A 57,511-nucleotide genomic window follows, 5' to 3' on the forward strand; every position below is an offset into this window, starting at 1 on the left:
GCAATTGTCAAAGATCTAAACCAACCAACCTAAACTTAAACCATCAGGTCATCAGCAAGGCCAACCAGTCTAACCTCAGAAGCAGTCCAGATCAAGTCCGTAAACCCCGTCGGTGGACGGGCTTCTACATCTCACCACCCTCCACTGTCAACGCATCTTCATCATCGCCAAACCACAAAAAAAACGAGGGAAACCCTCATTTCTTAAAATCACCCCCTAGAGAAACCCTCATTTTTTGCACTGCGGCAATTTCGCCATGCATTTAACGCATAGCTTCAAGGCAGGCTTCCGTCGTCAAAATCCGGGCAAACCCCGCCGCCAAAGTGGTGCAAACCGCCTGGATAATCGCGGGCTGGCGATACTCTTCCCCCAGATCCGGCGCGCCCGTGGCATCCGCGATGAAATCGACAAAATAATCCTTGTCATGCGCCGCGCGGGCCGTGGTCTCACAGCAGAAATTGGTCATGTATCCGCAAATCGTCACGGCCTTCACGCCCAGGCTACGCAAAATCGCCTCCAGCTCCGTGCCCTCGAAGCAGGAATAGCGATGCTTGGTCATATGCAGCCCCTCGGGCACAATCTTCAGCCCCGGCACATAGTCGGCCTCGGTCGAGCCCTCCACGAACCCCACCGGCTCCGCGGCGCCGGAGAAATCGAACATCCGCCCGGCATCGCGCCCATCGGCCCGGTGCACATGGCGCACATAAATCACGGGCCTTGCCGCCGCCGAGAAGCCCTCGACAAGCCGGTTGATCCGCCCCAGCGTCTCCTCAAACGCCGGCACGCAAAGCGGCGAGTCGGGCAACGCATAGACATTCTGCGCGTCGATCACGAGCAGCGCGGTATCGGTCATAAAAAAACTCCCCCAAGCTGGTCACTTGAGGGAGTTTACCACTTACGCCGCCTCGGCCAGATGACCGCCGATCACCAACCCTTGCTCAGAGCCGGAGACCTTCACGCTATCCCCGTCCTTCACGGCCCCTTCCAGGATCAATCCCGCCAGAGGATTTTGCAGGTTGCGCTGGATCACCCGTTTCAACGGCCTGGCGCCATAAACCGGATCATACCCCGCCTCCGCCAGCCAATCCCTGGCGGACTGGTCGAGATCCAGCCTGATATTGCGCTCCGTCAGCAACCCTTCCAGCCTCTTCAACTGGATGGTGACAATGGCGCCCATATCCACGCGCTGCAACCGGCGGAACAGCACGATCTCATCCAGCCGGTTCAGGAATTCCGGCCGGAAATGCTCGCGCACCCTGGCCATCACCCCCGCCTCGGCCATCCGCACATCCTCGCCTTCCTTCTGCGCGGCCAGAATGTCGGAGCCGAGATTGGAAGTCAGCACGATGATCGTGTTCTTGAAATCCACCGTGCGTCCCTGGCCGTCGGTCAGGCGGCCATCGTCGAGCACCTGGAGCAGCACATTGAACACATCCTCATGCGCCTTCTCCACCTCGTCGAACAGCACAACCTGATAAGGGCGCCGCCGTACCGCCTCGGTCAGTACTCCCCCCTCATCATAGCCAACATAGCCCGGCGGCGCGCCGATCAACCGGGAGACCGAGTGCTTCTCCATGAACTCGCTCATGTCGATCCGCACCATCGCCCGCTCATCGTCGAACAAAAACTCGGCCAGCGCCTTGGTCAGCTCGGTCTTGCCCACACCCGTCGGCCCCAGGAACAAGAAAGAGCCGATCGGCCGGTTCGGGTCCTGCAACCCGGCCCGCGCGCGCCGCACGGCATTGGAAACCGCGACAAGCGCTGCCTCCTGCCCCACCACGCGCTGCCGGAGATTGTCCTCCATATGCAGCAGCTTGGCGCGCTCGCCCTCCAGCATCTTTTCCACCGGCACGCCGGTCCAGCGCGAGACAACGGCGGCGATCGCCTCTTCCGTCACCGCCTCATTCACCAGGTTCCCGTCCTGCTTCGCGCTAAGCTGCTTCTCAAGCTCCGGAATCCGCCCATAGAGCAGTTCGGAGGCCTTACCGAGATCCCCCTTGCGCTGGGCCATCTCCACCTCGTTACGCGCCTGGTCCAGCTGCTCCTGCACTTTCTGCACTTCGGCATGCTCGGCTTTTTCCGCCTTCCACTTGGCGGTCATCTCGGAAGATCTCTCTTCCAGCTCACCCAGCTCGAATTCCAGCTTCTCCAGCCGGTCCCGGCTGGCCGCGTCGGTCTCCTTCTTCAACGCCTCGCGCTCGATCTTCAGCTGGATCAACCGCCGGTCCAGCTCATCCAGCGCCTCGGGCTTGCTGTCCACCTGCATGCGCAGGCGAGACGCCGCCTCATCCACAAGGTCGATCGCCTTATCCGGCAAGAACCGGTCGGTGATATAGCGGTTGGAAAGCGTGGCCGCCGCCACCAGCGCGCTGTCGGTGATCCGCACACCATGGTGCAGCTCGTATTTTTCCTTGATTCCGCGCAGGATGGAGATCGTATCCTCAACGCTCGGCTCATCCACGAACACGGGCTGGAAGCGCCGCGCCAGCGCCGCATCCTTCTCCACATATTTGCGGTACTCGTCCAAGGTCGTGGCCCCCACGCAATGCAGCGCGCCACGGGCCAGCTCCGGCTTCAGCAGGTTGGAGGCATCCATCGCCCCATCCGCCTTGCCCGCGCCCACCAGCGTATGCATCTCGTCGATGAACAGAATCACCTCGCCCTCGGCGGCCTCAACCTCCTTCAGCACGGCCTTCAACCGCTCCTCGAACTCACCGCGGAACTTGGCGCCCGCCACCAGCGCGCCCATATCCAGCGCCAGCACGCGCTTATTGCGCAGGCTCTCCGGCACATCGCCATTCACGATGCGCAGCGCCAACCCCTCCACGATCGCGGTCTTGCCCACGCCCGGCTCACCGATCAGCACGGGATTGTTCTTCGTCCGCCGCGCCAGCACCTGAATCGTGCGCCGGATCTCCTCGTCGCGCCCGATCACCGGGTCCAGCTTCTGGTCGCGCGCAAGTTGCGTCACGTCGCGCGCATATTTCTTCAGCGCGTCGAATTGCTGCTCGGCCGTGGCGCTATCCACCTTGCGGCCCTTGCGCACATCGTTCACCGCCTTTTCCAGCGCCTGGGCGGACACACCCGCCGCCTTCAGCGCCCGTCCGGCGGCATTGTCGCTCGCCGCCAGCGCCACCAGGATCCGATCCTGCGCCACGAAACTGTCGCCCGCCTTGGTCGCGGCCTGCTGGGCGGCATCCAACACCCGCACCAGATCCGGCGTCACGCTCGGTTGCCCGGCGCCAGACCCTTGCACTTTCGGCAGCTTCGCCACGGCGGCATCCACGGCCTGCTTCACACCGGCCGGATCGCCGCCCGCCATGCGGATCAACCCGCTCGCGGCTCCCTCCTCATCGTCGAGGAACGCCTTCAGCAAATGCTCCGGCGTGATCTGCTGGTTATATTCACGCATCGCAATGGTCTGCGCCGCCTGAATAAAACCGCGAGCCCGCTCCGTGAACTTCTCAAAATCCATCTTCTGTTTCCTTTCTCGCCCCTGCATCCCAGGCAACGTTCAGGCCACGCCCCTCAATAGGCGGCGCAACCTTGCCAACCCAATATGGGCAGGGCCATGATTTCGCTCAAGTACCTCAACGAGGATAGATCGGCCACATGCATATCGAATCCCTTTATCGCTATCCCATCAAGGGGCTGACCCCCGAAACCCTGGCATCCGCGCCGCTCACGCCGGGCCGCTGCATCCCCTGGGACCGCGCCTTCGCCCTCAAGCAAGGCGACGCCGCACTGGACGAAACCCACCCGGCCTGGATCTCCAAGATGAATTTCATGTGCCTGGCCAAGAACCCCAAGGCCGCCTTGCTCAAAACCCGCTTCGACGACGCCACCGGCCTGCTCCACATCGCCGGCCCGGCCGGCTCTCTCACCGCCTCCCCCTTCACGCCGGAAGGCCAAGCCGCCCTCACCGTTTATTTCACCACCTTCCTGGGAGAGGAGGCCCGCTACGGCACACAAGGCGAGCCCCCCAAATTCCACTTCTTTCCCGGGCACAGCTTCTGCGACCACAAGACCCAGGTTGTCAGCCTCATCGGCTTGTCCTCCCTCGCCACCCTGGAGCAGGCCGTGGGCGCCACGCGCGACAAGCGCCGCTTCCGCGCCAATGTCTATATCGAAGACAGCGAGCCCTGGGAGGAGTTTTCCTGGCTCGGCCGCAAGCTCGCCATCGGCGAGGTGGAAATGGTGGTGCAAGAGCGCATCGACCGCTGCGCCGCCACCATGGTCAACCCGGACACCGCCGAGCGCGACGCCAACCCGGTCAAGGAACTGCGTTCCCATTTTGGCCATATCGAACTCGGCATCTTCGCCGAAATCACCAAGGGCGGCACCCTCCGCGCGGGGGATCCGATCAGGCTGATCTGATCAGGCCATTGCGGCCCGCTTCTCCGCCGGCGGATAGAGCCGCAAGATGACCAACAGCAGCACGATCCCCGGCAGCGCCGCTCCCGCCGCCATCATGAAAAACGGCACGAACCCGACCTGCGCCGCCAGAAAACCCGACAGCCCCGCCACGGTATGCAACGCCAGGGGGGCCAGCGAGGACAGCAGCGCATATTGCGTGGCCGTATGCTCCGGATGACACAGCCCCGAGAGGTAGGAGAGAAACGCCGTGTCCGAAAACGCGTCGGTAAACGCCTCCACCGCTGAAATGATCAGCAATATATGCGGCAAATGCGGAAACAGCCCCAGCACCGGATACAGGCACAAGGCCGCCACCTGCAACAAGGCGGTCAGCAGCAGCGCCCGCCCCACCCCCAGGCGCATCACCAGCACCGCCCCCAGCCCCGTTCCAGCCAGCCCGCAAAACAGTGAAATCGGCCCGCTCGCCACCGCGATCATGGCGCGGTTGAACCCCAGCGAGAGATAAAACGGCCCCAGCATCGTCGCCCCCAGCGCCCCGCCGAAGCGGAACAATATAATGAAGGCAATCACCACCAAAGCCCCGCGCCGGGTCAGGAATTCCTGCAACGGCTCGCGCACCGCCTGGGCAAAACGCGCCGCGATTCCGGCCGGATGCGCCTCGCGCGTCACCTTGGGTTCCGGCGCGAACAACACCGCCAGCGGCCCCAGCAACGCCAGCACCGCCATCAACCCCACCGCCACATGCCAGCCGGTCTTCACCGACAGCGCGATCACCCCGGCATTGGACACCAGAAACGCCACGCGCCAGCCCCACACCTCGCAGGCCAGGGCGGCCCCTTGCAGCCTGGGCGTGAAGCTTTCGATACGCCACGCATCTATAATAATGTCCTGACTGGCCGAGCAGAACGCCACCAGCGCCCCCAGCCCCAAGGTCAGCCACACATGGCTGGCCGGATCGCTGATCGCCAGCGCCGCGATGCTCAGCGCCAGCACGATCTGCACCGTGATCAGCCAGCCCCGCCGCCGTCCAAAGAAAAACGGCTTCGCCTCGTCGAAAAACGGCGCCCAGACAAATTTCAGCAGATAGGCCAAGCCGATATTCGCCGTCAGCCCGATCAACCCCAGCGCCACATGCTCGCTGGCCATCCAGAGCCTCAGCGTCGGGCCGGACAGCGCCCAAGGCAGGCCGGAAGAGAATCCCAGCACCGCCATCAGCCCCAAACGGGCGAAATCATGCCGGTTCACGAAGGCCCGGGGCGGCAAACCCATATTACGGCGCGAGCGGGTCGTTGATATTGCCGGACTTGCTGAACCTGCCATCGACCATGGCCCCTTCATCGCCCGGTTCCATGCCCGGCAGGCAAGGCCCTTGCCAATGCAAGGAGGATGTCATCGTCACGGTGCCGCCCGGCGCCTTCAAGGCCGCTTTCAACAACACGGATTTGTCGCCGACATATGTAAGGGCTTCATCGATCCTGACCTGCCCGCCCCCCTGCTTGCAAACACCCTCGATTTTATAGTGCCCACCCGCGCCGGACACCTTCAACTGGCTGCACGCCCCGCTGCCGCTCAGCAGGAATTTTTGGTCCGTCGCCGCATCCACGCAACTCAACACCACCACATTCTGCGCCTGCGGCATGGGCGCGCCATCCGGCCCCATCACGCTGGTTGAACTCCACCAGAGCCCCGGCGCGCGGGCGGGCAACCCCCCAGCGTGCGCCAGCCCCGCCAAAGACAATGCCAAAACCAGCCCGCCCGCCAAATGTCTTTTCATGGCTGGCAAATTAACCAGCGCCTCCCCGGCATGCAATCGCCTCCCGGCCGGAAAGCACCGCCAGCCAACAACCTGCGGTGGCGAAACCGGCATGAGCCGTCTAAGCTGCGCCTGAACAAACAGGTAGGGCATATGACGGTCTGGTTCGATGTTGAGGATCTGATTCGCTTCTTCCAGAGCGCCAAACGCCCCACCGGCATCCAACGCTTCAGTTTCGAGGTCTGCGCCGCCACCGCCCATTTGGCCGGCCAGACGAACGATATCGGTTTCTGCCGCCGCAATGAACTCGGCACCCGCCTGCTGCGGGTCGATTTTGCGGCCCTCGAAGCCAGCATCCGCGCCAGTTCGGAACATATCCTCCAGCCGCCCGCCGCCATCGCCGCGGCGCCACCCGCCGCGCCGCCCACCCCCTCGCGCCTCTTCACCTTGGCCCGCTCCCTGCCTCCCGCCTACCGCCTGCCGCTAGGGGAAATCTACCGTTCCGGCCTCGCCAGCGCCCGCGCCACAAAAACCCTGGCCAAGGCCTGCCTCGCCGCCTTGCGCCCGGCGCCGGTTCCCGATTCATCCCCCGCGCCACGGTTACCCGCCGAAACCGCCTCTCTTCCCCTCTCCCTCCAGCCCGGCGACTGGCTGGTCAATCTTGGCGCCTCATGGGAGCGGCCATATACGCGGGCATTCCTGGATCATCTCGACAAATCCGGCATCCGTCTCGGCCTGTTCGCCCATGACATGATCCCGGACCTCTTCCCCGAATGGTGCACCCATTCCATGGTCCAGGATTTCTCCGATTGGCTGGAGGACACCGTCCCCCGCGCCAGCCAGGTCTTCGCCATCTCGAACCATACGCTCAAGGATCTGGAATTCTGCCTGAAACGCCGCAACCGCCCGGTGCCGCCATATGCATTACTGCCGCCCGGCGGCAACGGCACGGCCCCCACCGCCAAGCTGCCGCGCCCCTTGCCGCAACCTTATATATTGATGGTCGGCACCATCGAGGCCCGTAAAAATCACGGCGGCATGCTGCGTGTCTGGCGGCGCCTGCTGAACGACCCACCCGCCAACGGCGTGCCCTGCCTGGTCTTCGCGGGCAAAGCGGGCTGGCTGACCTCCGACCTGATGCAACAGCTCGAAAACGCCCGCCATCTGGACGGCAAGATCCTATTTGTGGACCAGCCTTCGGAGACCCAGCTCGCGGCCCTTTACCAACATTGCCTCTTCACCCTGTACCCGTCCTTATATGAAGGCTGGGGGCTACCCGTGACGGAATCGCTCTGCTTTGGCAAACCCGTCGCCGCCTCCTCCAGCTCCGCGATTCCCGAGGCCGGCGGCTCCTTCTGCTGCTATTTCGACCCCGACAACCTTACGGACGCCTACACGAAAATCCGCACCTGGATCGAACAGCCCGAACAGCCCGCCGCCGCCGCCGCGCGCATCGCCCAACATTTCACCCCGCCACGCTGGACAGACACGGCCAGATCGCTGCTGCACGATTGCACCGCCGCGCGGCCTGCCTCCGCGCCCATGCGCGCATCCAAAATCGCAGGGGAGCATAATCCTCCCCAACATGCCGGCGGCGGCTAAAGCCGAAACTTTGTAAACTGACGCGCAAGCGTGAAAGGCAACGGCGCGAACCGCGCGCCTCGTCTTGGCATATTATTTTCAACTTTTTTTCCGAGGCAAATTCATGCCGGGCTGAACCAAGGCCACCCGGCATGCTTTTTTCACGCCATCTCCCCCGCCGCCGCCCCGCCGCCCCACGCGGCGGGCGTCCCGAGCCCCGCCAAAACCAAGGTTAAAATACTGAAAACAAACACTTTATTCAGATTTTCCTTCGAGTTTATTTTATGTAAATCATTTTAATAAAATAATCTTAAAATTTATATGTTTCTCGTGATGGTTGAAAAATTTTATTGACGATTACCCTCATTGGTTGTATTTTTTCTTTATTCCCCAAGGAGGCCGTTATGAAAATAATGTCTTTTGAGACAATGTCTGTAAAAAAAGACCTGCTAACCGCCTTTCTCCGTTCCAGAATGGCGATCGTCGACGAGACCAACGATCCGGAAGAAGCCCTCGATCTGGTCAAATTCTACGATTACGACGCGATTTTGCTGCGCTTGTCGGAGAGCCGGCTGGGAGATCTGGAACTCATCCGCAAGCTGCGTCTCGCCCGCATTCGCGCACCGTTGATCGCCATTGCCCGCTCCATGAGCGAAGCCGCCCGCCTGCGCATTCTCCAGACCGGCGCTGACGACCTGATCGTGGATGCCCTCTCCCACGAAGAGGTCTTCATGAAGGTGCAGAACCTCATCCGCCGTTCACGCGGCTTCCAGGAAAACGCACTCAGAATCGGCCAAGTCGAAATCAACATGAACGCCAAGAAAATCTACGCCAATGGCCGGCCTGTCATGCTCACCAAAAAGGAATATCAAATCGCGGAGATCCTGGCCTTGCGCAAAGGCGTCGTCCTCAGCAAGGAGGCCATCCTCGACCATCTTTATGGCGGGCTGGATGAACCAAACCCGAAAATCATCGATGTCTTTATCTGCAAGATCCGCAAAAAGCTGCAAGCGCTGGGGGTGGATGATTTCATAGAGACCAATTGGGGCCGGGGCTACATGGTCATCGACCACCGGCAGGAAAGCCAACCGCAAGACCTTACCACCCAGGGCATGCCCACGCTTCCCACCCGGGTCGTTGCGTAACCCCACAGCTGAACGAGACCAGAACCAATATCTTATGCAAAAATAACATAACACTTGCCGGCAGATATGCTTTAAAGCCCTAAACGTTGGATTTTGCCTTAAAATCCTTCTGATGCATCGCACGTGCCGCGAACCCAGACACTGGGTACAGCAACGACGAGACGCATCCTGGTAGGTCGAGAGTCGGTTTCCACGGAAACCGGGATCAATTGGGAGAGTTTTGATGTTGCTGCTTGAACGGAATATCGTGATGCGAAGTCCCCTGGCCCGAGCCTGATCACACCGATCTCTGACACCGCCCGCGCAACGCACATCGCGGCGTGATCGTCCAATTCGAATTTTATGGCGGACCACTCTTTGTCCGCTGCCTTTATGCCGGGGACCACCACTCTATGAGCCTTATTGAAAACCGCGCGGCCGTGGGCCCGCTGCACCGTCACATCTCCCTTCGGGGCGACACCAAAATCCTGCCCCGTGTCGATGACATGGTCAAAACCCTCCGTCCGGAGGAGCCCTTGCATTGCGTGCGCCCGGGCGTCATCGGCGCCGCCGCCCAGGCCTTCAGCGCCGCTTTCAATGGCGATGTGCTTTATGCCGTGAAGTGCAACCCGGAACCCGCTGTGCTGCGCGCCTTGTGGAATGGCGGCATACGCCATTTCGACTGCGCTTCCATCTCCGAGGTCCAGCTCGTCCGCCGGCTTTTCCCTGGCGCGGACATTCATTTCATGCACCCGGTCAAGGCCCGCTCCGCCATCCGCGAAGCCTGGATGCTGCATGGGGTGCGTGATTTCGTGCTCGATTCCGAAGACGAACTTGCCAAGATCATGCAGGAGCTGAACAAACCGGAGACCGCCAAGCCGGCAACCATGCCTGGCCTGTTCATCCGCTTGGCCCTGCCGGAAACCGGCGCCGCCATCGATTTGTCCAAGAAATTCGGTGCCGACGCCACGCAGGCCGCCAGCTTGCTGCGCGCCGCGCGCCCGCTGGCCGGCAAACTCGGCCTTGCCTTCCATGTCGGCTCCCAATGCCTGGACCCTCTGGCCTGGCGCGACGCCCTGCGCCGCGCGGGCGAGGTCATCCGCGCCGCTGGCATCCGCGTGGACGTGCTGGATATTGGCGGCGGCTTTCCCATCGCCTACCCGGACATGGACCCGCCCCCGCTCAGCGCCTTCATGGCCGAGATCGACGCCGCTTACGAGGCGCTGAACATGCCTTGGCTGAAACTCTGGGCGGAGCCGGGCCGGGCTCTTGTCGGTGGCGGCGCCTCCGTGGTGGTGCAGGTGCAAATGCGCCGTGGCCACATGCTCTATATCAACGATGGCGTATATGGCGCCCTGGCCGATGCCGGGGCCCTGCGCTTTCGCTTTCCCACCCGCCTGCTGCGCGCCCACGCCAGCCAGGGCGCAGCGGACGCGCCATTCGGCTTCTTCGGCCCAAGCTGCGATTCCCTGGACGTGATGCATGGCCCCTTTCTCCTGCCGGACGACGTGACCGAGGGCGACTGGATCGAAATCGGCCAGCTCGGCGCCTACGGCACCTGCCTGCGCACCGCCTTCAACGGGTTCGACCGCGCGGCCCTGGTGGAGGTTTCCGACCAGGCCATGCTGGAAACCCCGGGCTATGAGCTGCCGGCGGTCTAAAGCTGCGGTCTAAGACTCATGCGGGCGCCGCAATGCGGCATCCGCATGTAACTTCATATGTCAAGCCTTTCACGTCCGCCCAAATTTTGCCACAATCCGTCCACCATGTACTGGCACGCATCCTGTGCCGCCCGGACCAACCAGCCGGGCGGTGACGCCTTGTTGCTCCTCGGCCCTTCCGGCGCGGGGAAATCGGATCTGCTGCTTCGGCTGATCGATCGAGGCTTCGCCTTGGTCGCGGACGATCAAGTGCTGATCGAGGAGGAGATGGCCAGCCCCGTCCCCACCCTGGCCGGCCTGCTGGAGGTTCGCGGCCTCGGCCTGTTCCGCCTGCCCTATATCGCGCCCGCGCGCCTGCGTCTGGTCGTCTCGCTCGAGTCCAGCCCGGCGGCGCGCCTGCCCACCCCACGGCGGCACGCGACACTTAATTTGCCGGAAATCACGCTGGATGCCACCCACCCATCCGCGGCCCCCCGCGCCGCCCTGGCGCTGGAAGCCGCTTGCGGCAATATTCCCCAACTGGCCGGTGCCTTCGCCGCATGAACACCACGCCGGATAAGCTGCACGTGGTCCTGGTCACCGGCCTGTCCGGCGCGGGCAAGAACTCCCTGCTGCGCGCGTTGGAGGATCTCGGCTTCGAAACCGTGGACAACCCGCCGCTCGACACGCTGGAAACCTTAACCAGCCAAGCCAGCCAGAATCTTGCCATCGGCGTGGATGCCCGCTCCCGCGGCTTTTCAGCCGCCTCCGTGCTGGAAGCCCTGGCCAAGCTGCGCCGGCATGAAAGGCTGGACCCCTCCCTCGTTTATACCACGGCGGACGACACGGTGTTGCTGCGCCGTTATTCCGAAACCCGCCGGCGCCATCCCCTCGCCCAAACCGGCGCCATCGCCGACGGCATCGCCCTGGAGCGCACCCTCACCGCCCCGCTCGCCCGCGCGGCGGACTGGCTGCTGGACACCTCCGCCCTGCCCCTTCCCAGGCTGCGCAACATGGTGGAGCAACGCTATGGCGCCTTCTCGCCGGGGCTGGCCATCTCCCTGGTTTCCTTCTCCTACGCGGCCGGCCTGCCCCCAGAGGCGGATCTGGTTTTCGATGCGCGCTTCTTAAAAAACCCTTATTACGACCCCAATTTGCGCCCGCTCTCGGGACTCGCCCCCGAAGTTGGCAACTTCATCGAACAAGACCCTGATTTTGCGATATACTTCTCTAAAGTTTTGAATCTCATCACATTTTTACTGCCGAGATTCGTGCAGGAGGGAAAGAAATATGCAACAATCTGTGTCGGGTGTACCGGCGGGCAACATAGATCGGTTTATATGGTTGAACAATTAAGCACACATCTCGTCCAGGCAGGCTGGCGCGTTGACGTCACACACCGGGAAGCCGCGAAGTTCCGCGCCGCCCGGCCAGTCACCTCTCCGCCAGGGAAAGCATGAGTCAAAACCCATGATCGGTCTTGTTCTCGTTACCCATGGCACGCTGGCCCTGGCCATGCGCGATGCCATGGAACATGTGGTGGGCAAGCAACGCCAATTGGCCACTGTCTGCGTCGAGTCCGACGCGGCCTTTGAAGGCCAGAAGGCCGAGATCGCCAAGCGCATCGCCGAGGTGGACGATGGCGACGGCGTCATCCTGCTCACCGACATGTTCGGCGGCACCCCTTCGAATCTCGCCATGTCCATGGCGTCCCAGCCCAATATCGAGATCCTCGGCGGCGTGAACCTGCCGCTCCTGGTCAAGCTGGCCAAGATCCGCGGCCAGATGACCCTTGCCGAGGCCGTGCAAACCGCCGAGGCGGCCGGCAAGAAATATATCTGCAACGGCCATGACCTGCAGCCGCAGGCACCGGCCGCCTGCAACGCGGCGGCGGGCTAAGCGCAATGGACGGCTCCGTGATCACCGCCGATGTCGGCATCGTCAACCGCCGTGGCTTGCACGCCCGCGCCGCCGCCAAGCTTGTCACATTGGCCGAGCAATTCTCCGCCAACGTGGAAGTCGCCAAGGATGGCCAGTCCGTTTCCGCCCGTTCCATCATGGGGCTAATGATGCTGGGTGCTGGAATCGGCAGCAGCGTCACACTTTCCGCCGAGGGATTCGACGCCAGGGAAGCTCTCGACGCCATCACGGCGCTGATCGAGGCCGGCTTCCATGAAACCGACTAAACCCCGGGAACGCCGCTTTTCTGGCCACCCCGTTTCACCCGGCATCGCCATCGGCCCCATGCACGAGGCGACGGAGGCTTCCCTCGTCATCTCGACGGAAAAACCCGCCCCTTCCGAACTTCCCGCCGAACTGGCCCGGTTGGAGGAAGCTGTCGCCCGCTCCCGCCACCAGTTGCAAAAACTCAAATCCCGCCTGACCGCCCTGCCCAAGGACAGCCAGGCCGAGATCGCCCCGCTGCTGGACGCGCATCTGCACATGCTGGGCCCCTCGCGCCTGCTGCGCGGCATCAAGGCCCGGATCCAGGATGGCGGCCATGGCGCCGAAGCCGCCGCCCACGAGGAAGCCGAAGCGCAAGCCGCGCTGATCATGGCACAGACAGGCGGGGACAAAGCCGGGCGCCAGCGCCGGGCCGAGGAAGTGCGCGAGGTCGCCCGCCGCCTCATCCGCAACCTCACCCGCCAGTCTTTTCGTTCCTTCGAGCAATTGCCCCAAGGCAGTATCCTCGCCGCGCAGGATCTGCGCCCGGCGGAAGCCGCGCTGATCCACCCCACACGCTTCGCCGGCATCGTCACCGCCGAGGGTGGATTGGACGGGCACACGGCGGTGATGCTGCGCGCGCTCGGTCTGCCCGCCGTACTCGGCGTCTCCGGGCTATTGGACAAGGCGATAACCGGCAGCCTGGTTATCGTGGATGGCGATAGCGGCGATGTCGTCCTCAACCCCTCCAAAACCAGCCTGGAGGCGGCGCGCAAGAAACATTCCGCCCAGACCCGCGCGCGGCGCGCCCTCACCCGGCTGCAAAATCTGCCGGCGCAAACGCGCTGCGGCGCGCAGATCGAGTTGCAGGCCAATCTCGAACTGCCTTTCGAATTGACCATGATCGCCGAATCCGGCGCGCGCGGCATCGGCCTGCTCCGCTCCGAATTCATGTTCATGAACCGGGAGACCGCCCCGGACGAAGATCACCAGGCCCGTATCTATCAGGACATCATCGAGGCGATGGATGGCGAGCCCGTCACCATCCGGCTGCTCGATTGGGGATCGGACAAGGAGATCGAGGCTCTCTCGCGCTATCTGCCGGACAGCCCGGAAGCAAACCCGGCCATGGGCCTGCGCGGTATCCGGCTATTGCTGCAACATGAGGCATTGCTGGAAACCCAGCTTGCCGCCATCCTGCGCGCCGCCGCCGCCGGGCCGGTGCGCATCATGGTGCCAATGGTCTCCGTCGCCAAGGAAATCACCGAAACACGCGAGGCGATGCGCCGTGTCTGGCGCCGGCTGAAGCGCCGCAAGAGCATAACATTGCCGGAGAAAATGCCCCCGCTCGGCATCATGGTGGAAACACCGGCCGCCGCGCTGGCCGCGCCCCTCCTGGCCAGCCATGCGGAATTCTTCGCCATCGGCACCAACGATCTCACGATGTACACGCTGGCGGCGGACCGTGCCTCGCCTGGCGCGGTCAAGCTCTACGACCCGCTGGAACCCGCCGTGCTGCGGCTGATCCATCTTACCACCAGCTTCGCGGCCGCCACCGGCGTGCCGGTTTCCATCTGCGGGGAACTGGCCAGCCGCCCCGCCGCCACGCCCTTGCTGCTGGGGCTGGGCATCCGCCAGCTTTCCATGCACGGCAATGCCGTGCCCCGCGTGAAGCAGGCCATTCGCGCCACCAGCCTGACCACGTGTGAGCAGATCGCCAACGCGGCCCTGGCCGCGCCGGATGCCGAGGCGGTGCGCGCCATCCTGGCCCAGGCGCAGGAGAACTGAGCTTTTTCATCCGCCGGCCCCACCGACAGCCGGCGGACTCTAGCAGCGCCTCCAAACTGCCTCTAAACTGACTCCATGTCCGGATTCCTGCCCCGGGTGAAGGCCGTGCTCGGCCCCACCAACACCGGCAAGACGCATTTGGCGATCGAGCGTCTGCTGTCCCACGCGTCCGGCATCATCGGTTTTCCCCTGCGCCTGTTGGCCCGGGAGAATTACGACCGCATGGTGCAGGCCAAGGGCATCAGATCCGTGGCGCTGATCACCGGCGAGGAAAAGATCGTGCCGCCCGGAGCGCGCTGGTTCTCCTGCACGGTGGAGGCCATGCCGCTGGACCGCAAGGTGGAATTTTTGGCGGTGGACGAAATCCAGCTTTGCGCCGATCCGGACCGCGGCCATGTCTTCACCGACCGGCTGCTGAACGCGCGCGGCCTGGTGGAAACCATGTTTCTGGGCGCCGACACCATCGCGCCCTTGATGCGCCGGCTGGTGCCGGGCGTGGAAATCGAGACCCGCCCGCGCCTGTCCCAGCTCAGCTTCGCCGGGGCCGCCAAGCTCGGCCGGCTGCCGCCGCGCTCGGCCATCGTCGCCTTCTCCGCCGCGGAGGTTTACGCCATCGCCGAGGCCGTGCGCCGCCGCCGGGGTGGCTGTGCCGTGGTGATGGGCCGGCTTTCCCCCCGCACCCGTAACGCCCAGGTGGCGCTGTATCAGGACAAGGAGGTGGATTTTCTCGTCGCCACGGATGCGATCGGCATGGGGCTGAACATGGATGTGAACCATGTGGCCTTCGCGGGCCTACGCAAATTCGACGGCCGCCAGCCCCGCCCGCTGACCCCTTCGGAAATCGCGCAGATCGCGGGCCGGGCCGGGCGCGGCATGCGCGATGGCAGTTTCGGCACCACGGCCGATTGCCCACCCTTGGACGAAGAAATCGCCGAACAGGTCGAATCCCACGAATTCGAGAAGCTGGAGCAGGTTTTCTGGCGCAACAACCAGCTGGATTTCTCCTCCGTGCCGGGGCTTCTGGCCAGCCTCATTGTGCCGCCCAACCGGCCGGGCCTTGCCCGTGGCAATGAAGCGGCGGATGTGCAGACGCTGGATGCCCTCTCGCGCGATGCCGAGCTGATGCGCCGCGCCCATGGCGGTGGCGCCACCCGGCTGCTCTGGGAAGCCTGCCAGATCCCTGATTTTCGAAAACTGGCCACGGATACGCATGTAAAGCTGGTGGCCAAGGTGTTCACCCACCTGCTGGCCAGGGAAAAACTGCCCGAGGATTGGGTGGCGCGCGAGATCGAAAATCTCGACCGGCTGGAAGGCGACATAGATACCCTCATGCAGAGGCTGACGGACGTGCGCGTTTGGGCCTATATAACGGCGCGGGCGGACTGGATGGCCGATGCCGAGAGCTGGGCCATGCGCGCCCGGGCGGTGGAGGACAGGCTTTCCGATACGCTGCATATGAAATTGATGGCGCGGTTTGTTGATAAGAGGGCGGCACATTTGACGAGACGCTTGGAAGAGGCTGAGGCGGAAGAGCTACAGGCCATCGTGGCACCGGACGGGCTGGTGACGGTTGAGGGCCATGATGTCGGCCGGATCGAGGGGTTCCAGTTCCACCCGGACCCGGCAACCCAGGGGCCGGAGAAGAAAATTCTGCTGCGCGCCGCGCGCCGGGCCTTGAGCGTGGAGATGCCGCGCCGGATTCTGGCCGCCGAAACCGCCGCCGATGACGCGATCACCCTCTCGGACGACCGCGCCTTCATCTGGGAAGGGGTGAAGATCGCCCGGTTGAAAAAGACCGATATCTTCCTCAAGCCCGGGGTCGAGGTGCTGCATTCGGAATTTCTGGACGGGCTGGCGCGCGAGCGCATCCGCGCCAGGCTGGCCGCCTGGCTCGCCACCGAGACGGAAAAACGCCTCGGCGCGCTGCTGAAGGCAATGGAAAACCCGCCTGCCCCGCTGCGCGGCATCGTGCATCGGCTTTCGGAATCCGGCGGTGTATTGCCACCCGAGCCCTTCACGCCGGACCTGCGCCAGGAGGCGAAGAAATTCGGCATCGATATGGGCCGTTTCGCCATGTATCTGCCCGCGGCGCTCAAGCCCGGGGCGGCGCGGCTGCGCTCGCTCTTCTGGGGCGTGTGGTATGACCGCAACCCGCCGGAGCTTCCCGCGCCCGGGCTGGTCTGCGCGCCGATGCCCGCCAATTGGGGGCATGATTTCGCCTTGGCCATGGGCTGGGTGCAGGCTGGGGAGCTGATGATCCGGCTGGACGTGGTGGAGCGCGTGACCCGCGAGCTGCATTATCTGATGCGCAAGCACCAGATCCTGCTGCCGCCCAATCTGGGCAGCCGCATGGGGCTGAAGCCCGAGCAACTCGCCCCCACGCTGAACGTGCTGGGCTTTCGCCTCTTCCCCGCGCAGGAGCCCAGCGACAAATATTTCGGCCCGCCCGCCCCGGCCATGCTGGGACGGCGCAAGCAGGACCATCGCCATCAGGCCCCGCAGCGGAGCGCCAGCACGCCCCCCGCGCGCAAGCGCGAAGCCACCCCGGAAAAGCCGGTGGAGATCGACGCGGACAACCCCTTCGCCGCGCTGGCGGCGCTGAAAATGGCAAGGCGCTGAGCTTGGCCGAACCGGGAACGGACTGGCTGAGGCTGGATAAGTTCCTGGTTTTCGCGCGGTTTTGCAAAACCCGTGCGGTGGCGGAGGCCTTGGTGGAAAAAGGGGCCGTGCGCATCAACCGCCAGCCGACCGACAAAGCCCATGCCAGGCTACGCCCTGGCGATGTGCTGACGCTCGCCCTGCCACAGGGGGTGAAGGTGGTGGAAATCCTGCTCCTGCCGGAACGGCGCGCCGCGGCGACATCGGCGCGGCAATCATACCGGGAGATCGGCTAGCCCCCCAGCCTTGACCTCGCTCCTCTCCCGCGCGCATAGGGAGAGCAAATTTTACGCGAGCCTTTCAGGAGTACCAGATGACCTACGTGGTCACCGAGAACTGCATCAAGTGCAAATTCATGGACTGTGTGGAAGTCTGCCCGGTCGATTGCTTCTATGTCGGCGAGAACTTCCTGGTGATCAACCCGGACGAATGTATCGATTGCGGCGTCTGCGAACCGGAATGCCCGGCCGAGGCCATTCTGCCCGATAGCGACGACCGCGCCGGCGCCTGGATGGAACGCAACCGCGACCTTTCCAAATCCTGGCCGAACATCACCCGCAAGGGCACCCCGCCGGCGGATGCGAATGAGTGGAAGGACAAGCCCGGCAAGGCGGCAATGCTGTCCCTGGAGCCGGGCCAGCCCTAAGCGCCACGGACCGGCCCCGGCCGCCCGCGTGACGGATGGCCGAAAATCTGATACAGGCTTTGAAAGTCAGCCGGGGCGGGCCACCGCGCCCGGCCTTTCATTGTTTAGGCGGCGCCACGGAGCGCCGTGCCAGCGGAGTGCGAATGACGGAAAAGCAGAAGACGAGCCCTTCGAAAAAGGCCGTGAAACCCGAACTGGATGATGCCGCGCCGAACGCGCCCGCCCCGGAAAAACCCAAGGAAACCGCTCCCGCCCCGGTAATGCATGGCGGCATTCCCGCTGGCCCCATCCGCCCCCTGGCACCGCCGCGCGCCCCCGCGAAGGCCGAAATCTTCAAGGAAGGCGATCATGTGGTGTATCCCACCCATGGCGTCGGCAAGGTGGACAAGATCGCGGTGGAGGAGATCGCCGGGCACAAGCTGGAGCTGATCTGCATCACCTTCGATGAAAACCGCATGACCTTGCGCGTGCCCACCAACAAGGCCCGCACCGCCGGTTTGCGCAAGCTCACCTCCAAGAAGAGCTTCGACGACGTGCTGGCCGTGCTGAAGGGGCGCGCGCGCATCAAGCGCACCATGTGGTCCCGCCGCGCGCAGGAATACGAGGCGAAGATCAATTCCGGCGATCCATCCGCCATCGCCGAGGTGGTGCGCGACCTGCACCGCAATGCCGGGCAGCCGGACCAGAGCTTCTCCGAACGGCAGATTTACGAATCCGCCCTGGACCGCCTGGCCGCCGAATATGCGGCGCTGGAGCAGGTGGATAAGCCCACGGCCATTGAGAAGCTGCTGGGGCATCTGAAATCGGAATAAGAAAAAGGGCCGCAAGGCCCTTTTTTCATGCCGCGCCCATACCGCGCCGTTATGGGATCGAACACCCCACCAGGGAAAACCGCACACGGTCAGGCCGACCGGACGGCGCCAAGATGCGCGGGGCGCCGCTCCCGCTCAGGCGGCGGTGCCGCCGACGGTGAGGGCCGAAAGCTTCAGCGTGGGCTGCCCCACCCCCACCGGCACACCCTGGCCGTTTTTGCCGCAAGTGCCGATGCCAGGGTCCAGCGCGGGATCATCGCCGATCATTTCCACCTTGGTGAGCGCATCCGGCCCGTTGCCGATGAGGGTGGCGCCCTTTACCGGCGCGCCGATCTTGCCGTTTTCGATGAGGTAGGCCTCGGAGGCGGAGAAGACGAACTTGCCGGAGGTGATGTCCACCTGCCCGCCGCCGAAATTCACGGCATAGAGCCCGCGCTTCACCGAGGCGATCATGTCCGCCTTGCTGTCCTGCCCGCCGAGCATGATGGTGTTGGTCATGCGCGGCATGGGCGCGTGGGCGTAGCTCTGGCGGCGGCCATTGCCGGTGGCGCGCATATTCATCAACCGGGCATTCTGCCGATCCTGAATGAAGCCGGTGAGAATGCCGTCCTCGATCAGCACGGTGCGGGAGGTCGGCGTGCCTTCATCGTCGATGGTGAGGGACCCACGGCGGCCGGGAATGGTGCCGTCATCCACCACCGTGACCCCCTTGGAAGCGATGCGGCTGCCCATCAGCCCGGCGAAGGCGCTGGTCTGCTTGCGGTTGAAATCGCCCTCCAGACCGTGCCCAATGGCCTCGTGCAGCAAGATGCCCGGCCAGCCAGGGCCGAGCACGACCTCCATCTCTCCCGCCGGCGCGGGCACGGCGCGCAGATTCACCTCCGCCTGGCGGATCGCCTCGCGCACCGCGTTCTGCCAGAAATCCGGAGCGATATAAGCGCCATAGCCGGAGCGTCCGCCCGCCCCATGGCCGCCCGATTCACGCTTGCCGTTTTCCTCCAGCACCACGGAAATATTGAGCCGCACCAGCGGGCGGATGTCGGCCACACGCGCCCCGCCGGCGCGGATGATCTCGATCATCTGCCATTCCCCGGCGATGCTGGCCATCACCTGCACCACGCGCGGGTCGGCCGCGCGGGCGAAATCGTCGATCTGCTTCAGCAGCGCCGCGCGGTCCGCGAAGGGCGCCTCGCCCAACGGGTTCACGCCCTCGTAAAGCGGGGCGGGCGCGTAGGCGGGGTCAGCGGCCGAAACACTATGCTCCATGGCCTTGGCGGCGCGGATGGTCTCCGCCGCGCGGGCCAGAGCCGGAGCGGAAAGATCGCCGGCATGGGCGAAATAGGTGGCCTCCCCCAGCACGGCGCGCAGGCCAAAGCCCCGGCGCGTGTCGAAGCTGGCCGCGCGGATGCGGCCATCGTCCAGCGAGATGGATTCCGATTCCCGGTATTCCAGGAACAATTCGCCATCGTCCGTGCCATCCAAGGCCGTGGCGATATGCTTGCGCGCGGCATCCAGATCCAGCCCCTGGGCACCGTGGAATCGCTCATCCGCCTGGTTCAGCGCGTCATTCATCTTCTGTTCTCCTATTCCGCCGCGGCGAGGGCCCCCGCCGGTACAGCCACCGCGCCGCGCAGCCCGTGGCGGGCACCGATGGCGGAGGCGAACAGCAACACGGCGTTCAACTCATGCACAAAGCCGAGCTGGTTATTTCCCAATACAAGGGTGGCCATGCCCAGCACATATTGCAACGCGACCAGCCCGCCGAGCAGCAGAAATAAATCCCGCGTGGCGGGCGGCAGCTTCATGCGCAGCCCCATCACCGCGGTGGTGAGCGCGGTGAGCGCCGTGACGGTGGCCAGCAACCGGTGGCAGAACTGCACCGTTCCCTTGTTGGTGATGAAATTCATCCAGAACGGCGTCTGGCCGAACATATCCGGCGGCAATAAATGGCCGTCCATCGAGGGAAAGGTGTTGAACACCTTCAACGCGCCGGACGTGGCGACCAGCGCGCCAAACCCCATGGTAACCCAGATCAGCGCCACCGTGGCGGTCGAGCAGGCGCGCAGCCTGGCCGCCCCCTCGATCCGCGCGGGCTCCGGGTTGCGCAAGCCAAGCCCCGTCCAGAGCAGCAGAAACAGGATCGCCATGGCGGACATCAAATGCGGCGCCGCCCAATCAGGCGGGGGGGAGAGCACGCCGGGTTCCATGCCCGTCCGCACCATGTACCAGCCATAAGCGGCTTGGCCCGCCCCCAGCAGGAAGATGAACCCCAGCCACAGCGCCAAGCGGCGCTGGATGCGGCCCTTGAGGAGAAACACCGCGAAGGGGATGAGAAACACCAGCGCCATCAACCGTCCCCAGCAACGGTCCAGGAACATCGGCCAGAACAAGGCCTTGTACTGCGCCATGTCGATCGGGTGGGCGTGATATTGCGCGGTCTGCTGGAACAGCCCGTAGAGATAAGCCCAGTCCGCCGCGTTCATCGGCGGGATGAAGCCGGTGAATGGCCGCCAGACCTGGATGGTGAAGCCCGCCCCGATGGTGCGGGCATGACCGCCGCCGATGGTCATGCCGAAGACCATGAAGGCCAGCAGCAAAAGCCAGTTCCCGACGGCGCGATCCCTCGCCATTTCAGGCCGTGGCGCCACGCAGGCGGAACAGCATGAACAAGACCCCGCCCATCAGCAGCACGGCGTTCATCTGATGCACCACGCCGATATCGATCCGCCCGGAGACCAGGGCGGTGACGCCCAGGATGAATTGCAGGATGACGAGCCCCCCCACCGCCAGCGCGCCGTCGCGCACCGGGCCGGGCGCCTCGCCGCGCAGGGCGCGGACCGTGAGGGAGAGAATCGCCACGGCCGCCAGCACCGCGAGCACTTGATGATTGAAAATGACGGCGGCCGCGCTGTTCAACAGCCCGCTCATCGGCCAGCCGGGCGGGGGCGCGCCATCGCCGACATTCTTGGCGATGCTGAAATCGGCGATGCCGTGAATGGCGGACACCATGGTGCCGCCCCACATGGCCAGCAACAGCAGCACGAAGGCCACGAGGGTATGGCGGCGCAGGCCCGCCATGCCCTCATACCGCGCGGGCTCGGGCGCGCGGACCGTGAAAGCCGCCCAGAGCACGGCGCCGAACAGGAACATGGCGCCGAAGAAATGCAGGGAAAGCCGCCAGCCTTCCACCGCGATGGAATCCGCGCGGAAACCGGAGGACACCATGAACCAGCCGATGAGCCCCTGGAGCCCGCCCAGCAGGAACAGCAGGAACAGCCATTTGATCAGGCGTTTCTCGATCCGCCCGGTCAGCGCGAAGACGATGAGCGGCAGCAGCAGCACCGCGCCCATCAGCCGGCCCCAGAGCCTGTGAATATATTCCGGCCAGAAAAGCTGCTTGAACGCGGCCAGGTCCATGCCCTGATGCAGAAGCTGATATTGCGGAATGGTCTTATAAAGCGCGAAGACCTTGTTCCAGGCGTCCTGGGAGAGCGGGGGCAGCACGCCGATGATCGGCTCCCAGCGCATGATGGACAAACCAGAACCGGAATCACGCGTGTAGCCGCCCAGCCCGACCATCACCCAGATCATGAAGGCGAGCAGAAACAGCCATGACGACACCAGCTTGCGGTTGGTCAGGCTGGCGGCGCCACCGGAAGGGTGGATAACGCCGAAGGGGTGGTTGGTCGGGCGGGTGGTGTCGCTCGGCACGGCTTGGCTCCTCTAGACCGGCAAGGGAACCGCTTGATCCAAAGGATCCAAAGCCATTCCCCCGCCATTGATCGCCCGGAGCATGGCGCGGAAAGCCGCCCGCTCACGGTCTTATCGCAGGGACTTAACGCCCCCGGGCGAAAATCACCAGAGCCAAGGCCACGCGACCGGAAAATCAATAAGGAACGCGGCTGTCCCGTTCGAGCCAGGTCTGGTAGGAGGCCCGCGCCTCGTCGAGAAATTCCGTGAGCTGAATGGCCGGGGTCGCGCGCTCGGCCGGGGGTTTTTCGAGCTGACGGTAGAATTCCTGGTCATCGAAGCCGATCGCCTCGGCATCCTCGGGCGCGCAGGCATAATAGACCTTGCCGATCCTGGCCCAGAAAATCGCGGACATGCACATCGGGCAGGGCAGCCCGTTCACATAAATCACGGTACCGGACAGATCGAACCGCCCCTCCTTGTGCGCGGCATCGCGGATCGCGGTCACTTCCGCGTGCGCGGTGGGGTCCACGGCGGAGAGCACGCGATTATGCCCCTCCCCCACAATCTTGCCGTCGCGCACGATCACCGCGCCGAACGGCCCGCCATGACCGCCCGCCACACCCTGGCGCGCCAATTCGATGGCGCGTTTCATGAAGGCCTCATGTTCACTCACGTCAGAGCTCCGTATAATTCCTGCCCTGAATCATCGCCAAAAACTCCCGGCGGGTCGAGGGGTTCTCCCGGAATTCGCCCAGCATATGGCTGGTGACCATGGAAACGCCCGGCTTGTGCACGCCGCGCGTGGAGATGCATTGGTGATTCGCCTCGATCACCACCGCCACCCCCCGTGGTTGCAGCACCTCCTGAATGGTGTTGGCGATCTGCGCCGTGAGCTTCTCCTGGATCTGGAAACGCTTGGCATAGGCATCCACCACCCGGGCAAGCTTGGAAATGCCAACGACCCGGCGGCCGGGCAGGTATGCCACATGCGCCTTGCCCGTGATGGGCACCATGTGATGCTCGCAATGACTCTCCAGCCTGATGTCGCGCAGGAGGATCATTTCATCGTAGCCGTCCGTCTCCTCGAAGGTGCGGGAAAGAATGGCGCCTGGATCCTCGGCGTAGCCCTTGAAGAATTCCTCATAGGATTTCACCACGCGCTTGGGTGTATCCAGCAGCCCCTCGCGGGCCGGATCCTCTCCGGCCCAGAGCAGCAGGGTGCGCACCGCCTCCTCGGCTTCGGCGCGGGTGGGCCGTTCCGGGCTCTGCTTACGTTTCGCAGGCTTTCCGGTCTTGGTCTGGATGTTCAAAGCGCACTCCGTTTCATCTCTGCTGGCCTGAATGGCTCTCCCGCATGCTTCACACCCCTATGGGCGGGGCGATCAGTCCATGAATATTTAAGCCTATCCCAGCAGGGCACAATAGCCGCTCGCGCGCGAAGCATGCACGCCCGCACCCGCAAGGGCAATTTTATTTCATGGCGTGAACGGCGCCAAGCAATTGCATCTCACCAGCCCATCGAAAATACCGCTGGTGCCACGGGTGATGCCCCCGGCTCTCAGTGCAGCCGCGTATCCTGGTGCGGACTGTCCAGGCTGAAAGCGGGCACGGCCACATCGAAGAGCACGCCCGAGGGCAAAAACCGCATATGATAGATGCCGGTCATGAAGCCCGTCGGAGTCGCGAGCGGCGTGCCGGACGTATATTCGAACCGCCCGCCCGGCTTGAGCACCGGCTGCTCGCCCACCACGCCGTCGCCATGCACGGTCTGCACCCGGCCCGCCGCGTCGGTAATGTGCCAGGTTCGCTTCAGAAGCTGCACGGTCTCCAGCCCATGATTGAGGATGGTGATGTGGTAGGCCCAAAAAAACTGTCCGGCTTCGGGTTGGGATTGCTCCTCCAGGTAGGCCACGCGCACCTGCACGGTGATGTCGCCCGTCGTCGCCTCGAAACTCGTTTCCATGTCCCGAGCCTATCCCAGCCCCGGAGCGGGAACAAGCGAGCCCCGGCCGTGGTTTTTGCCGCGCTAGCGTGGCGCTGCTAGAGAAAAGCCATGCATATCTCCTTGCCGTCCAGCCGCGCCGCGCTTGCCGCCTGCATCCTGCTCTCCGCCTGCGCCGCCAGCCCCGGCAACGGCGCCCTCACCCCGAAAACCCCGCCAGACCCGGCCTATGGCGCGTTTCTGGCCGCGCGCTACGCGGATTCGGTCGGCGACCCCGCCAGCGCCGCCAATTTCTACGTCAAGGCCTTGCGGGCCGACCCCACCAACCAGGAACTGGCGGAAGAAGGATTTCTGGCCGGCGTGCTGTCCGGCAGCCCGCAAGCCATGCAGCTTGCCCCCCGCCTGCCGGGCAATGCCCTGGCGGCGCTGCTGCTGGGCAACCAGGCGGCGATGAACGGCGATTACGCCGCCGCCGCGCGCTTCATCAACAGCCTGCCCAACGACCAGCTCGCCACGCTGATCAAACCCCTGCTCCTGGCCTGGACGCAGTTCGGCGAGGGCAGCGAGCCAAAAGCCCTGGCCATGCTCCGCCCCGCCTTCGGGAACAGCGCGTTCGGCGCCGTTTATGTTCTGAACGCGGCGCTGATCGCGGACGCGGCGGGCGACACCAAGACCGCCGCCCAGCTTTATGGTTCCGTCTCCCCGCTCTCGCCGAATCTACGCCTCGCGCAGATCCTGGCGAGCTGGTACACCCGCCAGGGAGACAAGCCCCAGGCACAGGCGATTCTGGCGGCTTTGGCCGCCACCCATCCGGACCTCGCCATTGCCCTGCCGCAACTGCGCCGGCAAATGACATCGCCGGTCATCTCCACCCCGGTGCAAGGCATGGCGGAAGCCTATCTCACGCTCGCGGCCTCGCTCTCGCAACCCCAGGCGGTGTTCCTGCGCACCGTGTTCCTGCGGTTCGCCCTGCAATTGCGGCCCGACCTGTCCGCCGCGCGGCTGATCCTCGCCGGCACGCAGATCAACAGCGCCGACCCGAACTACACACCCAGCGACATGCAGATGCGCAACGCCCTGGCCACGCTGGCGCCGATCCGCCCGGACGATCCGCTCTACGGCCCCGCCGCGATACAGGAGGCCGAGCTGCTCACCAGCCTGAACCAGCCGGACAAGGCCGTGGCGCTGCTGGATGGGCTGATCGCCAGCCACCCGGACAATGTCGGGTTGCTGGCCGCCGCCGGAGACATCCGGCGCGGGGCCGGGCAATGCCCGCTCGCCTTGCCCTATTATCAGAAAGCCATCGCGGCCGTGGGCGAACCACCCCCCAGCGCCGCCTGGACGCTGTTTTTCGACCGTGGCATCTGCGAAGACCAGATGGGTCATTGGTCGGCGGCGGAGCCCGACATCGAGCAGGCGCTGAAGCTCGCGCCCGATCAACCTTATGTGCTGAATTATCTGGGCTATAGCTGGGCGCTGCATGGCAAGAACCTGGATCAGGCCCAGGCGATGCTCACCAAGGCCGTGAGCCTGGACCCGAACGACGGGGCCGTGCTGGATTCCCTTGGCTTCATCGAACTCAAACGGGGCGACACCAAGCGGGCGCTGGCGCTGCTGACCCAGGCCGTGCAGCTCGCCCCCGACGATGCCGAGGTGAACGGCCATCTGGGCGATGCCTTCTGGCAAGCCGGGCAGGCGCTGCAAGCCGCTTATCAATGGGACCGTGCCCTCAACCTGAACCCCGACCCGAAGCTGAAAGCCGAGCTTGAGGCGAAGATCGACCAGCATTTCAGTACCCCCGCGCCATGAGCGTAACCTCCTTCGCGCCGGCCAAGGTCAATCTTTATCTGCATGTCACCGGCAAACGGGCGGATGGCTATCATCTGCTGGACAGCTTGGCCGTCTTCCCGGATGTGGGCGACAAGGTGGAGGTCGCGCAGGCACAAGCGCTCTCGCTCAGCCTGACCGGCCCCTTCGGCGCGGCCCTGGCCGGAGAGGGGGATAATCTGCTGCTGAAGGCCGCGCGCGCGCTGGCGCCGGAACGCGGGGTGGCCCTGACCCTGGAAAAGAACCTACCCGTGGCGTCCGGCATCGGCGGCGGCTCGGCCGACGCGGCGGCCTGCCTGCGCGCCTTATGCAGGCTATGGGGCCTTCGGAACACGGACCTGCCCCGCTTGGCGCTGACCCTGGGGGCGGATGTGCCGGTATGCCTGCGCTCCATTCCCGCGCGGATGCAAGGCATTGGCGAGGTACTGGCCCCCGCCCCGCATCTGCCGGCATTCGGCATGGTGCTGGTGAATCCCGGGGTGGCGGTATCCACCCCCTCCGTGTTCAAGGCCCGTGGCGGCGGCTTCACCCCCGCGCCGATGCTGCCCGCCATCTGGCCCAGCGCCGCCGCCATGGCCGCCGACCTGAAACGCTGCGCCAACGACCTGCAAAAGGCGGCCATTTCCCTGCAACCCGTGATCGGCGAGGTGCTGGCCGAACTCACGGCCTTGCCCGGCGCTCTGCTGGCGCGCATGAGCGGCTCTGGCGCCACCTGCTTCGCCTTGTTCGCCACCCCCGGCGAAGCCCGCGCCGCGGCGGCGCAAATCGCCCATGAAAGCTGGTGGCGGTGGGGCGGGGGGCTTTACCAGCCCCCCCAGACCGGCTTATGAGAACGCCCAGCATTGGGACGTAGCCAAGCGGTAAGGCAGCGGATTTTGATTCCGCCATGCGGAGGTTCGAATCCTCCCGTCCCAGCCATCCAACATCCACCAAAACCAAACCGTGCCGCCACCCCACACGCTCGCTCGGGCGACAAGGCGATTTGATCCCCGGCCCGTTGACCGGCGGCATGCGCCGAAAACAGTTCCCATGAAATCGGCGCGCCCCGCTCTCTTCCTGCGACGCTGGAATCTCGGCACAATTCAAAAAAACCCTTATCTGACATGGAATTCATCAAACCAGCCTGTCAGCCGCCCTGTCCATTTTGACATAAATCATTGCACCATCGCCGCATGAGGAGCCTAGCTTCGCCAGGAGCCTGTGGTCTCCATGCAGAATGGAAGGAAGAACAACGATGGGACGGGTAGCGGGAAAAGTCGCGCTTGTTAGCGGAGCGGCACTTGGAATTGGCAAGGCCACGGCACTGCTTCTCGCGCGGGAAGGGGCAAGCCTCGTTATTGCCGACATGCAGGAAGAAGCAGGGCGCAAGACCGTCGCGGAAATCGAGGCGGCGGGCGGCAAGGCGCTTTTCGTCATGCTCGATGTCCGCAAGGAAGCAGACTGGAAAGCCGCGATGGATGCGACGCTGGCAAAGTTCGGACGGCTCGACATCGCCGTGAACAATGCGGGGATCGCCTATACGGGAACCGTCGAGAGCACGAGCTTCGAGGATTGGCGGCGGGTGCAGTCGATCAATCTCGACGGCGTGTTCCTGGGCACCCAATATGCCATCCAGGCCATGCGTGCCCATGGCAATGGCGGATCGATCATCAATCTTTCCTCAATCGAGGGGCTGATCGGCGACCCGACACTCGCGGCCTATAACGCCAGCAAGGGCGGTGTCCGCATCTTCACCAAATCCGCGGCGCTGCACTGCGCGAAATCGGGATATGGGATCCGGATCAACTCCGTCCATCCCGGCTATATCTGGACGCCGATGGTGAAGAACCTGACACATGAGGACGTGGCGGCCAAGCAGAAGCTGGTGGATCTGCATCCAATCGGGCATCTCGGAGAGCCGGACGATATCGCCTATGGCATCCTCTATCTCGCTTCCGATGAGTCGAAATTCATGACGGGCAGTGAACTCGTCATTGATGGGGGCTATACCGCGCAATAGACAACGCCGCCGGCGCGGATGCCGGAGAACGCGACAGGCAGCCCCCGCCCAAGACGGAGGGCTGCAATCGCAAGGCTCAAAGACCGGCACCGCGCCGCCATCGGCTTGAACAAGGGTTTGGTCAAGCAATATTCCGCCAAGCTTTTCACGCGCGCCATTGTCGCCAAACCAGGAAGCGCCGTCTCGATGGCCCCCGCCCTGGAGGCGGCATGAATCCAAGCGTCGCCTTCATGGACAACACCGATCAGATCAGGACAAAAGATCATCGGCCCCGATCCCTTCTTGGCGATGGCCTTGGCAGGGCTTTGGCTTTTGCGTTCTTTCTGGAAGCCGGTCAGCCCTTAAGCGGCGTAGGTCTTGCCGCGGATGAGGGTGCTTGGGACCAGGCCGCACAGCAGGAAGGCGACGCACATGACCAGGAAGCCGGTTCCGATATTTCCACCCATGGCCAGATAGCCAATGACGATCGGTGCCGCCACGCCGCCGATCCGGCCGATATTATAGGTGGAACCGATGGCAAGGCCGCGAATGCTGGTGTTAAAGCTCTGCCCCATATAGGTGGCCGTCACGCCGAAGGGCATGCCATAGAAGAAACCGAACAACGTCATCAGATAGGCGATGTTGGCCGGCGAATGCCAGAACACGACCACCGGAATGAACGCCGCCGTGGCCGCATTGGCGATAAAGAACATCGCGCGGCAACCGATCTTGTCCGCGAGCCAGCCCGCCGAAATCTTGCCCAGCGTGGACGCCAAGAAGGTCGCCATCATGTAACCGGCGATCGCGCTGAACTTGATATGCAATTGCTCCTGAAGATAGGACGGCATCCAGTTGACGACACCATAATAGCCGAACTGCAAAAGGCCGGTGGCTATGGTCCAGATGACGAAGCGCTTGCGACTTTCCATATCGCTGAGTAGCTGACGGATGATGGAAGCGCGCTTGGAGTGCCCCTGCAACCTGTTGAGCGCGCGCGCCGCCTTGGCTTCCAGATAGCAGGCGGGCTCTTGCACGAACGCCCGCATGCCCAGCGCCACCACGACCGGAACGATCGAAGTAAAAAACAGATAACGCCAACCCAAATCCGGAATGACGAAGCTTGAAACCAGGGAGGCGACCACATAACCGATGGTCCAGCCCGACTGCAGCGCTCCCAGGATCGTCGTGCGATACTTGGCGGGCGCATACTCGAACATCAAGGTATTGCTGCACACGAAGACCGCGCCGAGCCCCAAGGAACCGAAGAAACGCACAACCGCGAACTGCCCGTAACCATGCGTCAATCCCAGAATACTGGTGCCGACGGAAAACAGAAAAACCGCAATCGACAGAGTGCGCACACGCCCGAAACGGTCGCAGGCCCAGCCGCCATAAATGCCGCCGACAGCCATGGCCGCCAAGGTAACGCTCCCCAACGCGCCGGCCTGAACATTGGTGAGAGAGAATTCCTGCTTCAGGCTGGGCAGGCTCAGGGCCAGATACATGACATCCGCGCCATCCGCCAGCAGGGCCAGGAAGGCGAAGACGAACACGAGAATCCATTTTTTACTGACAACTACTTTATCTTCGGTTTCACCAGCCGTCGTCGTCATTCTTTCTCCTCCTATGCTTTTATATTGCTTTTAGGCGAGCTACATCGTGCCACTCCGACCAAACCGTGGCCCCGTGGCGGGCCACCTCATCGCGCGAGATCCAGGCAAGACCACGAGGTTTCAGATCATCAGCTCGATGAGGAAGGGCTTGGCTTCCTTGAAGCTGGCGCTCATCAGCGCGGCGCATTCCTCCATGGTTTCCGCGCGGGCGGCTTCGACCCCCAGCCCGTTCGCCATGGACACCCAGTCGAGGTTCGGCTGGTCGAGATCCAGCATGCTCATGGCCGTGGCGCCGGGAACGGCGCCGACATTCCGATACTCGCCGATGAGGATATTATACTTCCTGTTATTGAGCAGAATCGTGGTCACAGGCAGCTTTTCACGGGCCTGCGTCCACAAGGCCTGCACCGTATACATGGCCGAGCCGTCAGCCTGTAGCGAGATGACACGACGCTCGCCCTTGCCGCCGACGGCCGCCCCAGTCGCCATGGGCAAACCGCCGCCGATGGCGCCGCCGACTTGATGCAGCCAGGTATGGGCGGGCGAAGCGTGGGAGCATCGATAAAAGCCGCGCCCATAGGAAATGCTTTCATCGACGACGATGCTCCCTTCCGGCATCAGGGCCGCCACCGTCTGAGCCACCTTGTCTGATGTCGGGGCCCCGTTCGCCGCTTCGGCCCGCATGGGAGACGGGGGCAGGGCCACCTGAGCCGCGCCGAGCGTTTCCACCAGCGCCGTCAACGCCGCGACGGCATCCTGGTCCGGTCGCGCCAAAACATGGATGTCGGCATCGGGCCGGTGCTGGATGGAGGGCATGTCGGGATAGCCGAAAAAGCCCACTGGCGCCTTGGCACTGACCAGGATGATCTGGTCGAACTCACGCAGTGTCTCGATCGCGAGATTCATCGCATAAGGCACCTTGGCCAGTGGCAGCGCGCCTTCGCCGCGCTCCACGGTGGGGGCGCAATATTCCAGCATGATCTTGGCGCCGGTGGCCCGTGAGACCCGCCAGGCCAATGTCTGCGCCCGGCGCGTGCCGCCATTGCCAGACAGCAGGATCAGCGTGTTGCGCCCATTGCGCAGGGCCCGCGCCGCATTGTCGACGGCGATGGCATCCACCGCCACCGGCTCCGCAATCGCCAGGGTCGGCGCCACCACGCCCCCCTCATTCCAGGAAATATCGGACGGCACAATCAGGGTCGCGACCTGACCCGGCCCGGTGCGCGCCGCGCGCACGGCCTCGGCGGCGTCTGCACCCAGCAGCGGCGTGGCGGTACTCATGCGCACCCATTGCGACACCGTGCGCGCCATGGCGTCGACATCGGAGGTCAGGGGTGCGTCGTACCAGCGATGATAGGTCGCCTGATCGCCAACGATGTTCACGACACCGCTTCGGGCGCGCCGCGCATCATGCAGATTGGCCATGCCATTGGAGAAACCAGGCCCACAATGCAGCAGGGTGCAAGCGGGCTTTCCGGTGATCCGGTAATAGCCGTCGGCCATGCCGGTCACCACATTTTCTTGCAAGCCCAGATAGCAGCGCATGCCGGGGCTCTGGTCCAACGCGGCAACGAAGTGCATCTCACTCGTGCCTGGATTGGCGAAGCATGTATCCACGTGGGACTGCAACAGTGTTTCGACAAGACTTTTCGCGCCGTTCATTGGCAACTCCTATCAAATCGACCCGCGACGAGGCACAAACGAGGCTCTCGAACCGAGTGTCGGATCCGGATCGAAACCAGACGTCAAACGCCTGGCATATCGGTCTCTGAACACGATGCGGCGCGCGCGGCACCCATCATGGGGGCGTGGCGGCTGTTCTCAGACGCCGGCCTGGGAGACGAATTTGGGGGTGAGATAGGCTTCGATGGCTTCCGAGCCACCTTCCGAGCCATAGCCGGAATCACGCACCCCGCCAAAGGGCACCTCGGGCAAGGCCAAGCCCAGATGATTGATGGTCATCATGCCCGCTTCCACCCCGGCCGCCACCGCCGTCGCCGTCTTCGCCGAACGCGTATAGGCATAGGAGGCTAGGCCGTAGGGTAGGCGGTTGGCCTCGGCGATGGCCTCGTCGAAGGTTGTGAACGGAAGAAGCATCGCCAATGGGCCGAACGGCTCCTCATTCATCATGCGCATCTCGCGGGTCGCGCCCGTCACCACCGTCGGCTCGAAGAAATAGCCCTTATTGCCGATCCGCGCCCCGCCGGCCGCCACCTTCGCTCCCCGCTGACGGGCATCGGCGATCAGCGCCTCCATGGCTGGAATCCGCCTCTCATTGGCCAGCGGCCCCATGGTGGTCTGTGGGTCGAGCCCATTGCCCACCCTCACCGCCTTGGCCACCTCAACGAAGGCATCCACGAACTCCTCATACACCCTCTCTTGCACCAGATAGCGGGTGGGAGACACGCACACCTGGCCGGCATTGCGGAACTTCGCCGCCGCGATCTGACGGGCTGCCGCCTTCACGTCCGCATCCTCGAACACGATCACAGGCGAATGCCCACCCAGTTCCATGGTGGCCCGCTTCATATGGGCGCCCGCCAGCGCCGCCAGATGCTTGCCCACCGGGGTGGAGCCGGTGAAGGTGATCTTGCGGATGATGGGATGGGGAATGAGATATTCGCTGATCTCGGACGGAACCCCATAAACCAGGCCGATAACGCCCCTGGGGACCTCCGCATCCACGAAAGCGCGGATCAGCTCGGCCGGCGAGGCGGGAGTTTCCTCCGGCGCCTTCACGATGATGGAGCAGCCCGCCGCCAGCGCCCCGCACAGCTTGCGCACCACCTGATTGATGGGAAAATTCCAGGGCGTGAAGGCCGCCACCGGCCCCACCGGCTCCTTGATGACCAGCTGATAAACCCCCGACTCACGAGCCGGAATGACGCGGCCATAAGCCCGCCGGCCTTCTTCCGCGAACCAGTCGATGATGTCGGCGGCGGCCAGAACCTCGCCGCGCGCCTCGGCGAGCGGCTTGCCCTGCTCCAGCGTCATCAGCCGGGCTATGGCTTCGGCCCGCTCGCGCAGCAGGGTGGCGGCGCGGCGCATGAGTTTGGAGCGATCATAGGCGGACATCCCGCGCCAGACGGCAAAGCCCCGCGCACTGGCCTCCAGCGCCTCGTCCAGATCCCCTTGCGTGGCGTGCGCCACCGTCCCGATCTCTTCTTCCGTCGCCGGATTGATCACGGCAATACGGCCAGAGCCCGACGCATCCCGCCAGACACCGTCAATGTGAAGTTGGACGTGCGGATAGGGGGTGTTGGAACTCATGGGCCCTCCCTCAAGGCAACTTAAATTAAAGCAGCATCAGGACTGTCCCGCCCGTGCTTTGTTGTTTTCGTTCTTTCACCCTTCCCGGCGGCGGTAAAGCGAGAAAAAATCACAAGGTCATGCGCGATGCTTATCAACTACCAGCGCCCGCGCGCGGCCCCGTTGCCCCTCAGACATGAAAAAACAGATTTTTTTCAATATATTGATACCAACCACCAACGCCCAACCATTCGCCAACTCATGACAGAACGTGAATAACCGGCGATGACATAAGCGGAAGAAGAGCAGCTTATGCCCGCCACCGCGCGCCCTCACGAACAAGAGGGAACATAAGCGCCGCTACGACACCCGCCCGTCGGCGTGGCTTTTGTCCAAACCGCGCGTATAGGCTGCCGCCTGTTCCAGCAGCCACGAGCGGAACGCGAGCAAGGCCGGACCTTGGCTGAGAGCCTCTGGATAAACGAGATAATAAGCATCGCTATCCGAAAAATCCGGCTCCGCCAGGGCGCGCAGGCAACCCTCGGCAATATGGGCGTGAACGAAGAAGTCCGGCACAAGCGCGATGCCAAGGCCTGCCTCCGCGCCGCTGATCAACATGGTGTACAACTCATATCTGGACCCGCGAACGGTCCGCTCATCCTCTACCCCATGACGGGCGAACCAATCCTGCCAGGCATTCGGCCGCGTTGAGGAATGCAAAAGCGGGTATGCAAGAAGATCCTCCGGCCCGCGGATCTCTCCATCGATGAGAGACGGCGCACAGACGGGCACCACCCCTTCCCCGAAAAGATAATCGAGTTGAGCGGAGGCCCAATAGGGGCGGCCGTAATGAATCGCCGCTTCAAAATGCGTCTCTTCAAAGGAAAACACCTCCGTCCGCACGCCCAGATTCACCCCCACCTCCAGATGCCGGGCGCTGAAGCTGGGAAGACGCGGGATTAACCAATGCGACGCAAAGGTCGGCAGCACCGCAAGCTCTAGTTGCGCCCCCCCGCCATGGGACATCAACGATGCCGTGTCGCGGTTCAATGCCTCGATGGAACGGCGAACCTGGGTGGCATAAAGGCGCCCCGCGCGCGTCAGGCGCACGCGCTGCTTGACACGCACAAACAGCGTAACGCCGAGATTTCCTTCTAAAAGGGCAATCTGCCGGGAGATGGCGCTCTCCGTCAGGCAAAGCTCTTTCGCGGCCAGAGTGAAGCTCTCATACCGCGCCGCCGCCTCAAAGGCCAGCAATGTACCGACATTCGGTATTCTTACCTTGCGCATGTTCAATTATACTCGAATTACCGTTCAGCCGTCACGCATAAGCGACAGGCTGGATGCCGGAAGCATGAGCGGACAAAAGCCGGCAAGACGCGGTTTCTGGCGCGTCAGTCCCACCCGTGACAGGAACGCGCCTCCAGCCGCAAATCTCAGTTTCACACCGAACCTCCAGGCGATCAATTCCGCTGAACCATGCCAGGTTTCCCGCACGCCATTTTGGTTAAGCTATGCGGCCAAGCGGCTTTGGTCCAGGGCCGCCCACATGAACGCCCAGCCCTGGCCGAGACATCTTTTTCAGCGCAAATAAGTGGCGCTTCCCCTCAAAAAGTCATTTAGTATAAAAATTGACTTTCGGAGGGCTGGCAATGAACCCGATCTGGGACATGAGTGACGCCGATATTGACCGTTTGGTACAAGACATCGACACGGACGGCATTGGCATTGTCACAGGGTTTCTGTCGCCACAGGATTTGGCTCCTCTGCGGACATTCGTTGAGCAACAGGTCGCGGAAAATAATGGGCAATATCTGTCTCTCACCCTCACGGCAGGCCCTAAGACGCCCTTTGCCCCCATTCTTCAGTCGCGGGAATTTCTGGGTTTCATGCGCAGACTTTATGAAAAATCCTTGGGCGAGTCCCCCCCCCCTCAATCGCTGTATAATCTACTGCGTTGCATCAAGGGCGAAACCGGCGCGGGCCAAGCTTATTTTTTCCATTACGACTCTTATTATATCACGGCTTTACTCCCCGTTATCATTCCTCAAGGTGAGCAGGCCGGGCATCTGATCATTCATCGCAGGCGCAGACCACTGCGCCAAACCTATGTTCGCAATCTGATCGACAAGGTTTGTCTGGACAATCGATGGCGCCAAAAAAAATTACGAAACGCGGCCGAGAGCAAGCAGGATTGTTTTCATGAAATCCTTCTGGAACCAGGCACTTTATATTTTTTCTGGGGCTACCGAACCATCCATGGAAACGCCCCTTGCGACCCATCGCAGCTACGTGCGACGGCATTGACGCATTTTGGAGATCCACACAGCTCAAGCCTTCTGAGAACATTCACAGGCAAGGCAAAAACCCGCGCGACAACGGACAAGATATAAATATTGCCTCTGCGATCAGGTCAAAACGCACACCAAACCAAAACAGCCTGACGATTTCCGCATCATCCTCATCGCGCCCAGCAGACGAAGCTTCCGGCGAAGCCGCCCTTCACCCCCATCACGACACGATCGACCGGACATTCCCGATCAAAATATATACATCGATCTCAGAACAATTCAAAAAACCTCTTGAATGAACAGGTAAGTTCCGGTCTTCTTGTCTTTAAGTGATTCCCCGAAAACCGATCGACGCGGCACAGCCGAACCCGGCGGAAGCGCGTATATATTTTCTGTCGGTTACGAGCAGCTTTCATGAGCTGATGCGGCGATCCTCTCCAGCTCAGCTTGCGGCAAATGAACAGCCCGGTAGTCGATGCCCAAACGCAGCTTCCAGCGATGGAATGCCCGTAAATGGTTCCGTGAGCCACGCTCAAGCTCGGCGTAAACCGCTCTGTTTTCAGGCCTCACCGTGCGGGTCTGGGCTTTTTGCAAATCGGCGATGTCCAGCTCCTCGACCAGCAGGCCAACCTTGATGGAATCCTCCAGGCTCCTCAGCCCTTTTTCCACCAGATCATCATGCAGTTTCTGTAATGACGGGTCGTGAAACTCTCCCGGCTTCAGGTCATGCGCCGGATCGGGGAGATCATAATGTTCGAGCAGAGCCAGGATCATGTCCATATGCGCCTGCTCGGAACCGCTGATATTGGCGAAAGGCCGTACCCCCCAGCGCTTATATAAGCTCACATAAACATCCCGGGCGATTTTTTCTTCCTCGCGCATCAACAACAGATCTTCCCGCTCGGCATCCGTCAGGCCGCTGGGCTCGAACAAGGCGATTTGCGCTCGCATCTGCCCGACATGCGCGGCTCTGTGGGCGGTGAATGCCTCCGGGCTGAAGCGGTTGCCACCATGCCCCATGATTGCATCTTCAAACATTGATCATATGCCTTCCCAAGGACTCGACTTGCGGCAACAACGCATCGCCCAGCGCTTTATCCGTTATCACCTCATTCCATGCCTGCCGGAAACATAGCAGCCAGCCATCGGCTTCTTCCGTGCCAATTTTGGCCGGGAGGTGGCGGCGGCGCAGCATCGGATGGCCGTATTTGTCGGTGTAAAGCGGCGGCCCGCCAAGCCAGCCGGAGAGATATTCAAACAGCTTTTCCTCGCTCCTTGTCATATCCTTCGGATGAATCTTCCGGCAGGCGGTAGCCTCGGGCAGCGTGTCCATGAGCGCATAGAACCGTTTGGTGAGGGTACGCAAAACGGGTTCACCGCCAATGGCTTCGTAAGGTGTCATCGACATGCTTTCAGTTTGGCTTTCCGCCGGAAAATCTCGAAGGGATGTGACTTTTGGCTGGGAGTACAAACCGCCACAGACCATTAGATATATCTAAAATATACCTAAAACGCCGCTCGTCAAGTCTTGTTGGACAGGAATCCGATGCGTCCGAAACATGCCATGCATGCCGCCCCCGGCCCTTATTGCGCTGCAACAAGCGTACCGGGATTTTTAAGGCCATATCTGGCGAAAATAGATTTCCGGCCGCTGTGAAGGCGCCGATGTTTCCAGCGCCTGACCAGCCCTCATTCCTCCGCTCGGCCTTCAGGCCAGGGCGGAGGGCTCCAAAACCAGCCGCCGCGTCGTCAACCGCAAGGGCTGCGCGCGGTGCGAGACGAGCAGGCAGGTGCGTCCGCGCATCAGCCGGGCGATCGCCGCCAGCACGGCGCGTTCGGAATAGGTGTCCAGCCCTTCCGTCGGTTCGTCGAGCAGCAATAGCGGCGCGTCCTTGAGAAACGCGCGGGCGATGGCGAGGCGCCGCGCCTGCCCGCCTGAAATGAGGTTGCCCGCCTCGCCGACCGGCGCATCCAGCCCGCCTGGCATGGCCATCACCTCATCCAGCAACGCCGCATCGCGCAATACGGCGTACAGCCTTTCATCGTCCGCATCCGGCCGGGCGATCAGCAGGTTTTCCCTGATGGAAGTATTGAACAAATGCGTCCGCTGCGCGACCACGGCGCACATGCCGCGCACGGTCTCACCGCTCAGCTCGCGCACCCCCACCCCGCCAATGTCCACCGCTCCATCCTGAAAATCCCAAAACCGCAGCAAAATATTAAGCAAGCTGCTCTTGCCCGCGCCGGACGGCCCCGTGATGCCCAGGCTGCTCCCCTCGGGGATGGTGAAATTGACATCGTCCAACACCCAGGGGCTCTCCTCGCCATAACGCATCCGCAGATGCGCGACCCGGATGTCGAAACGCACCGGCGCAGCAGCGTGGCGCGCCGGTTCGCCGATGACCGGCGGCATATCGGCGATCTCGAAAATCCTGCGCGCGGCGGCCAGGCTTTCTCCCAACGCCTGGCAAGCGGCGGGCAGGCTGCCCACCAGCTCGAAACTGGCGAGAACGAGCAGCCCCAGCATCGCCAGATCCGGCCCCGACAGACGCCCCGCCGCCACGGCCGGCAGCACGACGATGAGGGCCACCCATAAGGTCAGGCTGGAAATCAGACCCGACGCTGCCCCTCCCAGCGCCGCCACGCGGGCACCGTGACGCTGCGTCTCGATCAGCACGGCGCCACCCCGCAGGCAGCGTTCCGCCTGGCGCGGCAAGGCTCCATCCACCAGCAATTCACTGAAACCGCGTGTCAGATCCGTGAGGTCGGCGCTCAACCGCCCACGCAACGAGACGGCGCGCTCCCCCGCCATGCTGGCGCCGCGCTGGGCCAGCAGCGGCACGGCCAGACCGGCAAGCACCAGCCCGGCCAGGTTCACCAGCGCCGCCCCCAGGCTGAAACCCGCCAGAAACAACATCATGAGCGGCACGGCGATGAGCGCGGCAAGCCCCGGCACCAGCACGCGCAAATAAAATGTTTCCAGGCGGTCTATGTCCGCCCGGATCCGGCTGAGCAGGTCTCCCGACCGCTGCCCCCGCAAGGCCGCCGGGGCCAGAGGCTCCAGTGATTCATAGAACCAGACGCGCAGCCCGGTGAGCTGCCGGAAGGTGGCGTCGTGCGTCACCAACCGTTCCAGGTAACGCCCCACCGCCCGGATCAACGCCAGCCCCCTGATGGCGGCGGCGGGCGTGAAATATTCGATCATCGGCCCGCCATGCCCGGCCAGCGCCATCGCCGCGATAAACCAGCCCGACAGGGCCAGCAGCCCGGCATTGGCCAACCCAACCCCCGCCGACAGCACCACCCCGGCCAGGGCCCAGCCCCATTCGCCGCCCAGCAGGCGCAGCAGGCGGCGCATATCCTTCATGAATCCATGTCCTGATAGAGCGCCAGCGTCTTGGCATAGGCCCCGTCACGGGCCAGCAGCGCGGCGTGGGAGCCGGTTTCGACGATCCGCCCTTGTTCCACCACCACGATCCTGTCCGCCGCCGCCACGCTTTCCAGCCGGTGCGCGATCATCAGCACCGCCCGGTCCTGAGCCAACTCGGCGATGGCCGCGCCGATCCGCCCGGCGCTCGCGGCATCCAGGCTGGCATCGGGCTCGTCCAAAACCACGAAATCCGCATCCTTCAGGATCGCCCGCGCCAGGGCGACCCGCCGGATCTGCCCGCCGGAAAGCCCTTGCCCATGCTCGCCCAGAACGGTGCCATACCCTTGCGGCAAGGCGCGGATGAAACCATCCGCATTGGCGGCGCCCGCCGCATGACGCAACGCCGCATCGCTGGCCTGCGGACTGGCGAGGCGTATATTCTCCGCGATGGTGCCATGGAACAAGGTCGGCATTTGCGGCATCCAGGCGACGCGGCGGCGCCACTCATCCGGTGCGATGTCGCGCAGATCGGCGCCATCCACCTCCACCCGCCCCGCCGATGGCATGGCCAGCCCCACCAGCAGCCGCGCCAATGTGCTTTTGCCACCGCCGCTGGCCCCCACCAGCGCCACCAGCTCACCCCGGCGGATGGTCAGGTCGATGTCGCGCAACACCGGTTCACCCGGCCGGTAACCGAAGCTCACCCCGCATAGCCGCACTTCACCGATCCGCCCCGCCGGCAAGACTTGCCCCGCCGGCCGTATTGGCGGCTCGGGCGTTTCCAGCAGGGTCAGAATTTGCTCGGCCGCGGCAATCGCCTCCATGCGCGCATGATATTGCGTGCCCATGGCACGTAGCGGGCGGTAGAATTCCGGTGCCAGCAGCAGTACGAAAAACCCCGGCAAAAACCACATCTCTCCATAATAAAGCCGAAAGCCGATATAGACCGCGACCATGGCGATGCTGATCGTGGCGAAAAATTCCAGCACCAGCGCGGACAGAAACGCGATGCGCAAAACCTCCATCACGCCGCGCCGGTAATCCTCGGCGATGCGCCCGACAATCTGGCTTTCCAGCCGGCTGACATTGAACAGCTTCAACGTGGTCAGCCCCTCGATCACGTCGAAGAAATGCGCGCTGAGCGCGGCCAGACGGCGCCATTGCCGCTGGTTCAATCTCTCCGTGCCCTTGCCGATGATGATCATGAATAACGGGATCAACGGCGCGCTGCCCAGCATGATGACGCCTGAAACCCAATCCGCCGGAAACACGAACACAAGAATCGATGCCGGAATAAAAACCGCCAGCGCCGATTGCGGCAGATAGGCGGCGTAATACTGGTCCAGCCGGTCGATGCCGTCGGTAAACAAGGCTGTCAGTTCACCGGGGCGCTGGACCGAGGCAAAACCCGGCCCCAGCCGCTCCAGCTTTTCGTGCAGCGCCTGGCGCAGCTCCCGCTTGGCCCGCGCCGCCGCCTCGAAAGCGCAAATCTCCGAACCGAACCCGGACACCGCCTTCGCCAGAAACACGGCCAGCATTCCCCAGAGCAGCGGCCAAGCGGCCGCCAGCCCCATCCGGTGAAAAACCGCGCCATCGATCAGGCGCGCCAGCAACCAGGATTGCAGAACCAGAAACAGCCCGCCCAATGCCCCCAGCCCCACCGCGGCCGCCAGCGGCAGGCGCAGCCGGGACGCCCGCGCGCGCAGCCAGCCATCCAGCTTCTTGCTTTGCGCGCGGGGCAAGGGGGCATTGTGCGTGGCCATGATCGCCGCCCTAGCCTGGAAGAGTGACGCTCAGTGATACGCCGCCAAGGCCGAGACCCGGGCGCGGAACACCCAGATCTGGTAGGCATTATAGGTGAGCATCACCGGGAAGAACCCGCCCATCGCCAAGGTGAAGGTAAAGAGCGAGACAGCCGGGCTGGCACCGGCATAAATCGTCCAGGTTCCCGGCACCAGCCAGGGATAGATCGTCGCCATCATCGCCAGCGCCATGATGGCGATGGCGAGATTAAGCCAGAGAATGGCGGCCAGATCGTGGTCGCGGGCGGCGGCCATGCGCATGCGCACCGCGGCGAAGATCACGGCCAGGGCGACAAGCCCCCAAACCCAGAAATCCTGGCCAAGCCATTTCGCCCTGGCCCAGGGGAAGATCGAGGCGCTGACGATCAGGGTGATCACCACGGCGGCGAGGGCCATGTAGAATATCGCGTTTGTCCAGGCGGCCGCCTGCCGGCGGATCGGCTCTTCATGCTCGAAGCGCGCGCGGATGAATAGCACGCCCGCCAGCGTGGTGGCGATCACGGCGGCGACACCGGTCCAGACACTGAAAGGCGTAACGAACCGGAACGCCCCGCCCACATAAGTCGGCACCACGCCCGGCGTGTTGGTCAGCGGAAACCCATGCAACACCGCGCCCACCGCCATGCCGCCGAAGAACGCCACGACCAGGCTGGAGAGCCCGAACGCGACATCGGAAAAACGCTGCCAGCGCGCTTCCGCCAGATGCCGCAGCTCCAGCGAGACGGCCCTGGTGATGATCCCCCACAACGCAAGGGCGAGCGGGATCATCAGATAGCTGAAGGCGGAACCGTAGACGAACGGAAACGTGCCGAACATCACGCCGCCCGCCACGATCAGCCAGGTCTCGTTCGCGTCCCATGTGCCCGCCATGGCGGACATGATGGCGCCGCGCTCATGATGGCTGCGCACGAACAATGAGAAAATCCCGGCGCCGAGATCGGCGCCGTCGAGCATGACATAGAGCAACACGCTGACATCGAGCGCGATCCACCAGGCAAAGGTGACGATGCTCTGGATCTGGGTCATACCATCCATGATTATGGTCCTATCGTGAGGGGGCCGGGTTCAAACCGGCCTGACATAAGAAGGCGCGCCATTGTGAGCAGGCGTTTCCAGGGCGCCCAGATGCTGATGCCCACCTTGCACCACGGGGCTTTGCATATCCGGCCCCTGCCGCACGAGCTTGGCCAGGAAATACCAGGCGCTGGCCCAAACGGCGAGCTCAAAGCTCATATAACCGACGAGCCAGAAAGCCGCCTCCGCGACACCCATATGGCTGACGCCGTCGACCGTGCGCATCAGACCGTACACCACCCAGGGCTGGCGGCCGACTTCACGCACCCACCAGCCTGTCCATACTGAAATATACGGCAGGAACCCGCAGGCGACGACAGCACGCAGAAACCATTTATTGCGCCCCAGCGCCTCGGCCGTCATCCGGCCGCGCAGCATGAGCCAAAGCCCCCAGAGCGCCAGCAGCATGATGGCGAAACCCGCGGCGACCATCACGCGGAAAGCGTAGAACGGAATCAGCACGGGCGGGCGGTCCTGTTGCGGAATTTCATCCAGCCCCTGCACCTTGCCGTTCCAGCTATGGGTCTCCAGCAGGCTCAGCACATGAGGAATGGTGATCGCCCAGGCCGTGCCATCGCCCGCCTCGTTCGGCCAGGCCAGCAGATGCCAGCCCGTATTCACCGAGCCATCGGGATTATAGGTGTGATAATGCCCTTCCATCGCCGCCAGGGCGGCCGGCTGGTCATCGGCCACCACACGGCCCAGCCCATCGCCCAGATAAATCTGCAACGGCGCCACGATGACCAGGGTGGCCAGGGCATATTTCAGCGAGCGCTGGAACAAGGTCGCATGACGCCCCTTCAGGATAAACCAGGCGGAAACGGCCGCGACGAAACAAAGGGACAATTCCCCGCAGGCGACCCACATATGCGGGAACCCCAGCAGCACGTCCGGATTGAACAAGGCCTTGCCCCAATCCACCACATGAAAAACGCCATCTTTCAGCACCACGCCAGCGGGTGTCTGCATCCAGCTATTGGCGTCCAAAATCCACATGGCCGAAAGCGAGGATGACAGCGCGACATTGAAGGTGGCGAAGAGATGCATGCGCTTGCCGACCTTGCCCCAGCCGAAAATCATCAGCCCGATAAAACCGGCCTCGTACATGAAGGCGGTGATCGTCTCATAACCCAGCACCTGCCCAAAGAACGGCCCGGCGGCTTGCGAGAACGGACCGTAGAGAATGCCGAATGCCATCTCCATGGTGATGCCGGTGGCGACGCCGGCGGCGAAATTCACGATGAATAGCTTCTCGAAAAACCGAACCAGCCTGTACCAGGCTTCGTCATCCGTGCGTACCCAGCGCCATTCCGCGAAAAACAGCAACGCGGCCAGACCGATGGTCAAAGGCGGATAAAGAATATGCATGGATGTGATCCACGCGAAGTCGAGCCGCGACAAGAATACGGATAGGGGACTATCCAGCATTGCATACACTCCTTTGATTCAGCCAGCCGCCGGGACTACGCGGCAACAACCGGCATTGTCTGACATCCGGTGGCCATGCGCCGCCGGAATCCCCGTTGCTTCAGGGAAGATCCGTTTCCGGATCGGTAAAAAACTCAGTGGCGCGCCGCGTGCCGCGCCCCAGAACGGGCAAGCGGCTCTTCAGCTCCAAAAGACCGACAACCTTGCTGCCAAGCCGCAAAAGCTGAATCAGCTCCTTGGTGTCGAGCTTGCGTACATCCTCGGCCCATTGCACGAGCAGCTCGATCAGATCATGCATCTGTTGCAAACGCTGCTGGGCGTATCTGTCGCTTTCGCTACTTGGCTTGGTAACGATCAAGTCGCGCAGGACCGACAAGGTTGGGTCCACCTCGCGCTTTCGGCGCTGGTCCGCCAGGGTTCTGACAATCTGCCAAATATCGTCCGGCGCGGAGTAATATTCGCGCCTGTCGCCTGTCTGATGCTTGACCCTGACAAGCTCCCAGGATTGCAATTCCTTAATGCTCATCGACACGTTGGAGCGCGACACACCAAGCTGATTGACGATTTCGTCCGCCGATAAAGGTTCATCAGACACATAAAGCAGGGCGTAGATCTGCCCGACCGTGCGATTGATGCCCCAGCGGCTGCCCATTTCCCCGAAATGGAGCACAAAATCCTCGACAAGCGGTGAAAGCGGCACTCTTCCAAACTTTCAGTAATTTTTGAAAATTCATACTCTCGGCCTCCATGCAGTCAAGTCTTCATTCCATATGCGCGCCAGCCATGCGCTGAGGGCGTGACCAATCAAAAAGGCCGCGCGTTACCGCACGGCCTTTTTTCAATCGCGGCCCTGTTAAAAGACCGCTTTGCAGATAGGGTTTGGAGTTAGCCTGTCCTTCGATGAAGTCCAGTCAAACCCCAGACTCATGTTCGAGCTTATGTCTTCTCGTCAATTCCCCGCCGCGCTCTGCACGGGGGCCTTGAAGAGACGGTTCTCAATCGTCTGTAGTTCGATCACCGAACCGGGCGCCACCGTCTCGCCAGGCATGCCAGGCAAGGTAATCTGCGCGCGCGCGCCCATGCCCGCCGCCAGGCCCATCAAGGCTGGTTTGAATTTGTTGTAGGCATAATCATTCACGACGGAGGATGCCGGCAAGGCGGACAGGGCATCGGGCCCCCACACCGCCTCGACCTCGCCCGAAGGCCCGATCAAGCGCGCGCGGACCACATGAGCCGGCGCTTCCGGCGTGCCGCCATCCAGATAAACCGTGAAGGTCACGCTGCCATCCGCCGTCGCGACAGCCTTGGAAACGCTCAGATGATGCACGGTCGGGCTCGTCGGGCCGGAATGGAACGGCGTCAGCACCGAACCACGGTAATAATTATAGGTCAGCAGCACGAAGGCCATCGTGATCACCGTCACGATCAAGGCAAGAGGACGGAAAACCCGCAGCGGCAGCGGCCCGCTCGTCACCCAGGGGAACCAGGGCTTCGCGGCCAAGGCGGGCTTGCGCCGGGCAATCACCGCATCGAGCGACCAGGCCGAGCTACCCGCCGCGAACAACGCCATGCCCATGCCGAAATTGCAGGCGGCCATCGTCCATTCATCGATGCAGGTCGCACCCTGCCAACCGAAGAGCAGCATCAGCACGAAGCTCAACCCGACCGACACCAGGGCGGACAGACGGGTCATGAACCCCAGGATCAGGAACAGGCCGAAAAACAACTCAATGGCGCTAAAAATAATGACGCCCGCATAAAGGAGATAAAAATGCCGAAGCATGAAATCGACGATATGGCTGGTCCACAAAATAGCGCCGGGCATCGCGCTTTGGAATTTATTGGCCATCCAGCTCGTGGCGTGCGGATCCAGCTTTTGCGGACCATAGATGAAACGGCGGGACCCGCCGCCCCAATAAATAAATCCTTGCACAAATCGCACGGCAAGCATTGCATAGGCGACAAGCTCCCACGCGCTCAAGGAGCGCGTGTCACTGGAAACGGCAGCACTGGCCGCCGGCTCCGAGGCCGGCATGGTTCCGCTGGCAGTCATGATATCCCCTCCGGAAAATTACATAGTCTCAAAAACACGTAAATAAGGCTGACGCGTTGACCTGCGTCAACACCCAGCCTTGAATATTTCATTTCACCTACGTGAAGACGACGTTTTTCCCGCCGGCATGGTCTCGCCCGATCAAATGGCGTTGAACAGTGCCCCGCCGCTGCGCCAAAGCATATAAAACGCCACGATGAAGACCACACCGACAAAGATGGTCGCCAGCATGCCCCTGTCCCCGGCGAGCCGCCGGGCCGTGGCCGCCCCGGCGATGCTGCCGATAAAGCCACCGCCAATCAGCATGGCAGCCAAGCCCCAATCCACCATCCCCGAAAACGCATAATTCAACGCCGTGGTCAGCCCGAACGCCGTGACCGCGACCAGCGACGTACCCACGGCGTTGAGCATCGGCATGCGCGTGGAAGCGATCAGCCCCGGCACGATGAGGAACCCGCCGCCAATGCCGAAAAAGCCGGAGAACAATCCCGTGCCGAACCCGAAGCTCAGCACCTTCGGCGCGTTCTCGCGGTTGCACGTCGCCCCTTCGACACCGCTATTGCCACGCCCGCGCAGCATGATGACGCCGATGAGAAGCATCAGCAGGGCAAACAGAAACAGCAATTTCTGGCCGTCTATGGCCTTGCCCAGCGTGGAGCCCGCGAGTGCTCCGACAATGCCGGCGGCGGCATAAACCCCCCCGCATTGCCAAATCACGGTTTTCGCGCGGGCGTGGCTTGCCAAGCTGATGATGGCATTGGCCGCCACGGCCAGGGCGCTGGTGCCGATGGCGATATGCGGGTTGGGAACCCTCACGAGATACACCAGCAGCGGAACGGCCAGAACCGAACCGCCGCCACCGATCAGACCAAGCGTAAACCCCACCAACCCGCCGCTGCCAGCGCCGAGCACGTATTGAACAGTATCGAGAGCCATATGACCTATGCCGTTTATGATTTTGCCTGAGTGGCGGTTGCGAGTGGTTGCGGTTCGGCCAGCCATTCCCGTCCCTTCAGCATGCCTTGCCAATAAATGGGCGGCAACAGCCTGTCCTTCAGGAACCATGCGGCGCGGGTGGGCTTGGTGCCATCCAGCATCCAGGTGGGGAAAGTCGGCATCAGCTTGCCGCCGTAACCAAATTCGGCAAGCACGATTCGTCCACGTTCCACGGTCAACGGGCAACTCCCATAACCGGTATAAGCGGCCTCGGGCGGTTTGCCCGCCAGTTGGGCCAGCGCGTTCACCGCCACCACGGGCGCCTGCTGGCGGACCGCCGCGGCGGTCTTGGCGTTGGGGGCGGCGCAGCCATCGCCCAGCGAAAACACATTCGGATAATCCGGGTGCTGAAGCGTCACCTCATTCGCGGCGACAAAACCGCTGACGGTGGCAAGCGGGCTGTTCCGCACACAATCCGGCGCCACTTGCGGCGGCACGGTATGCAGCATGTCGAAGGGCCTCTCGATGAGCTGCACCCCCTCCGGCGTCTTGCGCTCAAAGCTCGCCACCCGCCCCGGGCCGTCTACCTTGACCAGCTTGGTTTCGAGATTGAGCGCCACATTATAGCGCTCAATATATTTCATCAGCGCGGGCACGTAGGCGGAGACACCGAACAGAACGGCACCCGCATTGTTGAATTCAACGGAGATGTCCTTGAGCCTGCCGGAGCGGTACCAGCGGTCGCAGCTCAGATACAACGCCTTTTGCGGCGCACCGGCGCATTTGATCGGCATGGGCGGCTGCGTGAAGACCGCGTGACCGGATTTCAGCTCCATGGCCAGCTTATTGGTATATGGCGCCAGATCGTAACGGTAGTTCGATGTCACGCCGTTGCGCCCCAAAGTCTCGGACAGGCCGGGAATCGCCTCCCAATCCAGCCGGATGCCCGGCGCCACCACCAGAACCCTGTAGGCGAGCCCGCTGCCATCGGCGAGAATGACGAGATTCTCCTCGGGGACAAAACCCGCCACCGCGGCTTTGATCCATTTCACGCCATGCGGCATGACCTGGGCCGTGGTCCGGCGCGTGAATTCGGGGGTAAAGACCCCTGCCCCCACCAATGTCCAGCCAGGCTGATAATAATGCGTCTCAGAAGGCTCGATGATGGCGATGTCGAGGCCCCGCTTACGTTTAAGCAAGCTCGCGGCGGTGGCGATTCCAGCGCTGCCGCCCCCGACGATCACGACATCATGCACCACATTGCTCCGCCGGACCGGGGCGGGGGTCAGTGCCCCCGCGGCCTGCCACAGCGCTTCCGAGCGCGCGCCCGAACGGCAATAAGCCAGCACCGGCTTGGGCAGGGCGGCCAGCGCTTCGGCCATCTTGCGGGCGTCGGCTTCGCTCACATCACGGCTGCGGACGGGGATATGCGCGAAGGCGAGCCCCGCCTCCTTGGCGGCGGCCTCGATTTCCGCCGCGGCGGGCTGCCCTTCATCCTCGTCATCGGGCCGGTTGCAGATCACGGCGCGGATTCCATGCACCGCCGCGACCACCGCCGCATCGGCCGCGGCAATCTGCGGCGATGTCAAAAAATCCTTTGTTATTTCCTTTAAATTCATGTCACCCTCTCCCCCATGAAATCCGCGGCTTGGCAGCGCCTAAGGCGCACGCCGGCTTGTCATGATCTTGAACAATCCCATCCCAACCAACATTGCCACCACGTAAATACCGGCCTCGCGCGGGGACAAAGCCAGATCCACCCAGCCTGGACCGGGGCACAGCCCGGCAACCCCCCAGCCAATGCCAAAAATCACCGCTCCCGCCACCAGCTTGGAATCGATCTTGCTCGTGCCCGGCAGATTGAAATGGTCCGCCGCCAACGGCGCGCGCAACCGGCGTTGCACCAACCACGCCAAGGCCATCGGCAGCATGGCCCCCGCCATCACGAAGATCAGCGTTGGGTTCCAGTCGCCAAAAATATCCAGAAAACCACGCACCTTGGCCGGGTCCGCCATGCCGGAGAGCGCCAGCCCGGCGCCGAACAGCAGCCCGGCCAGCAAAGCGATCGCCGCCTCTCTCATGACAGCCCCGCCGCTCTCATCACGGCCACGGTGGCAATGCCGCTCGCCATGAACAAAACCGTCGCCACGATCGAACGGCGCGACAAGCGCGACATGCCGCACACACCATGCCCGCTGGTGCAACCCGACCCCAGCCTGGTGCCAAAGCCAACCAGCAGCCCCGCCACGGCCAACACCAAGCCGCCCGGCGGAAAAGTCAGCCTGACCCCACCGAGCGCCGACGCCATCAACCACCCACCCAAGGGCAACCCAACAATGAAAGCGAGCGCCACGGCGCGGGGCGCGCCGGCATCCGCCAGCCCCACGGCGCGCGCGCTCAACCCGCTCACCCCCGCGATCCGCCCCAACGCCAGCAGCATCAGCGCCGCCGCGCCGCCAATCATCAGGCCGCCCAGCAGGGCAAGCCCCCAGGCTTGCGGCATTACACCGCGTCCAGCGGAATCTTCAGGTAGCGTATGCCATTTTCCTCGGGCGGCGGCAGATGCCCGCCACGCATATTCACCTGGACGGACGGCATGATCAGACGCGGCATGGCCAAGGTCGCATCGCGCGCCTGACGCATGGCGACGAACTCATCCTCGCTGACGCCGTCATGAACATGGACATTCATCTTGCGCTCTTCGCCGACCGTGGTTTCCCAACGGTACTCGTCGCGTCCCGGCGCCTTGTAATCGTGGCAGAGGAACAGCCGGGTGGTTTGCGGCAAGGACATCAACCGGCGAATGGAACGGAAGAGCTGACGCGCGTCCCCGCCCGGAAAATCCGCCCGCGCGGTGCCGTAATCGGGCATGAACAGCGTATCCCCAGCGAACACGGCGTCGCCGATCACGTAAGCCAGGTCGGCTGGCGTATGGCCGGGCACATGCAACACCATGGCCTTGAGCGAGCCGATCTGGAATTCGTCGCCATCCTGGAACAGACGGTCGAAATCGGACCCGTCGCGGACAAATTCGGTGCCCGCGTTGAACAGCTTGCCGAAAATATTCTGTACACTGATGATTTCGGCGCCGATGGCGAGCTTACCGCCCAGCTTGCCCTGCAAATAAGGCGCGGCGGAGAGATGATCCGCGTGGGCGTGGGTTTCCAACAGCCATTCCACCGTCAGCCCCTGCTCGCGCACATGGGCGATGATGGCATCAGCGGACGCGAAAGAGGTGCGGCCCGAAGCCGGGTCATAATCCAGCACACTGTCGATCACGGCGGCCTGACGGGTCGCCGGATCATGCACGACATAGCTGACCGTGAAGGTCGCTTCGTCGAAAAACGCCTTCACCGGCACCGAGCCGGCCGGGGACGCTGAGATCAGATCACGCGCTTTCTGCAAAATGATGTCGGACATGACGTTGCCTTTAATTCGTATTTACGTTATTTATGTAATTAACAAACCAGCCTTGCGTCAAGGGGCCGCTTCGGGAATCTATCTGCCGGAGATGAATATATAATGGACGACCCTTATTCCTTGCCCCTCAAACCGCTCAGACCCCTTCGCATCGGGGATCCGGCACCCGACTTCCGGGCCAGAACCACACATGGCGAGATCCGGCTTTCCGATTATCAGGGCCGGTGGCTGGTGTTTTTCTCGCATCCGGCGGATTTCACCCCCGTCTGCACCACCGAGTTCATAGCGCTGGCCCACGCTGCCGCGCGTTTCCAAGCCCTGGGCTGCGCGCTGCTCGGGCTTTCGGTGGACAGCCTGTTTTCCCATCTGGCCTGGGTGCGCGCCATCCGGGACACGTTCGGGGTCACCATCCCCTTCCCGCTGGTGGAGGACCCCAGCATGGCTGTGGGCCGCGCCTATGGCATGGTGGACGACACCACGCCCGACAGCGCCACCGTGCGCGCCAGCTATTTCATCGACCCGCAAGGCATCGTCAGGGCCACGACATGGTATCCGCACAATGTCGGCCGCTCCGTCGAGGAGATGTTGCGCCTAGTCGCCGCCCTGCAAATGACGGACGACGACAAGACACTGGCCCCGGAAGGCTGGCGCCCCGGTGACGCGCCGCTGCTGCCCCCGGCCGTCTCTCTGGCCGGCATGGCCGGGGAGGCCGACTGGTTCTGCCGCTGGGCGCGCAAATCATGATGGCGCTCTACAAGGACCGCGCGCGCGCCGAGGCCGCGGCGGAAACGCTGAAGGTCTACGCCCAGCCGCAGCGGCTGATGATCCTGTCCTGCCTGCTCGCGGGGGAGCGCAATGTCAGCGAGATCGATTCGGTGACGGGCATCGGCCAGCCCGCGCTCAGCCAGCAGCTCGCGGAGCTGCGCCGCAAGGAGCTGGTGAAAACCCGCCGCCAGGGCACGCAAATCGTCTACACCCTGGCTGGCGAGGCGGTCGAGCTGTGCGTGCGCTGCATGGAGGCGATGCTGAGCGGCCACGGCAATGCGCATGAGGCCCTGCGCAAGGCCATCTCACCGGCGGCCAGCGCGCGCAGCCCCGCCCGCAAGGCCGGCACCGCCGCCTTCGCGCAGATCCTGCCCTGATCCATGCGCGCCAAACCGCGTCATCGCTGAAACCGCCAAGCCCTATTTCAGACCCGGGACACAAAGGCAGCATCCGATCAGACGGCCCCTCTGATCGGATGAAACAATCTTCACGAAGCAAAACACACCCCAGTCCCCGCGAACCGGGGCAAGCGGAGCGTGCCTTAGCCGGCCTCGTCCACGGGCACGTAAATTCGCCCGCCTTGCTGGTTGAAGGCCTCTTTCATCTCGCGCAGCCCCTCGGTCCGCCGCGCCTGCTCGCGTATGTCCTGGCTGATTTTCATCGAGCAGAATTTCGGCCCGCACATGGAGCAGAAATGCGCGCTCTTATGGGCCTCCCTCGGCAGGGTTTCATCGTGAAAATCCCGCGCCGTGTCCGGATCCAACCCAAGATTGAACTGGTCCGCCCAGCGGAACTCGAACCGCGCGCGGGAGATCGCGTCATCGCGCAACCGGGCCGCGGGATGCCCCTTGGCGAGATCCGCCGCATGGGCGGCGAGCTTATAGGTGATCACGCCGGTCTTCACATCCTCGCGGTTGGGCAGGCCAAGATGCTCCTTGGGCGTGACATAGCAAAGCATGGCGGTGCCGAACCAGCCGATCATCGCCGCGCCGATGCCCGAGCTAATATGGTCATAGCCCGGCGCGATGTCGGTGGTGAGCGGCCCCAGCGTGTAGAACGGCGCCTCGCCACAGGTGGCGAGCTGCTTTTCCATATTGGCCTTGATCTTGTGCATCGGCACATGGCCGGGCCCCTCGATCATCACCTGGCAGCCCTTGGCCCAGGCCACGCGCGCCAACTCGCCCAGCGTTTCCAGCTCGGCGAACTGCGCTTCATCGTTCGCATCGGCGTTGGAGCCGGGGCGCAACCCATCGCCCAGCGAGAAAGACACATCGTAGCGGCGCATGATGTCGCAAATTTCATCGAACCGCTCATAGAGAAAACTCTCCCGGTGATGGCTGAGGCACCATTGCGCCATGATGGAGCCGCCCCGCGAGACGATGCCGGTGACACGCCGGGCGGTGAGCGGCACATGCGCCAGGCGCACCCCGGCATGAATGGTGAAATAATCCACGCCCTGCTCGGCCTGCTCGATCAACGTGTCCTTGAAGACATGCCAGTCGAGCTTGGTGGCATCGCCCCCGACTTTTTCCAGCGCCTGATAGATGGGCACGGTGCCGATGGGCACGGGCGAATTGCGCAGGATCCAGTCCCGGATATTATGGATGTTGCGGCCGGTGGAAAGGTCCATCACCGTGTCCGCTCCCCAGCGTATGGCCCAGACCAGCTTGTCCACCTCCTCGGCGGCGGAGGAGGTGACGGCGGAATTGCCGATATTGGCGTTGATCTTCACCAGGAAATTCCGGCCGATCAACATCGGCTCCAGCTCCGGGTGGTTGATATTGGCCGGAAGGATGGCCCGCCCGGCGGCAATCTCCGCGCGCACGAAATCCGGGGTGACGAAATCGGGAATGGCGGCGCCGAAACTCTCGCCATCCTTCCGGCGGGCGGCGGCCCCCTCAACCGCCTGGGCCCGGCCAAGATTCTCCCGGTGCGCGGCGAAGATCATCTCCTCCGTCACAATCCCGGCGCGGGCAAATTCATATTGCGTGACGAACCGCGCCGCCTGCCCGTCCAGCACCTCATGCGGCGCCGGGCAGGGCGGCACCAGCCGCTCTCCCTCCACGCCTCCGTTATCCTCCAAGCGCACCGTCCGGGCGGGCGCCCCGGCAAACCCGCGCTTGGCCAGCCAGGGCGCGCGCACCTTCGCCAGCCCCCGATTCAGGTCGATGCACTCATGCGGATCGGTATAAGGGCCAGAGGTATCGTAAAGCCTGAAGGGCGGCTCCCCGGCGGAGGGATCCAGCGTCACTTCCCTGAAGGGCACGGGAATATCCGGGCGGCCGCGCGGCGTGGCATAGATCCGGCATGAACCGGCAATGGGCCCGGTGGTGACCTGGGCGGGTTCCGTTCTGGTGGTCATCTGCGCTCCTCCGCGATGGGACGAAGAGCGGGAGCGCCAATGCTGGCATCTTGAGATCCCCGTCCCTCCGCCGGTGTTAGCCGGATCAGGTTCAAAGGGTTTATCGCGGCGGGCAAAATGCCCCGGCGAAGTCTCAGCTCCTTGACCGGAGCACCCCTCGGTGGACACAGCCGAACACCCGCGCGCCGGATCTGTCAACCCTCGCCCCATGCGCCGGAGGGGCATTGACAGCCTCCCTCACGGTGCCGCATCCACATGGAAAACACCCCGCCGGACAGATCCTCCGGCATGCGCGACACCGTGGCGCATCCCATCATCAACCTCTTTCGTGGAGCAGCACGATGAGCCATCATCTGAAGTTTTATATCGACGGCGCTTGGGTCGACCCCATCACGCCCAAAGCGCTCGACGTGATCGACCCCTCGACCGAAGAGCCCTTCACGCGGATCAGCATCGGCACGGCGGAAGATGTGAACAAGGCCGTGGCCGCCGCGCGTGCCGCCTTTGAGAGCTTCTCCCGCACCTCCCCGGCGGAACGGCTGGGCTTGCTGGAAGCCGTGCTGGCCGAATATGACAAGCGCTATGAGGACATCGCCCAGGCCTGCAGCCAGGAAATGGGCGCGCCGCTCGGCTTCGCGCGGGATGCCCAGGCCTGGATCGGCCAGGCGCATCTGCGCGAGATCGTCCGTGTGATGAAGAGCTATAAATTCTCCTGGATGGAGAACGACATGCAGATCGTGAAGGAACCGATCGGCGTGGTGGGCATGATCACGCCCTGGAACTGGCCGCTGAACCAGATCACCTGCAAGGTTGGCCCGGCCCTGGCGGCGGGCTGCACCATGGTGCTGAAACCTTCCGAGATCGCGCCCATCACCGGCATCATCTTCGCCGAGGTCATGCACGCAGCGGGCGTGCCCAAGGGCGTGTTCAACATGGTGAATGGCGAGGGCGCCACGGTGGGCGCCGCCCTGTCCGCCCATCCGGAGGTGGACATGATGAGCTTCACCGGCTCCACCCGGGCGGGCATATTGGTGGCCAAGGCCGCCGCCGACACGGTGAAGCGCGTGCACCAGGAACTGGGCGGCAAATCCCCCAATATCCTGCTGCCGGAGGCCGATTTCGCCCGCCGCGTGCCCGAGGGCGTGGCCCACATGTTCGGCAATAGCGGCCAGAGCTGCAATGCCCCCTCACGCATGCTGGTGCCGCGCGAGCGCCACGCGGACGTGGTGGAACTCGCCCGCGCCGCCGCCGGGAATTTCACGGTCGGCGATCCGCGCAGCGAAAACTCCAATCTCGGCCCGGTGGTGAGCAAGCTGCAATTCGACAAGATCCAGGATCTCATCCAGTCCGGCATCGATGAAGGGGCCGAGCTGGTGGCGGGCGGCACCGGCCTGCCGGAAGGTCTCTCCCGCGGTTATTATGTGCGCCCCACCGTGTTCGCCAACGTGACCCCGGACATGCGCATCGCCAAGGAAGAAATCTTCGGCCCCGTGCTCTCCATCATGCCCTATGATTCGCTGGAAGGCGCGATCCAGGAGGCGAACAACACGGTCTATGGCCTGGCCGCCTATATCCAGTCCGAGGATGTGGCCAAGGCCCGGCAAGTGGCCAGCCGCATGCGCGCCGGCACGGTCTATATCAATGCCCCGCCGACCAACATCTCCGCCCCCTTCGGCGGCTTCAAGCAGTCCGGCAACGGGCGTGAATGGTCTCACTGGGGGCTGGACGATTTCCTGGAGATCAAGGGCGTCGTGGGTTACGGCGCGTAATCCAGCCGGGTCCGGGCCTTTTCGAAAAGGCCCGGACCCCAAGACATTTATAATTATAAATAGCTCCGGGTGCCTTCAAGGCAGCGCCTGGAGCCGCCTCTTATATCACCCCCGCATCCCGCAACCGCGCCACTTCCTCGGGGGGCAGGTCCAGCCAGTCCCCCAACACATCCCCCGTATGCTGCCCCAAGGCCGGCGGGGCGATGCGGTAGCTCGGCGGTGTCCGGGACAGCCTGACCGGGTTGGCGACCAGCTTCATCGGCACGCCGTCAATGCCGGTCATCTCGAAAACCGTGCCCCGCGCCCGCACATGCGGGTCGGCGAACACATCCGACAGGCGGTTGATCGGCCCATAGCCGATCTTGTTCGCCTCCAGCTCCTTCACCCACCAGGAGGTCGGATGCTGCTTGAAAAGCGGCGCCAGCGCCTGTGTCAGCGCCTCACGATTGCCCACACGCGCCGCATTGGTGGCGAAACGCGGATCGGCGGCCAAGTCCGGCATGCCGAACGCACCGCAGAAACGCTGAAAGGTCGGATCATTGCCGACGGTGATCATCACCGCCCCATCCTCGGTCTCGAACACCTGATAAGGCGCGATATTCGGATGCTGGTTGCCCAAACGCGGCGGGTTCTGCCCGGTGGCCAGATAATTCATGCCCTGATTGGCCAGCCAGGCGACACTGGCATCCAGCATGCCGATATCCACCTGCTGCCCCTCGCCCGTATGCTCCTTGTGGCGCAGGGCGGCCAGAATGCCGATGCAGGCATAAAGCCCGGCGAACAGGTCCGCCACCGGCACGCCGACTTTCTGGGGCAGCCCGTCCGGCTCCCCGGTGAGGCTCATGACCCCGCCCATCGCCTGCACCACGCTGTCATAGCCAGGGCGCGGGGCGTAAGGGCCGGTCTGGCCGAATCCGGTGATGGAGCAATAGATCAGCCCCGGGAATTTTTCCCGCAACTGCTCATAGCCCAACCCGTACCTGGCCAGCGCGCCGACCTTGAAATTCTCCACCAGAACATCGCACTTGGCGATGAGCGCCAGCGCCAGCTCCTGCCCTTCCGGGGTGGAAATATCGAGCGTCACCGAGCGTTTATTGCGGTTGGTGCCGGAGAAGTAAGCCCCCTGGCTGGTGCCGGGCATCAATGGCGGCGTGAAGGCGCGCGTATCGTCTCCCGCGCCGGGACGCTCGATCTTCACCACATCCGCGCCGAGATCGGCCAGCATCTGCACGCAGGTGGGACCAGCCAGCACGCGCGTGAGGTCGAACACCTTCAACCCGGTGAGGCAGCCCGGCGCGAACGCGCCGGGGGTTTCAACAGGGTGGATATCGTTGGGGTCCGTGTTCTTCAACATAATTTACTCCGGCAATGTCTCGCCGCGGGTCTCGCGGCCGAAGGGAATGATCAGCAACCCAATGGCGAAGGCCACCGCGGTCCAGGCGATCGGCGTGCCGATGGTGCCCATGTGCGCCACCGCCGCGCCAAGGATGAAATTGACCCCCGCCCCGGCGATGCGCCCGATGGAAGTGCAGAACGCAAAGGCGCTGGCGCGGATCTCCGTGGGGAACAGCTCAGGCAGCCACAGGCTGAACATCGCGAAATTCGCCCCGCCCACACCCAGGAAGAACAAGGCCACCATGAAGACCGGCAAGGCATGGCCGGTGGGCAGGTAGAAGGCCCAGCCGAACGCCGCCAGAATGGAGACGAACATGATCGCAAAATACAGCGCCAGCGTCTTACGCCGGCCAATGGACTCGGCGATCATCGGCAGGGCCAGGCAGCCCAATATCGTGCCGATGGAAAGCAGCGCCGTGGCGTAGGAAGCCGTATGAATGGCCTGCGGCAGCGCCATGCCCTGCTTGAGAGCCAACTGGATGATCGCCGTCGGCTCGTAAACCGCCCCGGCCCACAACCCGATGATGGCGACCGTGAGCAGCAAGGACATGACGATGGTCTGCCCCCGGTAAGGCGCCGCGAAAATACGGCGCAGCGGATGCGCGTCACCCGTGAGGTGCTTGCGCTCCCATTTCTTGGTCTCCTTCACGCCGCTCATGATCAGGAAGGCGACAATCACGGGCGCCAGCCCGCACAGGAACATCACCCGCCAGCCGAAATGCACCCCGATGGTGTAATTGAGCGCCGCGGCCACGAAGAAACCGACATAATAACCGGTCTGCAGATAGCCCGCCCCCATCTTGCGCCGGTCCTCGGGCCAGCTTTCCGCGACATAGGTGCCCGCCAGCGCCCATTCACCGCCAACACCCACACCGGCGATGAAGCGGAAGATCGCCAGCTCCCAGATGTTCTGCGAGAAGGCCGCCAGGCCGGTGAACACGGCATAGAGCAAAATGGTGCCCGCCAGCGTGTTCTTGCGCCCGAACCGGTCGGCAACCGGCCCCCAGATGAAGGAGACACCCCAGCCCACCAGAAACACGGCGAACAGGATCGAGCCGTAAAACCCGATATTGGCCGGCACGGCGGCAATGCCAGCGCGCGGCAGCAGCTCCTTCAAGGCCGGGGCCAGCACCAGCGCATAGATGAAACTGTCCATGCCATCCAGCATCCAGCCGAACCAGGCCCCCCAGAAGCCCACGATCTGCTGACGGTTGAGCGGCGTGCGCCGCGCCGGGCTAGCGGCCGCGCCGCTCCCGGTTTGGGTTATTGTTTTCATGTCCGTTCCTCATTTATGATTGTCTCGGTCAGTCTTGGTCGTTTTGAATTGAAGGCCCGCCCGGGCGGCGCGCGAAACGGGGCGCCAGCCCCGCGCGCCTTAACGGGTTACATAGCGGCGCAGCAGATTGGGCCGCGCGGGCGGCACGGATGGCGTCAGCAGCGCCTCCACCGCATCGGCGCGGACCGCCTCGCGGTCACGCGTGAAGATTTCGTGGTTCGCCTCGATCAGCGCCGGATCGTAGAGATAATTCACCATGATGCCGTAGGATTCCCCAATCCCGGCCTTGTTGGCGTTGGCCATCCAGTTGATCCGTTCCAGCCGGGCGCCATTGCCCAGATGAAAACGCGCCACCGGGTCGATCCGGAATTTCAGCCGCGTGGACTGGGTGAGATAAATGGCCGCGAGCCGCAGCAAGGCAGGCCGCAGCGCCTCGCGCAGCTTCGCCATTTTGGTCCATGACTCCACGCTCAGCAGCGCCGCCAGCGCGGTTTCGATCTCCGCGACCCCGCCTTCCGGCTCGGGCGGCAGACCGGCGGCTTCCAGCAGCGCCGCGCGCTCGGCCGTGCTCAGAAGCGGATCCGGCAAATCCTTCGCCGCCAGCCGCGCCGTCAGCCAGCTCCGCAAGCCCGGCACGGGCGACAGCGTGGCGAAACGCTTCAAACCCGGCAATTCCGCGCGCAGTTCCTCCACCACCTGCTTGATCAGGAAATTGCCGAAGGAGAT

Annotated in this window: 52 protein-coding genes, 1 tRNA gene and 1 riboswitch (1 of these 54 cut by a window edge); of the genes, 21 read left to right on the top strand and 32 right to left on the bottom strand. The window is 63.4% G+C overall.

Annotated features, from left to right (window positions below; genetic code table 11):
- Positions 1-262: 262 nt before the first annotated feature.
- On the bottom strand, positions 263-853 hold the full coding sequence (locus tag AB7D48_RS00005; RefSeq protein WP_427974895.1) for a cysteine hydrolase family protein: 591 nt from the start codon (positions 851-853) through the stop codon (positions 263-265).
- 42 nt (positions 854-895) lie between these two features.
- The gene (gene clpB / locus AB7D48_RS00010; RefSeq protein WP_427974898.1) at positions 896-3,475 is read right to left on the bottom strand and encodes an ATP-dependent chaperone ClpB; all 2,580 of its coding nucleotides are present in this window, start codon (positions 3,473-3,475) and stop codon (positions 896-898) included.
- A 137-nt stretch (positions 3,476-3,612) separates the two neighbouring features.
- Between clpB and AB7D48_RS00015 the strand changes: the two genes are divergently transcribed.
- Positions 3,613-4,377 (top strand): MOSC domain-containing protein, encoded by a 765-nt coding sequence (locus tag AB7D48_RS00015; RefSeq protein ID WP_427974901.1) that lies wholly within the window; start codon positions 3,613-3,615, stop codon positions 4,375-4,377.
- Here AB7D48_RS00015 and AB7D48_RS00020 read toward each other — a convergent pair whose 3' ends face one another.
- Positions 4,378-5,622: an AmpG family muropeptide MFS transporter gene (locus tag AB7D48_RS00020; protein WP_427974904.1), complete on the bottom strand. Its 1,245-nt coding sequence runs from the start codon at positions 5,620-5,622 to the stop codon at positions 4,378-4,380.
- 25 nt (positions 5,623-5,647) lie between these two features.
- Complete coding sequence (locus AB7D48_RS00025; RefSeq protein ID WP_427974907.1) at positions 5,648-6,151, bottom strand: DUF3617 domain-containing protein; 504 nt, start codon at positions 6,149-6,151, stop codon at positions 5,648-5,650.
- A gap of 132 nt (positions 6,152-6,283) precedes the next feature.
- Here AB7D48_RS00025 and AB7D48_RS00030 point away from each other — a divergent pair, with 132 nt between their 5' ends.
- The 12 genes from AB7D48_RS00030 (at position 6,284) to AB7D48_RS00085 (ending at position 18,542) form a co-directional block, all read left to right on the top strand.
- Positions 6,284-7,732, top strand: a complete 1,449-nt coding sequence (locus AB7D48_RS00030; protein ID WP_427974909.1) for a glycosyltransferase family 4 protein — start codon at positions 6,284-6,286, stop codon at positions 7,730-7,732.
- Between the two features lie 452 nt (positions 7,733-8,184).
- Positions 8,185-8,856 (top strand): response regulator transcription factor, encoded by a 672-nt coding sequence (locus tag AB7D48_RS00035; RefSeq protein WP_427974911.1) that lies wholly within the window; start codon positions 8,185-8,187, stop codon positions 8,854-8,856.
- 392 nt (positions 8,857-9,248) lie between these two features.
- The gene (locus AB7D48_RS00040) at positions 9,249-10,496 is read left to right on the top strand and encodes a type III PLP-dependent enzyme (protein WP_427974913.1); all 1,248 of its coding nucleotides are present in this window, start codon (positions 9,249-9,251) and stop codon (positions 10,494-10,496) included.
- 105 nt (positions 10,497-10,601) lie between these two features.
- Positions 10,602-11,039 (top strand): HPr kinase/phosphorylase, encoded by a 438-nt coding sequence (locus AB7D48_RS00045; RefSeq protein ID WP_427974916.1) that lies wholly within the window; start codon positions 10,602-10,604, stop codon positions 11,037-11,039.
- On the top strand, positions 11,036-11,935 hold the full coding sequence (rapZ, locus tag AB7D48_RS00050) for an RNase adapter RapZ (protein ID WP_427974918.1): 900 nt from the start codon (positions 11,036-11,038) through the stop codon (positions 11,933-11,935). Before AB7D48_RS00045 ends, rapZ begins: the two co-directional genes overlap by 4 nt.
- 10 nt (positions 11,936-11,945) lie before the next feature.
- Positions 11,946-12,374 (top strand): PTS sugar transporter subunit IIA, encoded by a 429-nt coding sequence (locus tag AB7D48_RS00055; RefSeq protein WP_427974921.1) that lies wholly within the window; start codon positions 11,946-11,948, stop codon positions 12,372-12,374.
- 5 nt (positions 12,375-12,379) lie between these two features.
- Positions 12,380-12,661: an HPr family phosphocarrier protein gene (locus AB7D48_RS00060; RefSeq protein WP_427974923.1), complete on the top strand. Its 282-nt coding sequence runs from the start codon at positions 12,380-12,382 to the stop codon at positions 12,659-12,661.
- The gene (gene ptsP, locus AB7D48_RS00065; RefSeq protein ID WP_427974926.1) at positions 12,648-14,426 is read left to right on the top strand and encodes a phosphoenolpyruvate--protein phosphotransferase; all 1,779 of its coding nucleotides are present in this window, start codon (positions 12,648-12,650) and stop codon (positions 14,424-14,426) included. Before AB7D48_RS00060 ends, ptsP begins: the two co-directional genes overlap by 14 nt.
- Positions 14,427-14,501: 75 nt before the next feature.
- Positions 14,502-17,045, top strand: coding sequence for a helicase-related protein (locus tag AB7D48_RS00070; protein WP_427974929.1), 2,544 nt, complete (start codon positions 14,502-14,504; stop codon positions 17,043-17,045).
- Between the two features lie 2 nt (positions 17,046-17,047).
- Positions 17,048-17,320 carry an RNA-binding S4 domain-containing protein gene (locus AB7D48_RS00075; protein WP_427974932.1) on the top strand — a complete coding sequence of 91 codons (273 nt, stop codon included), beginning with the start codon at positions 17,048-17,050 and terminating at the stop codon, positions 17,318-17,320.
- A gap of 77 nt (positions 17,321-17,397) precedes the next feature.
- The gene (gene fdxA / locus AB7D48_RS00080) at positions 17,398-17,730 is read left to right on the top strand and encodes a ferredoxin FdxA (RefSeq protein WP_427974934.1); all 333 of its coding nucleotides are present in this window, start codon (positions 17,398-17,400) and stop codon (positions 17,728-17,730) included.
- A gap of 143 nt (positions 17,731-17,873) precedes the next feature.
- A complete protein-coding gene (locus AB7D48_RS00085) occupies positions 17,874-18,542 on the top strand; it encodes a CarD family transcriptional regulator (RefSeq protein ID WP_427974936.1) in 669 nt (222 codons plus the stop codon).
- 135 nt (positions 18,543-18,677) lie between these two features.
- On the opposite strand, the gene tldD is transcribed toward AB7D48_RS00085, so the two are convergent.
- From tldD to apaG, 6 genes are all read right to left on the bottom strand, one after another.
- Complete coding sequence (tldD, locus tag AB7D48_RS00090) at positions 18,678-20,114, bottom strand: metalloprotease TldD (RefSeq protein WP_427974938.1); 1,437 nt, start codon at positions 20,112-20,114, stop codon at positions 18,678-18,680.
- Positions 20,115-20,125: 11 nt separating this feature from the next.
- On the bottom strand, positions 20,126-21,172 hold the full coding sequence (locus AB7D48_RS00095) for a COX15/CtaA family protein (protein ID WP_427974940.1): 1,047 nt from the start codon (positions 21,170-21,172) through the stop codon (positions 20,126-20,128).
- 1 nt (position 21,173) lies between these two features.
- Positions 21,174-22,253: a COX15/CtaA family protein gene (locus tag AB7D48_RS00100; RefSeq protein WP_427974942.1), complete on the bottom strand. Its 1,080-nt coding sequence runs from the start codon at positions 22,251-22,253 to the stop codon at positions 21,174-21,176.
- Positions 22,254-22,428: 175 nt separating this feature from the next.
- Complete coding sequence (locus AB7D48_RS00105) at positions 22,429-22,908, bottom strand: nucleoside deaminase (RefSeq protein WP_427974945.1); 480 nt, start codon at positions 22,906-22,908, stop codon at positions 22,429-22,431.
- Between the two features lies 1 nt (position 22,909).
- Positions 22,910-23,545: a GTP cyclohydrolase I FolE gene (gene folE, locus AB7D48_RS00110; RefSeq protein ID WP_427974948.1), complete on the bottom strand. Its 636-nt coding sequence runs from the start codon at positions 23,543-23,545 to the stop codon at positions 22,910-22,912.
- 248 nt (positions 23,546-23,793) lie between these two features.
- A complete protein-coding gene (gene apaG / locus AB7D48_RS00115) occupies positions 23,794-24,198 on the bottom strand; it encodes a Co2+/Mg2+ efflux protein ApaG (protein WP_427974951.1) in 405 nt (134 codons plus the stop codon).
- A gap of 90 nt (positions 24,199-24,288) precedes the next feature.
- On the opposite strand from apaG, the gene AB7D48_RS00120 reads away from it, so the two are divergent.
- From AB7D48_RS00120 to AB7D48_RS00135, 4 genes are all read left to right on the top strand, one after another.
- Positions 24,289-25,986 carry a tetratricopeptide repeat protein gene (locus AB7D48_RS00120; RefSeq protein ID WP_427974954.1) on the top strand — a complete coding sequence of 566 codons (1,698 nt, stop codon included), beginning with the start codon at positions 24,289-24,291 and terminating at the stop codon, positions 25,984-25,986.
- A complete protein-coding gene (locus AB7D48_RS00125) occupies positions 25,983-26,834 on the top strand; it encodes a 4-(cytidine 5'-diphospho)-2-C-methyl-D-erythritol kinase (protein ID WP_427974956.1) in 852 nt (283 codons plus the stop codon). Before AB7D48_RS00120 ends, AB7D48_RS00125 begins: the two co-directional genes overlap by 4 nt.
- A gap of 13 nt (positions 26,835-26,847) precedes the next feature.
- Positions 26,848-26,922 (top strand) — tRNA-Gln (locus AB7D48_RS00130).
- Positions 26,923-27,238: 316 nt separating this feature from the next.
- Entirely contained in the window at positions 27,239-28,003 is a 765-nt protein-coding gene (locus tag AB7D48_RS00135; protein ID WP_427974958.1) for a glucose 1-dehydrogenase, read from the top strand.
- Here AB7D48_RS00135 and AB7D48_RS00140 read toward each other — a convergent pair.
- From AB7D48_RS00140 to AB7D48_RS00160, 5 genes are all read right to left on the bottom strand, one after another.
- A complete protein-coding gene (locus tag AB7D48_RS00140) occupies positions 27,988-28,269 on the bottom strand; it encodes a hypothetical protein (protein WP_427974960.1) in 282 nt (93 codons plus the stop codon). The genes AB7D48_RS00135 and AB7D48_RS00140 overlap by 16 nt on opposite strands.
- 75 nt (positions 28,270-28,344) lie before the next feature.
- On the bottom strand, positions 28,345-29,595 hold the full coding sequence (locus AB7D48_RS00145) for an MFS transporter (RefSeq protein WP_427974961.1): 1,251 nt from the start codon (positions 29,593-29,595) through the stop codon (positions 28,345-28,347).
- Positions 29,596-29,715: 120 nt separating this feature from the next.
- Entirely contained in the window at positions 29,716-31,257 is a 1,542-nt protein-coding gene (locus AB7D48_RS00150; protein ID WP_427974963.1) for an acetolactate synthase large subunit, read from the bottom strand.
- Between the two features lie 159 nt (positions 31,258-31,416).
- Positions 31,417-32,865, bottom strand: coding sequence for an NAD-dependent succinate-semialdehyde dehydrogenase (locus AB7D48_RS00155; RefSeq protein WP_427974965.1), 1,449 nt, complete (start codon positions 32,863-32,865; stop codon positions 31,417-31,419).
- 339 nt (positions 32,866-33,204) lie between these two features.
- Complete coding sequence (locus tag AB7D48_RS00160) at positions 33,205-34,134, bottom strand: LysR family transcriptional regulator (RefSeq protein ID WP_427974967.1); 930 nt, start codon at positions 34,132-34,134, stop codon at positions 33,205-33,207.
- A 362-nt stretch (positions 34,135-34,496) separates the two neighbouring features.
- Here AB7D48_RS00160 and AB7D48_RS00165 point away from each other — a divergent pair, with 362 nt between their 5' ends.
- Entirely contained in the window at positions 34,497-35,237 is a 741-nt protein-coding gene (locus AB7D48_RS00165; RefSeq protein ID WP_427974970.1) for a hypothetical protein, read from the top strand.
- A 297-nt stretch (positions 35,238-35,534) separates the two neighbouring features.
- Here the strand turns inward: AB7D48_RS00165 and AB7D48_RS00170 are convergent, their stop codons facing one another.
- The 13 genes from AB7D48_RS00170 to AB7D48_RS00230 form a co-directional block, all read right to left on the bottom strand.
- The gene (locus AB7D48_RS00170) at positions 35,535-36,173 is read right to left on the bottom strand and encodes a DUF2202 domain-containing protein (protein WP_427974973.1); all 639 of its coding nucleotides are present in this window, start codon (positions 36,171-36,173) and stop codon (positions 35,535-35,537) included.
- Positions 36,166-36,621, bottom strand: a complete 456-nt coding sequence (locus tag AB7D48_RS00175; protein WP_427974975.1) for a group II truncated hemoglobin — start codon at positions 36,619-36,621, stop codon at positions 36,166-36,168. Before AB7D48_RS00175 ends, AB7D48_RS00170 begins: the two co-directional genes overlap by 8 nt.
- Before the next feature lie 222 nt (positions 36,622-36,843).
- Complete coding sequence (gene cydC, locus AB7D48_RS00180; protein WP_427974977.1) at positions 36,844-38,502, bottom strand: thiol reductant ABC exporter subunit CydC; 1,659 nt, start codon at positions 38,500-38,502, stop codon at positions 36,844-36,846.
- Positions 38,499-40,268, bottom strand: coding sequence for a thiol reductant ABC exporter subunit CydD (gene cydD / locus AB7D48_RS00185; RefSeq protein ID WP_427974980.1), 1,770 nt, complete (start codon positions 40,266-40,268; stop codon positions 38,499-38,501). Before cydD ends, cydC begins: the two co-directional genes overlap by 4 nt.
- 30 nt (positions 40,269-40,298) lie before the next feature.
- Positions 40,299-41,342 carry a cytochrome d ubiquinol oxidase subunit II gene (locus tag AB7D48_RS00190; protein WP_427974983.1) on the bottom strand — a complete coding sequence of 348 codons (1,044 nt, stop codon included), beginning with the start codon at positions 41,340-41,342 and terminating at the stop codon, positions 40,299-40,301.
- Between the two features lie 30 nt (positions 41,343-41,372).
- Entirely contained in the window at positions 41,373-42,809 is a 1,437-nt protein-coding gene (locus AB7D48_RS00195; RefSeq protein ID WP_427974986.1) for a cytochrome ubiquinol oxidase subunit I, read from the bottom strand.
- Between the two features lie 100 nt (positions 42,810-42,909).
- Entirely contained in the window at positions 42,910-43,509 is a 600-nt protein-coding gene (locus AB7D48_RS00200; protein WP_427974988.1) for a GbsR/MarR family transcriptional regulator, read from the bottom strand.
- Between the two features lie 249 nt (positions 43,510-43,758).
- Positions 43,759-44,862: a TQO small subunit DoxD gene (locus AB7D48_RS00205; protein WP_427974991.1), complete on the bottom strand. Its 1,104-nt coding sequence runs from the start codon at positions 44,860-44,862 to the stop codon at positions 43,759-43,761.
- 141 nt (positions 44,863-45,003) lie between these two features.
- Complete coding sequence (locus AB7D48_RS00210) at positions 45,004-45,798, bottom strand: sulfite exporter TauE/SafE family protein (RefSeq protein WP_427974993.1); 795 nt, start codon at positions 45,796-45,798, stop codon at positions 45,004-45,006.
- A 14-nt stretch (positions 45,799-45,812) separates the two neighbouring features.
- Complete coding sequence (locus AB7D48_RS00215) at positions 45,813-47,417, bottom strand: TIGR01244 family sulfur transferase (protein WP_427974995.1); 1,605 nt, start codon at positions 47,415-47,417, stop codon at positions 45,813-45,815.
- A gap of 39 nt (positions 47,418-47,456) precedes the next feature.
- Positions 47,457-47,879, bottom strand: a complete 423-nt coding sequence (locus AB7D48_RS00220) for a DUF6691 family protein (protein WP_427974998.1) — start codon at positions 47,877-47,879, stop codon at positions 47,457-47,459.
- Complete coding sequence (locus AB7D48_RS00225; RefSeq protein ID WP_427975001.1) at positions 47,876-48,301, bottom strand: YeeE/YedE family protein; 426 nt, start codon at positions 48,299-48,301, stop codon at positions 47,876-47,878. Before AB7D48_RS00225 ends, AB7D48_RS00220 begins: the two co-directional genes overlap by 4 nt.
- A complete protein-coding gene (locus tag AB7D48_RS00230) occupies positions 48,301-49,218 on the bottom strand; it encodes an MBL fold metallo-hydrolase (RefSeq protein ID WP_427975003.1) in 918 nt (305 codons plus the stop codon). Before AB7D48_RS00230 ends, AB7D48_RS00225 begins: the two co-directional genes overlap by 1 nt.
- A 102-nt stretch (positions 49,219-49,320) precedes the next feature.
- On the opposite strand from AB7D48_RS00230, the gene AB7D48_RS00235 reads away from it, so the two are divergent.
- Both AB7D48_RS00235 and AB7D48_RS00240 read left to right on the top strand, forming a co-directional pair.
- Complete coding sequence (locus AB7D48_RS00235; RefSeq protein ID WP_427975006.1) at positions 49,321-49,962, top strand: peroxiredoxin; 642 nt, start codon at positions 49,321-49,323, stop codon at positions 49,960-49,962.
- The gene (locus AB7D48_RS00240) at positions 49,959-50,360 is read left to right on the top strand and encodes an ArsR/SmtB family transcription factor (protein WP_427975007.1); all 402 of its coding nucleotides are present in this window, start codon (positions 49,959-49,961) and stop codon (positions 50,358-50,360) included. The genes AB7D48_RS00235 and AB7D48_RS00240 overlap by 4 nt, the downstream gene beginning before the upstream one ends.
- Positions 50,361-50,524: 164 nt before the next feature.
- Here AB7D48_RS00240 and thiC read toward each other — a convergent pair whose 3' ends face one another.
- Positions 50,525-52,345 carry a phosphomethylpyrimidine synthase ThiC gene (thiC, locus tag AB7D48_RS00245; RefSeq protein WP_427975010.1) on the bottom strand — a complete coding sequence of 607 codons (1,821 nt, stop codon included), beginning with the start codon at positions 52,343-52,345 and terminating at the stop codon, positions 50,525-50,527.
- A gap of 45 nt (positions 52,346-52,390) precedes the next feature.
- Positions 52,391-52,513, bottom strand: a riboswitch (TPP riboswitch).
- A 173-nt stretch (positions 52,514-52,686) separates the two neighbouring features.
- Between thiC and AB7D48_RS00250 the strand changes: the two genes are divergently transcribed.
- Complete coding sequence (locus AB7D48_RS00250; protein ID WP_427975013.1) at positions 52,687-54,114, top strand: aldehyde dehydrogenase family protein; 1,428 nt, start codon at positions 52,687-52,689, stop codon at positions 54,112-54,114.
- 100 nt (positions 54,115-54,214) lie between these two features.
- Here the strand turns inward: AB7D48_RS00250 and AB7D48_RS00255 are convergent, their stop codons facing one another.
- The 3 genes from AB7D48_RS00255 to AB7D48_RS00265 all read right to left on the bottom strand — a co-directional run.
- A complete protein-coding gene (locus AB7D48_RS00255) occupies positions 54,215-55,468 on the bottom strand; it encodes a CaiB/BaiF CoA transferase family protein (RefSeq protein WP_427975015.1) in 1,254 nt (417 codons plus the stop codon).
- Positions 55,469-55,471: 3 nt separating this feature from the next.
- Entirely contained in the window at positions 55,472-56,785 is a 1,314-nt protein-coding gene (locus AB7D48_RS00260) for an MFS transporter (protein ID WP_427975018.1), read from the bottom strand.
- 99 nt (positions 56,786-56,884) lie between these two features.
- Positions 56,885-57,511: the end of a malonyl-CoA decarboxylase gene (locus AB7D48_RS00265; RefSeq protein WP_427975021.1), read on the bottom strand. Its footprint extends 885 nt past the window's final position; the window shows 627 of its 1,512 coding nt (coding positions 886-1,512); its start codon lies off the right edge, out of view; its stop codon occupies positions 56,885-56,887.

It is taken from the genome of Acidocella sp. (assembly GCF_050253495.1).
Lineage (GTDB): Bacteria > Pseudomonadota > Alphaproteobacteria > Acetobacterales > Acetobacteraceae > Acidocella.

Excerpts from the sequence above, each read along its gene's own strand:
- AB7D48_RS00255 (WP_427975015.1), bottom strand. The coding sequence starts at position 55,468 with ATGTTGAAGAACACGGACCCCAACGATATCCACCCTGTTGAAACCCCC.
- AB7D48_RS00165 (WP_427974970.1), top strand. The coding sequence starts at position 34,497 with ATGAACCCGATCTGGGACATGAGTGACGCCGATATTGACCGTTTGGTA.
- AB7D48_RS00085 (WP_427974936.1), top strand. The coding sequence starts at position 17,874 with ATGACGGAAAAGCAGAAGACGAGCCCTTCGAAAAAGGCCGTGAAACCC.
- AB7D48_RS00025 (WP_427974907.1), bottom strand. The coding sequence starts at position 6,151 with ATGAAAAGACATTTGGCGGGCGGGCTGGTTTTGGCATTGTCTTTGGCG.
- AB7D48_RS00210 (WP_427974993.1), bottom strand. The coding sequence starts at position 45,798 with ATGGCTCTCGATACTGTTCAATACGTGCTCGGCGCTGGCAGCGGCGGG.
- AB7D48_RS00230 (WP_427975003.1), bottom strand. The coding sequence starts at position 49,218 with ATGTCCGACATCATTTTGCAGAAAGCGCGTGATCTGATCTCAGCGTCC.
- AB7D48_RS00225 (WP_427975001.1), bottom strand. The coding sequence starts at position 48,301 with ATGCCGCAAGCCTGGGGGCTTGCCCTGCTGGGCGGCCTGATGATTGGC.
- AB7D48_RS00195 (WP_427974986.1), bottom strand. The coding sequence starts at position 42,809 with ATGCTGGATAGTCCCCTATCCGTATTCTTGTCGCGGCTCGACTTCGCG.
- AB7D48_RS00150 (WP_427974963.1), bottom strand. The coding sequence starts at position 31,257 with ATGAACGGCGCGAAAAGTCTTGTCGAAACACTGTTGCAGTCCCACGTG.
- tldD (WP_427974938.1), bottom strand. The coding sequence starts at position 20,114 with ATGAATGACGCGCTGAACCAGGCGGATGAGCGATTCCACGGTGCCCAG.
- AB7D48_RS00220 (WP_427974998.1), bottom strand. The coding sequence starts at position 47,879 with ATGAGAGAGGCGGCGATCGCTTTGCTGGCCGGGCTGCTGTTCGGCGCC.
- AB7D48_RS00005 (WP_427974895.1), bottom strand. The coding sequence starts at position 853 with ATGACCGATACCGCGCTGCTCGTGATCGACGCGCAGAATGTCTATGCG.
- ptsP (WP_427974926.1), top strand. The coding sequence starts at position 12,648 with ATGAAACCGACTAAACCCCGGGAACGCCGCTTTTCTGGCCACCCCGTT.
- cydC (WP_427974977.1), bottom strand. The coding sequence starts at position 38,502 with ATGAAGGATATGCGCCGCCTGCTGCGCCTGCTGGGCGGCGAATGGGGC.
- AB7D48_RS00240 (WP_427975007.1), top strand. The coding sequence starts at position 49,959 with ATGATGGCGCTCTACAAGGACCGCGCGCGCGCCGAGGCCGCGGCGGAA.
- AB7D48_RS00135 (WP_427974958.1), top strand. The coding sequence starts at position 27,239 with ATGGGACGGGTAGCGGGAAAAGTCGCGCTTGTTAGCGGAGCGGCACTT.
- AB7D48_RS00055 (WP_427974921.1), top strand. The coding sequence starts at position 11,946 with ATGATCGGTCTTGTTCTCGTTACCCATGGCACGCTGGCCCTGGCCATG.
- AB7D48_RS00040 (WP_427974913.1), top strand. The coding sequence starts at position 9,249 with ATGAGCCTTATTGAAAACCGCGCGGCCGTGGGCCCGCTGCACCGTCAC.
- rapZ (WP_427974918.1), top strand. The coding sequence starts at position 11,036 with ATGAACACCACGCCGGATAAGCTGCACGTGGTCCTGGTCACCGGCCTG.
- AB7D48_RS00215 (WP_427974995.1), bottom strand. The coding sequence starts at position 47,417 with ATGAATTTAAAGGAAATAACAAAGGATTTTTTGACATCGCCGCAGATT.
- AB7D48_RS00160 (WP_427974967.1), bottom strand. The coding sequence starts at position 34,134 with ATGCGCAAGGTAAGAATACCGAATGTCGGTACATTGCTGGCCTTTGAG.
- AB7D48_RS00155 (WP_427974965.1), bottom strand. The coding sequence starts at position 32,865 with ATGAGTTCCAACACCCCCTATCCGCACGTCCAACTTCACATTGACGGT.
- apaG (WP_427974951.1), bottom strand. The coding sequence starts at position 24,198 with ATGGAAACGAGTTTCGAGGCGACGACGGGCGACATCACCGTGCAGGTG.
- AB7D48_RS00235 (WP_427975006.1), top strand. The coding sequence starts at position 49,321 with ATGGACGACCCTTATTCCTTGCCCCTCAAACCGCTCAGACCCCTTCGC.
- AB7D48_RS00070 (WP_427974929.1), top strand. The coding sequence starts at position 14,502 with ATGTCCGGATTCCTGCCCCGGGTGAAGGCCGTGCTCGGCCCCACCAAC.
- AB7D48_RS00190 (WP_427974983.1), bottom strand. The coding sequence starts at position 41,342 with ATGGATGGTATGACCCAGATCCAGAGCATCGTCACCTTTGCCTGGTGG.
- AB7D48_RS00015 (WP_427974901.1), top strand. The coding sequence starts at position 3,613 with ATGCATATCGAATCCCTTTATCGCTATCCCATCAAGGGGCTGACCCCC.
- AB7D48_RS00205 (WP_427974991.1), bottom strand. The coding sequence starts at position 44,862 with ATGACTGCCAGCGGAACCATGCCGGCCTCGGAGCCGGCGGCCAGTGCT.
- AB7D48_RS00125 (WP_427974956.1), top strand. The coding sequence starts at position 25,983 with ATGAGCGTAACCTCCTTCGCGCCGGCCAAGGTCAATCTTTATCTGCAT.
- cydD (WP_427974980.1), bottom strand. The coding sequence starts at position 40,268 with ATGGCCACGCACAATGCCCCCTTGCCCCGCGCGCAAAGCAAGAAGCTG.
- thiC (WP_427975010.1), bottom strand. The coding sequence starts at position 52,345 with ATGACCACCAGAACGGAACCCGCCCAGGTCACCACCGGGCCCATTGCC.
- clpB (WP_427974898.1), bottom strand. The coding sequence starts at position 3,475 with ATGGATTTTGAGAAGTTCACGGAGCGGGCTCGCGGTTTTATTCAGGCG.
- AB7D48_RS00030 (WP_427974909.1), top strand. The coding sequence starts at position 6,284 with ATGACGGTCTGGTTCGATGTTGAGGATCTGATTCGCTTCTTCCAGAGC.
- AB7D48_RS00170 (WP_427974973.1), bottom strand. The coding sequence starts at position 36,173 with ATGTTTGAAGATGCAATCATGGGGCATGGTGGCAACCGCTTCAGCCCG.
- AB7D48_RS00035 (WP_427974911.1), top strand. The coding sequence starts at position 8,185 with ATGGCGATCGTCGACGAGACCAACGATCCGGAAGAAGCCCTCGATCTG.
- AB7D48_RS00095 (WP_427974940.1), bottom strand. The coding sequence starts at position 21,172 with ATGGCGAGGGATCGCGCCGTCGGGAACTGGCTTTTGCTGCTGGCCTTC.
- AB7D48_RS00175 (WP_427974975.1), bottom strand. The coding sequence starts at position 36,621 with ATGGTCTGTGGCGGTTTGTACTCCCAGCCAAAAGTCACATCCCTTCGA.
- AB7D48_RS00120 (WP_427974954.1), top strand. The coding sequence starts at position 24,289 with ATGCATATCTCCTTGCCGTCCAGCCGCGCCGCGCTTGCCGCCTGCATC.
- AB7D48_RS00260 (WP_427975018.1), bottom strand. The coding sequence starts at position 56,785 with ATGAAAACAATAACCCAAACCGGGAGCGGCGCGGCCGCTAGCCCGGCG.
- AB7D48_RS00140 (WP_427974960.1), bottom strand. The coding sequence starts at position 28,269 with ATGATCTTTTGTCCTGATCTGATCGGTGTTGTCCATGAAGGCGACGCT.
- AB7D48_RS00045 (WP_427974916.1), top strand. The coding sequence starts at position 10,602 with ATGTACTGGCACGCATCCTGTGCCGCCCGGACCAACCAGCCGGGCGGT.
- AB7D48_RS00060 (WP_427974923.1), top strand. The coding sequence starts at position 12,380 with ATGGACGGCTCCGTGATCACCGCCGATGTCGGCATCGTCAACCGCCGT.
- fdxA (WP_427974934.1), top strand. The coding sequence starts at position 17,398 with ATGACCTACGTGGTCACCGAGAACTGCATCAAGTGCAAATTCATGGAC.
- AB7D48_RS00250 (WP_427975013.1), top strand. The coding sequence starts at position 52,687 with ATGAGCCATCATCTGAAGTTTTATATCGACGGCGCTTGGGTCGACCCC.
- AB7D48_RS00145 (WP_427974961.1), bottom strand. The coding sequence starts at position 29,595 with ATGACGACGACGGCTGGTGAAACCGAAGATAAAGTAGTTGTCAGTAAA.